This window comes from Phycisphaerae bacterium, from assembly GCA_018003015.1.
Taxonomy (GTDB): Bacteria; Planctomycetota; Phycisphaerae; order UBA1845; family PWPN01; genus JAGNEZ01.
The window spans coordinates 1-57,671 of record JAGNEZ010000015.1 but is presented as its reverse complement, the minus strand read 5'-3'; the positions used below and the strand labels follow the sequence as shown (position 1 = coordinate 57,671).

Annotated in this window: 40 protein-coding genes; 17 read left to right on the top strand and 23 right to left on the bottom strand. The window is 63.7% G+C overall.

Annotated elements, in window-relative coordinates; genetic code table 11:
• Nucleotides 1-561: 561 nt before the first annotated feature.
• Nucleotides 562-2,160, bottom strand: coding sequence for a hypothetical protein (locus KA354_09095; protein MBP7934788.1), 1,599 nt, complete (start codon nt 2,158-2,160; stop codon nt 562-564).
• Between the two features lie 836 nt (nt 2,161-2,996).
• Between KA354_09095 and KA354_09090 the strand changes: the two genes are divergently transcribed.
• From KA354_09090 to KA354_09035, 12 genes are all read left to right on the top strand, one after another.
• Entirely contained in the window at nt 2,997-4,199 is a 1,203-nt protein-coding gene (locus tag KA354_09090) for a type II secretion system F family protein (GenBank protein MBP7934787.1), read from the top strand.
• Nucleotides 4,200-4,235: 36 nt separating this feature from the next.
• Entirely contained in the window at nt 4,236-4,691 is a 456-nt protein-coding gene (gspG, locus tag KA354_09085; GenBank protein MBP7934786.1) for a type II secretion system major pseudopilin GspG, read from the top strand.
• Nucleotides 4,692-4,702: 11 nt separating this feature from the next.
• Complete coding sequence (locus KA354_09080; protein ID MBP7934785.1) at nt 4,703-5,494, top strand: prepilin-type N-terminal cleavage/methylation domain-containing protein; 792 nt, start codon at nt 4,703-4,705, stop codon at nt 5,492-5,494.
• A gap of 10 nt (nt 5,495-5,504) precedes the next feature.
• Nucleotides 5,505-6,461 (top strand): hypothetical protein, encoded by a 957-nt coding sequence (locus KA354_09075; protein ID MBP7934784.1) that lies wholly within the window; start codon nt 5,505-5,507, stop codon nt 6,459-6,461.
• On the top strand, nt 6,461-7,579 hold the full coding sequence (locus KA354_09070; GenBank protein ID MBP7934783.1) for a hypothetical protein: 1,119 nt from the start codon (nt 6,461-6,463) through the stop codon (nt 7,577-7,579). The genes KA354_09075 and KA354_09070 overlap by 1 nt, the downstream gene beginning before the upstream one ends.
• On the top strand, nt 7,576-10,149 hold the full coding sequence (locus KA354_09065; GenBank protein MBP7934782.1) for a general secretion pathway protein GspK: 2,574 nt from the start codon (nt 7,576-7,578) through the stop codon (nt 10,147-10,149). Before KA354_09070 ends, KA354_09065 begins: the two co-directional genes overlap by 4 nt.
• Complete coding sequence (gene pilM / locus KA354_09060) at nt 10,139-11,680, top strand: pilus assembly protein PilM (protein ID MBP7934781.1); 1,542 nt, start codon at nt 10,139-10,141, stop codon at nt 11,678-11,680. Before KA354_09065 ends, pilM begins: the two co-directional genes overlap by 11 nt.
• Nucleotide 11,681: 1 nt before the next feature.
• Complete coding sequence (locus tag KA354_09055) at nt 11,682-12,983, top strand: hypothetical protein (protein ID MBP7934780.1); 1,302 nt, start codon at nt 11,682-11,684, stop codon at nt 12,981-12,983.
• 27 nt (nt 12,984-13,010) lie between these two features.
• Nucleotides 13,011-23,735 carry a hypothetical protein gene (locus tag KA354_09050; protein ID MBP7934779.1) on the top strand — a complete coding sequence of 3,575 codons (10,725 nt, stop codon included), beginning with the start codon at nt 13,011-13,013 and terminating at the stop codon, nt 23,733-23,735.
• Between the two features lie 149 nt (nt 23,736-23,884).
• The gene (locus KA354_09045; protein MBP7934778.1) at nt 23,885-29,047 is read left to right on the top strand and encodes a hypothetical protein; all 5,163 of its coding nucleotides are present in this window, start codon (nt 23,885-23,887) and stop codon (nt 29,045-29,047) included.
• A gap of 14 nt (nt 29,048-29,061) precedes the next feature.
• Nucleotides 29,062-29,673 carry a hypothetical protein gene (locus KA354_09040; protein MBP7934777.1) on the top strand — a complete coding sequence of 204 codons (612 nt, stop codon included), beginning with the start codon at nt 29,062-29,064 and terminating at the stop codon, nt 29,671-29,673.
• Between the two features lie 15 nt (nt 29,674-29,688).
• Entirely contained in the window at nt 29,689-30,381 is a 693-nt protein-coding gene (locus tag KA354_09035; protein ID MBP7934776.1) for a hypothetical protein, read from the top strand.
• Between the two features lie 50 nt (nt 30,382-30,431).
• Here the strand turns inward: KA354_09035 and iscX are convergent, their stop codons facing one another.
• The 8 genes from iscX to KA354_08995 form a co-directional block, all read right to left on the bottom strand.
• Nucleotides 30,432-30,644, bottom strand: a complete 213-nt coding sequence (gene iscX, locus KA354_09030) for a Fe-S cluster assembly protein IscX (GenBank protein MBP7934775.1) — start codon at nt 30,642-30,644, stop codon at nt 30,432-30,434.
• A 121-nt stretch (nt 30,645-30,765) separates the two neighbouring features.
• Nucleotides 30,766-31,191 carry a 2Fe-2S iron-sulfur cluster binding domain-containing protein gene (locus tag KA354_09025; GenBank protein ID MBP7934774.1) on the bottom strand — a complete coding sequence of 142 codons (426 nt, stop codon included), beginning with the start codon at nt 31,189-31,191 and terminating at the stop codon, nt 30,766-30,768.
• Nucleotide 31,192: 1 nt separating this feature from the next.
• Entirely contained in the window at nt 31,193-33,151 is a 1,959-nt protein-coding gene (locus KA354_09020) for an Hsp70 family protein (protein ID MBP7934773.1), read from the bottom strand.
• Nucleotides 33,152-33,154: 3 nt separating this feature from the next.
• On the bottom strand, nt 33,155-33,745 hold the full coding sequence (gene hscB / locus KA354_09015; protein MBP7934772.1) for a Fe-S protein assembly co-chaperone HscB: 591 nt from the start codon (nt 33,743-33,745) through the stop codon (nt 33,155-33,157).
• Between the two features lie 163 nt (nt 33,746-33,908).
• Entirely contained in the window at nt 33,909-34,241 is a 333-nt protein-coding gene (locus KA354_09010; protein ID MBP7934771.1) for an iron-sulfur cluster assembly accessory protein, read from the bottom strand.
• Nucleotides 34,242-34,289: 48 nt separating this feature from the next.
• Nucleotides 34,290-34,730: a Fe-S cluster assembly scaffold IscU gene (gene iscU, locus KA354_09005; GenBank protein MBP7934770.1), complete on the bottom strand. Its 441-nt coding sequence runs from the start codon at nt 34,728-34,730 to the stop codon at nt 34,290-34,292.
• Between the two features lie 77 nt (nt 34,731-34,807).
• Nucleotides 34,808-36,022, bottom strand: coding sequence for an IscS subfamily cysteine desulfurase (locus tag KA354_09000; protein MBP7934769.1), 1,215 nt, complete (start codon nt 36,020-36,022; stop codon nt 34,808-34,810).
• Nucleotides 35,997-36,665 carry an Rrf2 family transcriptional regulator gene (locus KA354_08995; protein MBP7934768.1) on the bottom strand — a complete coding sequence of 223 codons (669 nt, stop codon included), beginning with the start codon at nt 36,663-36,665 and terminating at the stop codon, nt 35,997-35,999. The genes KA354_09000 and KA354_08995 overlap by 26 nt, the downstream gene beginning before the upstream one ends.
• Before the next feature lie 753 nt (nt 36,666-37,418).
• Between KA354_08995 and KA354_08990 the strand changes: the two genes are divergently transcribed.
• Genes KA354_08990 through KA354_08975 form a run of 4 tightly spaced genes read left to right on the top strand, consistent with a single transcriptional unit; the run spans nt 37,419 to nt 40,891 of the window.
• Entirely contained in the window at nt 37,419-37,844 is a 426-nt protein-coding gene (locus KA354_08990) for a hypothetical protein (GenBank protein MBP7934767.1), read from the top strand.
• 9 nt (nt 37,845-37,853) lie between these two features.
• Complete coding sequence (locus tag KA354_08985) at nt 37,854-39,029, top strand: NAD(P) transhydrogenase subunit alpha (GenBank protein MBP7934766.1); 1,176 nt, start codon at nt 37,854-37,856, stop codon at nt 39,027-39,029.
• Between the two features lie 18 nt (nt 39,030-39,047).
• On the top strand, nt 39,048-39,326 hold the full coding sequence (locus tag KA354_08980) for an NAD(P) transhydrogenase subunit alpha (protein ID MBP7934765.1): 279 nt from the start codon (nt 39,048-39,050) through the stop codon (nt 39,324-39,326).
• Nucleotides 39,327-39,376: 50 nt separating this feature from the next.
• Nucleotides 39,377-40,891, top strand: a complete 1,515-nt coding sequence (locus KA354_08975) for an NAD(P)(+) transhydrogenase (Re/Si-specific) subunit beta (protein MBP7934764.1) — start codon at nt 39,377-39,379, stop codon at nt 40,889-40,891.
• 31 nt (nt 40,892-40,922) lie between these two features.
• On the opposite strand, the gene KA354_08970 is transcribed toward KA354_08975, so the two are convergent.
• From KA354_08970 to tadA, 13 genes are all read right to left on the bottom strand, one after another.
• Nucleotides 40,923-41,501 (bottom strand): lipocalin family protein, encoded by a 579-nt coding sequence (locus tag KA354_08970; GenBank protein MBP7934763.1) that lies wholly within the window; start codon nt 41,499-41,501, stop codon nt 40,923-40,925.
• An 89-nt stretch (nt 41,502-41,590) separates the two neighbouring features.
• Nucleotides 41,591-42,790: a hypothetical protein gene (locus KA354_08965; protein ID MBP7934762.1), complete on the bottom strand. Its 1,200-nt coding sequence runs from the start codon at nt 42,788-42,790 to the stop codon at nt 41,591-41,593.
• 17 nt (nt 42,791-42,807) lie between these two features.
• The gene (locus tag KA354_08960) at nt 42,808-45,888 is read right to left on the bottom strand and encodes a hypothetical protein (GenBank protein MBP7934761.1); all 3,081 of its coding nucleotides are present in this window, start codon (nt 45,886-45,888) and stop codon (nt 42,808-42,810) included.
• On the bottom strand, nt 45,885-46,538 hold the full coding sequence (locus tag KA354_08955; protein ID MBP7934760.1) for a hypothetical protein: 654 nt from the start codon (nt 46,536-46,538) through the stop codon (nt 45,885-45,887). The genes KA354_08960 and KA354_08955 overlap by 4 nt, the downstream gene beginning before the upstream one ends.
• A complete protein-coding gene (locus tag KA354_08950; GenBank protein MBP7934759.1) occupies nt 46,526-47,086 on the bottom strand; it encodes a hypothetical protein in 561 nt (186 codons plus the stop codon). Before KA354_08950 ends, KA354_08955 begins: the two co-directional genes overlap by 13 nt.
• A 2-nt stretch (nt 47,087-47,088) precedes the next feature.
• Nucleotides 47,089-48,300 (bottom strand): hypothetical protein, encoded by a 1,212-nt coding sequence (locus KA354_08945; GenBank protein MBP7934758.1) that lies wholly within the window; start codon nt 48,298-48,300, stop codon nt 47,089-47,091.
• A 279-nt stretch (nt 48,301-48,579) separates the two neighbouring features.
• Nucleotides 48,580-49,983: a helix-hairpin-helix domain-containing protein gene (locus tag KA354_08940; GenBank protein MBP7934757.1), complete on the bottom strand. Its 1,404-nt coding sequence runs from the start codon at nt 49,981-49,983 to the stop codon at nt 48,580-48,582.
• On the bottom strand, nt 49,980-50,768 hold the full coding sequence (locus KA354_08935; protein ID MBP7934756.1) for a prepilin-type N-terminal cleavage/methylation domain-containing protein: 789 nt from the start codon (nt 50,766-50,768) through the stop codon (nt 49,980-49,982). Before KA354_08935 ends, KA354_08940 begins: the two co-directional genes overlap by 4 nt.
• Nucleotides 50,769-50,881: 113 nt before the next feature.
• Nucleotides 50,882-51,385, bottom strand: coding sequence for a prepilin-type N-terminal cleavage/methylation domain-containing protein (locus tag KA354_08930; protein MBP7934755.1), 504 nt, complete (start codon nt 51,383-51,385; stop codon nt 50,882-50,884).
• Nucleotides 51,386-51,398: 13 nt separating this feature from the next.
• Nucleotides 51,399-51,944 (bottom strand): GspH/FimT family pseudopilin, encoded by a 546-nt coding sequence (locus KA354_08925; protein MBP7934754.1) that lies wholly within the window; start codon nt 51,942-51,944, stop codon nt 51,399-51,401.
• Between the two features lie 28 nt (nt 51,945-51,972).
• Complete coding sequence (gene gspG, locus KA354_08920; GenBank protein MBP7934753.1) at nt 51,973-52,413, bottom strand: type II secretion system major pseudopilin GspG; 441 nt, start codon at nt 52,411-52,413, stop codon at nt 51,973-51,975.
• Nucleotides 52,414-52,500: 87 nt separating this feature from the next.
• Nucleotides 52,501-53,739, bottom strand: coding sequence for a type II secretion system F family protein (locus KA354_08915; GenBank protein MBP7934752.1), 1,239 nt, complete (start codon nt 53,737-53,739; stop codon nt 52,501-52,503).
• A 90-nt stretch (nt 53,740-53,829) separates the two neighbouring features.
• Nucleotides 53,830-55,545, bottom strand: a complete 1,716-nt coding sequence (tadA, locus tag KA354_08910; protein MBP7934751.1) for a Flp pilus assembly complex ATPase component TadA — start codon at nt 55,543-55,545, stop codon at nt 53,830-53,832.
• A gap of 523 nt (nt 55,546-56,068) precedes the next feature.
• Here tadA and KA354_08905 point away from each other — a divergent pair.
• Nucleotides 56,069-57,046 (top strand): sugar ABC transporter substrate-binding protein, encoded by a 978-nt coding sequence (locus KA354_08905; GenBank protein ID MBP7934750.1) that lies wholly within the window; start codon nt 56,069-56,071, stop codon nt 57,044-57,046.
• 202 nt (nt 57,047-57,248) lie between these two features.
• On the opposite strand, the gene KA354_08900 is transcribed toward KA354_08905, so the two are convergent.
• The coding region (locus KA354_08900) for an imidazole glycerol phosphate synthase subunit HisF (GenBank protein ID MBP7934749.1) at nt 57,249-57,671 on the bottom strand (423 nt) is incomplete at its 5' end.

Here is a 57,671-nt window from a genome sequence, read left to right as displayed (position 1 = left end):
CGGTGCCATCCGGCCGGCCGGCCTCGGGCCATACCCTGGTCTCGTGTTCCGGACGCGGGGTGCGGACCGGCTCGGTCTGGGGGGCGATGTGATACGGTTCACGCCTGAGCATGGACGTACGATAGTCGAACGTGGCCACAAAGGCAAACCGGGAAGGAAGGGGCTCAACACCGGAAGCGGAGCATCTGATCAGGATTGGGGTGAGTGAGGAGCGAGGGCGGGGTGATGATGAGAGGCGGCCGCCGCCGGGCGCTCGGGGTGGTGCGCTCAAGAGCCCAGAACCTCCGGAAAGTTCGGCTCGGAGGTGACGGCGACTGAATCGAAGGGGCAACGACATTATAGAGGTATAAGGTGCTCATGTCCAACGGCCCGGCCGACGTGCGTAGGGACAGCTTTGATTTGCGGAGCGTGGGCGCGGATGGACAGGGCGAGACCCCTGACGACATCTCGAACTTCAAGAGAGAGTGGCGAGATGGCACGATCCGCGCCGCTCTGTCCCGAGAGCGCCCCGCGCGCGGTTCCGTGTTGCCCGCAGAGCCCGTCTCCTTGTGGTGGTCCCTGCTACTCCCGGCACTCAGGCTCCGCCAGAATGGCCGGGCCGCTGAAGCACCGCTGGAAGACCCCAAAATCATCCAGGTCCACATCGCCGTCGTGGTCGTAATCGAAGCTGCCGTGAATGCCGAGGTCGGTCGAGACGCTGTACTCCGTTTGGTTGCGGAGCGCGGAGTTGCAGTTGAGAACGGACGCATCGGTGACCACGAGCCGGAGGGTGTAGGCGCACGGCCGCAGGCCCCCGGTGCGCCATGTGCCCAGCAGCCCATCGATGACCGGAGCATGCCCGCTTGCGATCGTGACCCAGCCATGGGCGTCACCGCCCGTGTAGGAAAGTATCCAGCCGGCTAGGTGAGCGTCGGAGGCCGTTCCGTAAACGGGGACATTTCCGCTGACCGCGCTGCAGGCGATCGGCGAACTGATGTAGGCGATCGGTGGGGTGTTGTCGACGGCGATCGTGATCACGGCGGACTGTTTCGTGTTGCCACAGTTGTCGGTGCCGACCAGGCGGACTTGGTAATTGCCGTCCGGGGTGCCCGCGCTCGTGTTCCACGTGCCCAGCGGGTCGGTGATGATCCAAGGCGGGTAGAGCACGTCGAACGGCTCGGCGGGAGAGCCGGCGACCGCCGCCCGATGCTCGAGCGTGAAGCTGCCGCCGCAGTGGTCCCAGGCGGTCCCATCGGCGCACACGGTGCCTCCGAGAATGTCGCCGGTGGTCGGGCTGCGCAGCTCGAGCGTGTTGAACGCCTTGTCCAGCCAGATGTCTGTCGTCCAGACCGTCTCGAGCTCGCAGCCATTGGTGACGGTGAGCCGCAGCGTGCAGTATCCGTCCCCGGCCGTGGTACTCCAGGTGGCCAACGCACCATTGACAACCTCGCTCGTGCTCTGGGCGATCATGATCCAGGACCCTGCCCCAAGGACCTTACGTTCGAGTTTCCAGTTCAAGATGGGGCCGTCCGGATCATACGCGGAGCCGAAGATGGTCGTGCCATCGCACACGCAGCTCAAAGACGTGGGCGAAGTGATCTCAGCCACGGGAGGCGTGGTGTCGAGATCGAAGCTCAGGTCGTCGAGTAACTCAAACCGGGCGGCGCAGCCGCCGGCCGCACCGGCTTCAATCTCGATGCGACGGAAGCCGGTCTCACGCTGGACCCGGACGAAAACATTGCAGCGTTCAGTGACGGTACCGTTCACGGGGACATTGGTTGTTCCTCTCAGGACGTGAGAAGAGTCGTACCAGCGGACCTGAACCGTGTCATCGGCCGCACACCCGAGCCGGACTCCGATGGTGAAAGTCACTTCAGTCTGATCCTTGTCGAAATCCAGACGCAGGTACTCATCGCTGAATTCGTTTTGGGCGTCGCCCTTGGCGCTGAGACACTGCGTTTCTGAACTGGTGCCTCCCTTGGGATCGTAGATGATCGGGTTCGACCACGCTCCCCCCGACCATCGACCGCTGAAGGTGACCCCGGTGTACTGGGTGCTGACGGACGTGCCCACACGCAACTCTTCGAAGGTGATGGTGGTGCAGGTGGCCCACACCGGCTGAGCCAGGGCGGCGACGGCCAGTGTGGCAAATACGGCTCTTCCAAGGGCAATGGCGTGCATGAATCTTCCTCCTCATGTGATCGGATCTCGGGTCGATACGTGGCCCTCCGGTCATTCAACACCGGGGCGCGGAACAAGGGGTGTGCAGGCGCCGCCGCGCCGGGGACCAGTGGGGAGTGCTGGTCGTCTTCAGATTCTGGAGACCGCCTCCGACGGAACCGGGCTCACGCGAAGAGGTCGGCGGCAAGGACCGGGAGTCCGCTTCTTCCCATGTCTGCCCCCTGGGGCAGAAGAGCCGTGGCCCTCCACCGGAAGGGCTCTCCGGCGGGGCACCGGAGCAGTCCATTTCCGCACCAAGAAACCTGACGCTATTATGGTCACAGTCGTGGTGCGTATCAAGTCTCGCTGGTCCGATATTCGCGGTTTTCGTCGTGATTCAATCGTATTATTGAGCTGTGGACGGCCATGGCGAATTGGCGAATGGCTCTGCATGCCGCGGGTTGCTGATGCTCGGGCAGCTCCAACGCGGGGGCGTCGGGCCCATCCCGGCCCCGTAGTTGTCATAAGATACTGTGATGTAAGTATTTAAGCTTCTTCGGAGTCCTTTGGTCTCCTCGGTTGGCCGTCTCGGCCTGCATCGATCCCATTGGGCGGGGTGTACAAAGGAATGCCGTTGATGCCGGTCGAGCTGGGGAGGGCGGGCGGCATGGCGTCGCCGGGTGGCCCGGTATTGATCGAAGTCGTTGTGGGGATTAGACTAAGAGCGGCTGGATGCCGCATGCCCCATGATGGCCGACGTTGCCGAAAGCCAGGGAGGGCTGCTCGGACGGATGGGCATCTCCCCTGTTTCCTTAGCGCGGTTTGAGGGACGTCCGGGGTGTAGTCGTTAGAATGCGATGGCGACCTTCACGTACAAGGCGAAGACCAGCTCGGGTGAGACGGTCACGGGTGTGCTGACTGCCGAGAGCCAGCAGGCCGTCTACCGCATGCTCGACGACCGGGCCCTGTTTCCGATCAAGGTGACCGAAGGTTCGCAGGCGACCCGGGCGGCCATCAGCGGGCGGACCAAGAAGCTCAAGCTCCGGGCGGTGGCCACGTTCTACAATCAGCTTTCGGACCTGCTCCGAGCGGGCGTACCGGTACTCCGGTCGATTGACGTCCTGGCCAGGACGGCCTCCAATCCGTTGCTGGCCGAGATCCTCAAGGACATTCACAATGACGTGTCCGGGGGCGAGACGCTGGCCGACGCGATGGCCAAGCATCCGAACGCTTTCAACGAGCTGGCAATCGCCATGGTTCGGGCCGGCGAGCAGGGGGGGTTTCTGGAAGACGTGTTGATGCGGATTTCGGTGTTCACCGAGCGTCAGGACGAGTTGCGGAACAAGCTGGTCGGTTCGATGGTCTATCCGGCCATTCTGTTGTTTGCAGGCGCGACCGTGGTGACGTTCCTGATGACGTTTGTGGTTCCCAAGATCCGCGGGTTCCTCGACCAGGTGGAGAAGCCGTGGATTACGACGGTTCTTTTTGCCTGCTGCGACTTTCTGCGCGATCACGGGATGTATGCACTCGGCGGGCTGGCGGTAGTCGTGATCGCGCTGATTCCGGTGCTTCGCAGCGAGCAGGGTCGTTACTGGATCGACCGGGCGAAGTTGCGGATGCCGGTGATGGGCGGCATCGTGACCATGGTGGCCCTTTGCCGTTTCAGTCGCATTCTGGGAACCATGCTGCACAATGGCGTGCCCATTCTGCAGGCCCTGAAGATCTCGAAGGACTCGGCGGGCAATCGGATCCTGGCGGCTGAAATCGACAAGGCCGCGGAGAACGTGCAGCGGGGCGAGCCGCTGGCGGCGCCCTTGGGATCAAGCGGACTGTTTCCCCCGGACATCGTGGACATGATCGCGGTGGCCGAGGAGAGCAACAACCTGGAAACCGTGCTGGTTCAGATTGCGGACTCGAACGAGGCTCGGACGGCCAGGCAGATCGACCTGGGTGTGCGGCTGCTCGAGCCGCTGATGTTGATGCTCATGGCGGTCATCGTGCTGGTGATCGCGGTATCGCTGCTGGTGCCGATCCTGAGAATGAGCACTGTGCGGCATTGATGAATTGAGGATCTCTTAGCGCAAGGAGTCAGATCGATGCAGAGAACGAGAAGGATTCGCAGAGGGCGGCGTCAAGGTTTCACGCTGCTCGAGGTGTTGCTGGTCGTCGGCATCATCGCCTTGCTGGCGGCGTTCGTGGTGCCGTCGTTCATGGGCACGCAGCAGAGCGCGGAGAACGACATCGCCAAGGCGATGGTGGACGACGGCAGCCAGTTGGCCACGCAGCTCGAGCTGTTCCGGATGCACATGGGTAAGTACCCCGAGGAGCTCAAGGAACTTGTGGAGAAGCCCGAGGGCGACGACGCTAGCAAGTGGCACGGCCCGTACATCAACGACTTGGCCAAGCTCAAGGATCCCTGGGGCAAGGAGTTGAAGTACAAGTACCCGGGTGAGAACCGCACGGAAGGATACGATCTCTGGAGCACGGGCCGGGACGGCGAGGACGGCACCGACGACGACCTCTCGAACTGGAAGAAGGAGCAGCAGTCGTAGCGAGGGTTCTCATGGGGCGGCGGGCGTTTACGCTAATCGAAGTCCTGGTGGTGATCCTGCTGCTGGCGCTACTGGCCGCCATCATGTTCCCGGATCTCCAGGGCGACATGCGGCGACGGTCGCTCGTGGAGTCGTGTGATCGTCTGCGATCCCTCATCGCGATGACGCACGCCCGGGCGATGCAGGACGGTTTGCGCTACCGGATCCAGTTTCCGGGCACGCCGGATCCGAACGATCCTCAGGCTCGCAAGGACATAGATGTGCCGCTGAAGACCGACCAGCCGGAGATGCAGCGCCAGGCGGATCCGCTGGGCAACCCGGATGCCTACGAGCCTTTCGACGCTTCCTGGCGGCCCGCCCAGGTGCTTCAGCCGGGTACGCGTTGCGTGGCCGTCCTCGCGGGCAAGCCGAGCTTCGACATCTCCCCGCACAGTCCGATCGCCGGCCCACAGGTCACCGAGGGCATCACCTCGATGGTGCCGCTGACCATGAACCCGGATGGCACATGCGACTGGGTCACCTTCGTGATCACCGATCTTCCGCCGGAGACGGAGATGACCGAAGAGGCGGCTCCGCGAATTCTGAATGTGATCGTAGACGGCCGGACGGGGCAGGTATGGATCCAGCGGGCCCTGCGGGTGAGAGAAGTGGAGCTGATGAACGAGTATGGAGCCTCGCCCATTCTGCATACCGATTTTCTGGACGGCTCCGAGATCACCGAGAACAACATTCTCGAAATCCACATGGACCAGGGCGGAGTCAGCGGCGATGGTCGGCCCGCTCCGGCCGGATCCGGGCAGTGAGGTGGGCGCGATGACCGGGAACGCAGCTCTCAGACGCAAGCGGGCGGCGATGCTCCTGGAGGTCGTCGTCTCCGTCGGTCTGCTGACCTTCGGCCTGGCGGTGGTGGGCGTGCAGGTCCGCGCCGGGCTGGACGCCGCCCGGACCACAGATCGAGCCACCCGAGCCATGCTGCTGACCGACACGGTTCTGGCCGAGTTGGACGGCGGCTTCATTACCTGGACCAAGATGAGCGAGGAGGCGAAAGGTGATTTCGGCGTGACCTACCCGGGCTACACCTGGCGCCTGCAATTCGACAAGGCCGATGTTGAGGGCCTGTACATGGTCACGGTGCAGATCGGCTACAACGAAGGGCAGGTCCAGCAGCAGATCGACGATCCTGCGCTGGAGATCAGTTTCGATGACGATGGGCGGATGATCGAACGGACCGCGTACCGGCTGTATGCGGCCCCTGCGGACGTGAACATGGAGCGGGATTATGGCCTGTCGAGCCAGGACATCCAGGAGATCCTGGCGGCCAGCACGGCCGGTACCCAGGGCGGATCAGGAAGTGGTGGCGGCGGCTCGGGTGCCGGAAGCGCCGGCGGCGGCCAGGGTGGCGGGTCGTCGGGTGATGTGAGTGTCTTGGCCGATCTCGCGGACCAGGCGGGCATCGATCTGTCCAACCTTGATTTCCTCTTTGATCCGAACGGTTTTGACCCGCGAATGCTGGCCAACCTGCCGGATGAGGATTTTCAGAAGATCTCGGCCCTGCTGGACCTGCTGGCCAATGGCGGTTCGGGTCTGAAGGATCTCAAGAAGCTGCAGAACCAGTTGGGCGACGTCAACCTCAACGATTTGGCGGGGAGGGCGTCACAGAGAGGCGGCCCGAGTGCTGGTGGGCAGGGGTCCTCAAGTCGCGGCGGACAAGGGGGCTCGTCGGGGAGCGGAACCGGCGGATCTTCGGGGCCATCCCGGGGAGGTCGATAGTGGCCGACCGCAGCGCACAGGTCAAGTCGCTCCGGGGCGACGGCTTGCGACTCGCCGGGGAAAGCAACCGGCGAGCGGCGTTCAGCGGCCCGCCCCACGGCCGAGCCGGTGCTGATGCCGGGTTGTGCAGCCGCAGGGATGCGATCGGCCGGTGGAGAGGCCTGACCTTGCTTGAGGTCGTGCTCTCCATCGGTCTCACGCTTCTACTGCTCTCAGGGGTTTTCGGCTTTTACATGACTGTCCTGAGGGCCCGGGACGAGGGCACCGCAGCCACGCGCAACATCAAGCTCGATCGAGCCTTGCTCATGCAGATCGCCGCCGAGATACGGCACGCGACCGACATTGTACCCGGTGACGGGATCGGTTTCCGGGGCAACCGCCACAAGCTCACGATCGTGAAGGTGGGCATGCCGGAGCGCTACGCGTTCGACCTCCACGATCCGATGCAGGACGACCTTCCTCCCGCCCAACTCGATGTTCGTCGCATCACCTACGAGCTGCTCTGGGATCAGGAGGAGCGCAAGGACATCGAAGGCGTGCGAGTCTGCTATGGCCTGTGGCGCAGCGAGCAGAAGACGTTCGATCCCAACCCGCGATTCGTCGTCAAGCAGGAAACCAGCTCGAACGAAACGGAGCAGATCGGCAATGCTCCCGCGCCCGAAGGCGAGCTGATCGCTCCGGAAATCAAGTACCTCGAGTTCCGTTACTTCGACGGGGCCAAGTGGCAGCCGCGCTGGCAGATGACGGATGACTACGAGGGCAGCGGCAGCAGTGGTACCAGCGAAGGCGGCGACGGCGGCGGCATGCTCTCGGGCCTGGGGGACGATGAGAGCTCCGGGGAGCCCGGTGGCGGGACGAGTCCGGGGAGTAGCGGCTATGCATTGCCCCAGGCCATCAAGATCACCATCGGGCGTCTCCGTGTCCCGCCGGAGGAAGATGAACTCAACTTCCAGAAGCTCGTCAGCCAGAACTTCGAGGAGAGACGCGAGGACGAAGTGTATCACGAGGATCGCCTCACCTTGGTGGTGCCCCTCCTGCAGGCCGACCAGACCCTGCTCAGCTCGCGCAAGTACGGCGTGGCCGACAGCCTAAGCCGTCAGGAAGGAGGTTCGAAATGACCTTCCTTGTTCCAGATCATGGACTCGCGGCTCGGCGCCGAGGAATGCTGATCGTCGTGGTCCTGGCGATCATCACCGTGCTGGCCTTGCTGGGGGCGAGCTTCTCCTATTGGATGAACGCTGACCTGGCGGCAACCAAAGCGGGAAACGATCGACAGCAGGCTCATCTAGCCGCCGAATCAGGTGTGGGCCGAGTCATGTTGCTGCTTCGCAAGGATCCTTCCAACGTCGAGCAGGATCCGGTCAACATGGATAAGTGGTACAACAACCCCTTGGCCTTCCGGCGAATCCTGGTCTGGGCGCCGGATCAGATTGGGGGCTCGGAGAGCCTGGCCGACCAGGAGAAGATCGAGAACCGGGAAGCCTGGCGGTTCAGCGTGGTCGCGCACGAGCTCGAGGGCGAGGGCGACCGCACGAGGATGCGGTACGGCCTGACCGACGAGACCAGCAAGCTGAATCTGAACACGGCCACGCGCGAGCAACTTCTGATGCTCTTCACCCAGGCTCTGGCAGGCAAAAGCACGATCCAGGACAACGTCACGCCCGAAGCCCTGGCCGACGCTCTGAAGGACTGGATCGATGCAGATGACGCTTTTTCGTCACCTCAGGGTGCCGAGAGCAGCTACTACATGTCACTGGAGCCGGCTTTCCGGGCAAAGAACCGCCCGCTTGAGACGGTCGAAGAATTGTTGTCCCTCCGGTGGTTCAACGGGCGGATCGTCTACGGTGAAGACCACAACCGGAACGGCTACCTGGATCCGAACGAGGATGATGGTCCGGAAGGTCTGTTTCCACCGGACAATGGTGACGGCATGCTGGATCGCGGGTTATTGCCATATATCACGGTCTACTCCTGGGATCACAACTGGGCGAACGACAACAGGCCGAGGCTGAACATCAACCAAGTTGGACTTTCCAACCCTGAGAGGCTGCCTTCGGTATTCAGAGCGGTTCTTGATGAGGTGCCGGCCGAAGTCCTTCAGTTCATCGCCGAGATCCAGAAGATCGGTTATAAGCCTCGCTCCATTGGGGAGTTGGTAGGACTTCAGGTCTACAGCGCTAACAAGAGCAACTACACGAGCTTCTGGGCGGCGTACGACCAGGAGCGAAACGAAGCCAACCAGCTCCGGCTCATCCCCATGGAGGGGGAGGGCGGCGACGCCAATACTGATAATTCGCCTTCGGGCGGCAGCGGCGCCCAGCACGGGGGGGACAGCGATGGCAGTACTGGTGGAGGGGGGCCGGAGGGGCCGAATACAGGCGGCGGAAATCGTGGTCGGGACGTGGATACCGGGTCGCGGGATGGGGGTTCAGCGGCCGATAAAAACCCGGATGATTCGGGTGCGGATGAGGATTTGGAGGCGACCGATCCCCAGCGCAAGAACCGGACCCGTTCGCAGCAGGCGGTTCGGGACCGCGGGGCTCGGGGAGGCCGCCCGGGCGGTGGTGGTGGGCGGAACGGCGCAGCGGCCAACGACGACAATTCGACGGATGACGGTCAGGCAGACCAGGATCGTCGTGGCGGGCGCGGACAGGGCGGTGCCGGCCGGGGTGGCGACCAGGGGTCCGGGCCTGGAGCCGGCCAGGATGGTGGCCGCCGAGGTGATCGCGAAGCGGGTCGCGGTGGCGATCGGCGATTCGGCGGCGGGTCGGACCAGGGTTTAGGGGGAGGACGGCGGGCGGGTCGGGGTCGAGACGATGGACGAGGTAGCGATGCGCGACCCGGCGAAGGCCAGGACAACAATGCCGGACCGAGCGGTGGGTTCGATCGAGGTGGTCGTGTCGGGCGCGGTCCTGGCGGTCGTGGCCCCGGGGGTCGTGACGGCTCCGGCGGACGAGCGAGCGACAACCCTGACGGGCCGGACAGCCCGGACGGTCGCAGTGGCCGGGACGGGCGCAGTGGTCGGGGTGGCCGCGATGGGCAAGGCGGTCAAGCCGGCGATGGGCGGGGTGGCGACCGGCCGGCTCGGGCCGGTGATCGCGGCGGGCGGGGCGGCGGTGGGCGGGGCGGCAGCGGCACGCAGCCAGCTGGCGGGCCGACCGGCGGCGGTTCGGGGACGGCCACGCAGCCCGGCGGGGAGGACGATTCCAGCCCGAAGGCGATCAGTCCGGTGACTGCGGAAATGCTCCCGGTGCTTCTTGACCGGTTGACGGTGAGCGACATGATGGCACAGCAGGTTGGCCTGATCAACGTGGACACGGCACCCCCGGAGGTGCTGGTGTGCATTCCGGGCCTGACCGAGGAGGAGGCCTCCGCGATCGTCGCGAAGCGCTCGCAGCTCAGTGGTGAGGAGAAGAAGACACCAGCATGGTTGGTGACGAGCGGGGTGCTGCCGCCCGAGCGGTTCATGCTCATCAACAACAGCGTGACGGCCCGTTCGATTCAGTTCAGTGCGGACGTGATCGGATTCGCCGATCACACCGGCACCTATCGGCGTCTGCAGGTGGTGCTGGAGATGCAGGGGCATTTTGCCCGGTTGAAGTACTTCCGGGAGATCTCCAGTCTGGGGCGGGGGTACCCGGTCTGGAATGACCAGCAAAGCGAGGGTTTGACCTTCGATGCTCCGTGACCGCAGTATCGTGTGCATAGACTTTGACGAGCGCTCGCTGCGCATCGTAGACGCGAGCCACTCGCGGTCCAGCGTGCGGATTCGCAAGGCGGTGTACGTTCCGCTGGGTGAAGGCGTGAACCCGCGCGATCCGGGGTCGTTGGGCGAGTTTCTCAAGCGGGCCCTGGCCGAGCATCGTATCCGCACGCGCCGGGCGATCGTGGATGTTCCGCGCCAGGATGCGGTGTTCAACCTGATCTCGCTGCCGAAGGGAAGCCTGGAAGAGATGACCATGATGGTCCACGTCCAGGCAGGCAAGGAGTTGCCGTTCCCGAAGGACCAGGCGGTGGTTGATTTCGCCCTGGCCGGGGGCGAGGGCGCGGGTGGCGGCGGGATGTGCGACGTCTGGCTGGCGGCGATCCGGATCGCGGTGGTGGACCGCTATCGGCAGGTCATCACCGGGGCCGGGCTCAAGCTCGAGCGCATCGGTCTTCGCCCTTATGCCAACCTTGCGGCCCTGACGCCCGAGCAGGTGGCCGAAGGGCGGACGCTGATGGTCGACGTCGGGGCGGCGATGACTGAGATCAACGTGATCCAGCAAGGGCGGCTGGTGTACTCCCGGGCGGCTTCGGTGTCGATTCCACCGGGCGGGCTGAGCGAGAAAGGGGGGCGGCCGGCGTCGGAAGAAGCCGGGGCATCGAGCGACGAGGGCTTTGCCCGACCGGCGCCGATGGAAGCCCTGATCATTGAGGTGAACCGGACGGTTCAGGCGTACCGGGCTTCCGACCCGGGGGCGACGATCGACCGGATCGTGCTGGCGGGAACCGAGGGCATCGACGCGCGCGTGGCGGCCCGGTTCGAGGAGCAATTCGGGGCCCCGGCCACGATCTATGAGCCTCCGCCCGGGCTCAGGTGGCGAAGGGAGAAGGGCGTGAGCGCAGCGCCCTTCAGTGCGGCGATCGGACTGGCTCAGGGAAGCATATCCCAGGAGATGCAGTTTTTTGATTTCATCCATCCCAAGGAGCCGGAAGCGGCGCAGCGTGTTCGCCGGCGGAAGAGACCTCTGGTCGTCGTGACCGCGGCCCTGTTTGTCGCCGCGGCGGGCGTGCTGGCCTACAACCCGATCAGGGAAAGAAAGGCGGAGATTGCGGCGCTGGAGGCCCGGAAGAAATACGAGAACACCGACCGAGAGGCGCGCCAGCAGCTGGAGAAACTGGTCAAGGACGTGGATGGCTGGCAGAGCCAGAATCTCGTCTGGATCGACCGGCTCAATGCTTTGTCCGAGGTCTTTCCATCCAACAAGGAAGCCTACATCACCCGGCTGGAGTGCAGCGAGAAAGGCGAGGCCAGGATCGAGCTGGCCACCAAGAACGACAAGGTCGGAACACGGCTGATCGAGGCGCTCACGGCGATGCGCGACAAGGACAAGAAGCTGGTCTGGGGTGGGGCACTGCCCGGCCGAGGCAACGCATCGACGGTATCGGAGTACCCGTTCAAGGACCAGGTGACGGTGTTGATCGGTCAGAAGCCTGCGCCGGCGAAGAAGAAGTGACATGAACTCTCGCGAACGACTGATGATCGGGCTTCTGCTGGCGGCCATGGCGGTGTTCCTTGGCCGGACGGGTGTGGTTCTATACCGGAACTCCCTCCGAGGTTACGACGCCAAGATCAAGTCCCTGAAGAAGGATCTGGCCACGATCAAGTCAGAGCAGGTTCGGGCGGTCGTCAATACCGATCGCTGGCGTCGGGAGATCGGGCCAAGCACGTTATCGATGGACCCGAACGAGGCGATGACGCGGCTGCGCGAGGAGCTCTACGAGCAGACGCAGCAAGCCCGGCTCCAGGATGTGCAGATCAGTCTGCACCAGGTCCGATCTTATCAGAAGAACGGCATTCGCCGCCTGCCGGCCACCGTGACGGCAACCGCCAAGCTGAACGAGGTGGTCGCCTTCTTGTTCAACCTGTATCGCCAGCCGTACCAGGTGCGGTGCACAGGTCTGACGCTGGGTCAGGCGATTCGGCTGACCGGCAAGGAGGACAAACGAAAAGAGGAGGCCGCCCAGGGCTTGCTGAAGATGACCGCGCAGTTGGAGACGCTGATTCTCCCGCCCAGCCAGTTGGCTCCAGCGGTGGAGAAGGCGGGGCTCGATGAGGGCAAGCGCCAGGAGGTTGGGCGGACCAAGCTGGCCAAGCTGGACGACTATAAACCCTTGTTGGCCAAGAAGATGTTTCAGCCTTACCGGCCGGAACAGTTCGCCATCAGCGTGTCGGCCCAGCCTCCGAACGCCGGCGTGGTCGGCCTGGTACCACCGATGCCAAGGTACCCGGAGGGCAGTTCAGTCAGTGTGAACGTGACCCCACACCCCGGCTTCAAGTTCGAGCGCTGGGAAGGCGACCTGATCGGTTCGATGCTTCCCGGGCAGCTCAAGGTGGACGCGAACAAGACGATCCGAGCGATCTTCAGCGGCAGCCCGGCGACTCAGCCGGTGGTGGTCCAGCAGCCGCCCGTGCCGACCGCTCCTCCCAAGGACGCTCAGATGGTTCTGGGGCGGGTCCTGAGTTCGCCACGCGGGCAGTTGGTCGTGCTCGAGAATCCGCGGCCGCAGCCCAATGCACCCAAGGTGGGAGAAGATCAGTACAAGGAAGTGGGGGAAGAAGTCTACGGCGGTACGCTGGTTTACGTTCATCCCAAGGGAGCCGTCACCGAAAGCGCCGACGGTCGGCGGCACTTCCACGAACTCGGCAAGGCCCTGAAGGACTGCCAGGATCTGACGGAAGACACCCAGCCACTCATTTACCACGAGGTCATGAAACTGGCGGAGCAGGCTTCGGGTATAAAGCCAAGCCCCAGTTAAGAGGGCGTGATTGGAGGTCACGGACCAATGGCAAACAAGCGAACGACGACGATGCAGGTCAGCCGGCGAATGCCGGTGGTTCTGCCATTGACGATATGGGCGGCGGCCGGCCTGTGGATGGGCGTCAGCCTGGCCTGGCGCGTTGAAGTTGCGGCTCAGAATCCGACCACGGCACCTGCCGAGCAGGAGGCGGCGCCGCCCGAGAAGACCGAGGCCGAGCTACTGAAAGAGATTGACGAGGCGATGGCCGATCCAGAGTTCGTTCGTCAGCATGCCCAGGAGGAGCGTGAGCAGGCTCAGGAGGAGCTCCGACAGGCCGAGCTGGAGCGTCGGCAGGCGGAAGAGCAGCAGCGTCGGCAGTCGGATCAACGGTATCGTAGTGGCCCCCGCGTGCGTCCGGTGACCCCACCTCCGGTGAATCCCATCACCGCCAGCCGTCCGTCCGGCATGCCTCCCGCGACACAACCTTCGATCCGTCGTGCTCCCCGAGTCCGCCCCGAGCCGGTGAACAGCCCGGTGAAACCGGCGGTGCCTCCGCCCGATGAAGGGCCAACCCCTGAGGGTATGCGGCTGGATGCCCGGCAGTTACCGACCGTCGACCAGAATGAGCTGGATGCCCTGGAGAACGAAATCAAGGCGAACCCGCCGACGACTCAGCCGGGCGTACCGGGCCAGGGTCGAAGCGTCCAGCCGGGCGGCCCCGGTGGCCGGGCGGTCCAACCCGGCGTTCAGCCGGGGCATTCGACCACATCTTCACCGGCCGGTGGTCACACGGGTCCCGGGACAACGGGCACGACGTTTCGCGGACCGTCGAGCCGGCCGGCAGGGGTGCCGGCGACGCCGGGCGCGAGTTCGACGACTCCGGGCGTTCATGCTCCGGTGACCGGTGTTCCGGGATCGCAGCCGGCGAGCGCCATTGGAGGCGTGCCCGGTCCGACATCGAACGCGCCCAAGGACGCGACGATCCCGCGCCACCCGCAGACCGGGGCGCCGAACCTGGCCGCGGAACTGAAGAAACAGACGGGCTGGTGGACGCTTCCCTACAACGAGAGGCCGTACTTCTTCGCCTGGAAGAACGCCTCGTTCGAGGACATGTGCCGGGATCTGCAGACCATGACCGGTCTCAGCATGCTCGGGCAGGGCTCCTTGGACGTGAAGGCTCCCAAGCCGATCACGTTTGAGAGCGTCAAGATCATGAAGTACGACGAGGCCCTGCTGCAGTTCAACCAGATCATCTTCGATCTGGACGCCTGGGTGATTCAGCGGGACAGCTATCTGGAGATTCGTCGGCTGACCGAGTGGTATCGGCACATTCCGCCGAAGCGGATCTATCGGACGGAGAAGGAGTACGAGGCGGCCAAGCTCCCGGACTGGGAGATGGCCTCGGTCTCCTACGAGCCGAAGCAGCAGCCGGCCCAGATGCTGGCCGAACGTGCGGTGGACCTGGTGCCGGTGAACGCGGCTCGGGCGACGACGGTTCCGAATTCGAACGCCATCGAACTCAAGGGGTTTGTGTATTTCTTGAACCAGCAGCTGGAGTATCTGCACCTCATCGATGTGGATACCGAAGGCGACGGGCGAGAACTCCGCGTCTACTCGCTGAAATACGCCTCCTCGCAGGACGCGGCCCAGGATCTGCGGCAGATTCTGCCGCCGACCGAGGGAGGCGTCTCGATCACCAATGCGCCCACTCCGGCGGGCGGCGGGCGGCGGGGCGGCCCCCCGGGGGCGCCCCCCCCGGCACCCGCGCCGGCCCCGGTGGTCGCGGTCTCCAGTGCCGACATGGTGGATATCAACGAAGACAGCCGGCTGAACCGGCTGCTCATTCGGGCGACTCCATCCAAGCACAAGCTGGTGGCGGAGTACCTGGAGAAGTTTATTGACCTGCCTCTGGAGAAGATCGGCCAGCTGGAAGTCATCAAGCTCGAGCACACTTCGCCGACCAAGCTGGCGGAGATGATCCGTCCGATGCTCGGCGAGCAGAAGATCATCGAGGTACCGCAGCCCGTGGCCCAGCCGGGTCAGCCCCCACCGCCTCGGCAGCCGCCACGGGTCATCAACGTGGGCACCACCGCGGTGCTGACGCCGCTGGAGCAGAGCCGGTCGATTCTGGTCAAGGCCAAGTCGGACGAAATGGTCCGAGTCAAGGAGTTCATCGAGCTCCTGGATGTGCCCGCCGACGAAGAGGCGTACCAGTATATCGTTCTCAAGCATGGCAGCGCGTCCAACATCGCGGGGATCCTGAGCACGACCTTCTCGTCGCGAGGTTCATCCGGCGGACGGGCCTACGGCGGGGGCGGCAGCCAGGATGCCGACTTCCGAGCGATTCCGGATGTGGCCAACGACCGAGCCCTCATCCTGATGGGCAACAAGAAGGACCTCGACGATGCCGTGAAGCTGATTGCCAAGCTGGACGTGGATCCGGAAGCGGGCGCGGTTGAGCATCTGGTGCGTCTCAAGCACGCGACACCGACGGACATGGCCATGACGCTGATGAGCCGCTTCGGCGAGAAGAGCGGCGGGGGCGGCGGCTACAGCGGGTACGGCTACAGCGGCCGCGGCTACCGCGGGGGGGGGATGAGTTCGGGCGAGGGTGGTCTTCCCAAGTTCATCTCGGACGACAGCTCCAAGACGTTGATCGTGGTCAGCACCCCGGAGATGTGGACGGACATCGAGCGGGTGATGAAGGAACTCGACACCAGCGCCGATGTGGACAAGACCACGAAGCTGTATAAGCTGAAGCACGCGGGGGCAGGCAACGTGTCCCAGATCCTGACCGAGTCGTTCGGCGGGGGCGGCGGACGTTCGCGGTGGGGCATGGGCTACGGCGGTGGGGAATCGGCGGACGCCAAGTTCCGCTTCGATCCACAGACCAACGTGGTGATCGTCTCGGCGAATGACGAGATTCACGAGAAGGTCGCCGCACTCATCCTGCAGCTGGACCAGCCCAGCGCCGCTGACCAAGCCGAGCTGCGGGTGATCCAGCTCAAGACGGCCGAGGCCGCTTATGTGATCGAGAAGCTGGAGGGTCTGTTCCCGGAGAGCGGCGGCGGGCGCCGCGGCGGGCGCCGCGGGGGATTCGGCGATTTCGGCATGTACAGCATGGGCATGGGCGACAGCGCTCCGAAAGTGCCGATCTCGCTGGTGGCCGAGCCGGTGAGCAACCGCATCCTGATCACCAGTTCGGAGGAGGATTTCAAGAAGGCGGAGAAATACGCCAAGGAGATCGACGACCTGTACGCGGCCCAGGAGTTCGTGCGCAAGACGTTCGTTCTGCAGCACGCGGAGGCCGAGGAAGTCCGCAGCGCGATCGAAACGATGTTCACCTCGGGCGGCGGCGGCGACCGTCGGCGATGGTGGGACTCCTCGTCCTCCTCGTCGACGCCCGGCAGCATCAAGATGACCGAGGTCGGCAACGGGCTGGTGGTCAGCGCGCCGCAGGACAAGATGGCGGAGATCGAGAAGTTCATCGCCCTGCTGGACACCAATCCGAGCGGCAAGAACGAGATCCGCAGCTACAAGGTCGAGAGCTCCGACTATCAGGGCACATCGGAAATCGCCCGGAACCTCGAGCAGCTGTACTCGGTGGGGACGAGGGGTGACGGATGGGGGCGGCGAGGATCGAGGGACGGCGTCAAGTTCATCGGCAGCTACAACAGCGACATTCTGATGGTCTCGGCCCCGCCGGAGAAGATCGCGGAGATCGATCCGATCGTCCAGCAGATGATCAAGCAGAGCGGGCCGGACACCTCGATGGTGATCCGCCACTATGACCTGAAGGACGCCCGGCCCGACGACATCGCGGAGATGCTCGAGCCGATCCTGCAGGCCAAGTTCCAGGAGCTGAAGGAGAAGAGCGGCGGGCGGCGCGGCGGCGGGTGGTACGGCGGCTTCGGCGGCATGTCCGACGGGCCCCGGGTCAACGCCCACCGGACCGGTCGGCGGATCATGGTGTCCGCGCCGGAGAGCCTGTTGCCGCTGGTCGACGAACTGCTGAAGGAGTTCGACAGGCCAGCCGAGCCGTCCACGATGCGGATGATCACGCTCAAGACGGCCAGGGCGGAGGAGATCGCCGAGATCGTCGAGGAGCAGGTCAACAAGTCAAGCGGCGGCGGTTCGCGCTGGGGCGGGCGTCGCGGACGAGATGGCTGGCGGGGTGAGTGGTCACCCTGGGGCGGCGGGATGATGAGTCGGAGCAGCGGCTCGAGCGATGCCGAGCAGCTTTCCGCGACGCCGGTCGAGTCGAGCAACATGATCATTCTGCGTGGGCCCAATGACAAGGTGGCCGAGGGGGAGCGGTTGGTGCTGAGCCTTGATGCCCAGGCCAAGCCCGAAGGGCCGGTTCTGCGCGTCTTCGCCCTCCAGTATGCGGACCTGTACGAAGTGGTCAGCGCTCTCGAGGACATCGCCGGGGCCAGCGAGGCGGGCGGCAGCGGCTACAGCAGCAGTGATTACGACTACTCCTCGGTCGGCTACGGAGGGTCGGGGAGCAGACGGAGATCGCGCGGCTCGACGCCGGTGGTCATTCAGACGGAGTACGCCAGTAAGCGAATCATCGTCTCGGCACCGCAGGACAAGTTCCCGCTGATCGAAGAGATCATCAAGATGAAGGAGGATCTGGCCAAGCCGGCCGAGGATACCCACACCAGCCGCATGGGTGCCGTGGTGACCAGCCGCAAGGGCAACATCACCAAGGTATACGATGTCGAGGGTTCGGCGGAGACCATCGCCAAGTATCTCGATCGCGTGCTCATCGATCTGATCGGCTATTCGGATTCGCCATACGTGAAGAGCTTCCCGATCGCCAACCAGGTGATCGTGGAAGGCAAGCCGCAACACTTCACGCTGGTTGAGGAGTGGCTGGTCCGGCTGCAGAAGCAGAATATCCGAGCCCCGGTCACCATGTCGGTCAAGCAGGTTCCCAAAGGGACCAACGTGGCCCGCATGGTGGAGATGATGCAGCAGGCGGCCCCGGCAGAGATGCAGAACAAGTTCAAGGTGTCGGCGATTCCGAAGGCGGCCGGACGGAAGAACCCGCTCGACATGCTGAACGAGATCAACTACACCGATCCGATTGTGGAACCCGACTATCGTTCGACGACTCAGCCCGCGGCGCCGGTGGGCGTACCGGGCGTCAGAACGACGTCGCTGAACAACGCACCTGTGGTTGCCCCGAGCTCCGAACTGCGCCCCCTGACGGATGCCATTGCCCGATTCGCTTGGGCGGGGGCGGTGAAGATCACCGTGGCTGAGCCAGCGGCCCAACCGACCACGGCCGCAAGTTCGCAACCCGCGGCTACTCCCGCTCCAGCGACTCGGCCTGCGGCGGCGCCTGCACCGGCACCGAAGCCGGCGGCAACCGCCCCGGCCCCACAACCGGCCGCCCCCGGCTCTCAGCCGGTGGCGGCATCTCCGGCGACTCAGCCGGCGGCAGCTGCTCCGGCCCCGGTGGCGCCCGCGCCCGTGACCGCCGCTCCTGCTCCGCAGCCTGCAGCGTCCGTCCCACAACCTGTGACTGCACCTCCGCCCCCGGTACCGGCACCGACGCCGGTTACACCCGCTCCCGCGGCACCCGCCGCTGAAGACCACGGGAAGACACCTCGTGGCTCGCAGGGTGTCGAAGCGCGATCGCCGTCGCCCGCTCCGGATCCCGCCGCCAACGCCCCCGCGGAGTCGGAGATGTCCGCGGAGGAGCGCACCAAGATCGAGATCGGACGGGCGGCCGCGGAGGCCTACCAGACTGGGAATGTGCAGGTCAAGTACGACGAGGAGTCGGGTTTGATCTACTTCTTGGGCGATCCATCCGCAGTCCAGGAGCTCCAGGATACGCTGGACAGGATCATCGAGAACTTCGAGGAGCTGCAGGAGGCTCCAAGCGATGTACGCGTGTTCCGGCTCAGGTATCTGGACGTGAGCATCGCGGCCACGATCCTGGAGCAGATGTTCAACGACAAGCAGCCGGCGCAGCCCAAGAAGGCCGCGCAGCCGGATGCCAGAAAGCCGCAAGCTGGCGGGGCCAAGGACAAGAAGGAAGAAGAGGACGAAGAAGGCGGCGGCAAGCGCCGGCGCGACGAAGAGCAGGCCCGCAAGGAGGCCGAGCAGGCTCAGGCCGCGCCCGGCGGACAACGGATTCGCATTTTCCCCAACCCGCGCGATCAGACCCTGATTGTCCGCGCGGCCAAGGAGGATTTCCAGCCGGTGGCCGAACTGCTGCTCAAGATCGACCGGCCGAGCGACAAGCCGCCGGTGGACATCAAGATCTTCCAGCTCAAGAAGTTGAATGCCTATGAAGTCGAGCAGGCGATCAAGGCGATTCTCAAGATCGAGGATACCCGGACGAGAACCCTGCGCACGCGGCCCAGCATGATGCGCCCCGGGATGCCGGGCATGATGGGCAACGCCGATGCGTTGATCGAACAGCTCGAGCAGGAGATGCTCGAGATGCAGGCCTCCGGCATGCTGGGTGGCGACGCGGCCACGCCCGGCGCCGAGGGGGACGTCAAGGGCAAGCTGAAGCTGAATCCGGCCAAGGAAATCACGATCACCTCGGACGGGACGACCAACAGCATCATCGTTTCCGCTCCGCAGGACGGCATGAAGCTGGTGGAGAAGCTGATCGACAACCTCGAGGCTCAGGACATCCCGTCGCAGATCAAGACCTTCCCACTGAAGTATGGTGACGCGGAGAAGGTGGCGACGGAACTGCAGCGGATCTTCCGGACCGACAGCGGCGGTGGAGGTGGCGGCGGTCGTATGGGGGCCGGCGGAGGGGAAGTCATTCGCCCTTCGCGGATGGGCGCGGTCACCGTGGCCGCCGACGCGCGGACCAACACCCTGGTCGTTCGGGCTCTCCTGCCAGACATGGAGAAGGTGGAGCCGATTATCACCAAGCTGGACGTCGCCCCGGACAAGGGTCAGGCCCAGATCTACACTCTGGAGCACGCCGACGCGACGACGACCGCGGAGACGCTGCGCGCGGTTCATGTGGATGATCCCAAGGCGACGGGTTCGCTGGCGATTCGGATCACGCCGAACTCGGAGACCAACAGCATCGTGGTGTGGGCACCGGACGCTCAGCAGAAACTGATCGCGGAGCAGATCAAGCAGCTGGATGACGAGGTGGGGCAGGACGTCAAGCCGCACCAGATCCAGCTCAAAGTGGCCAATGCCTCGACCGTGGCGGACAAGCTCAAGGAGATCTTCCTGGGCAGCAGGACCGGCACGGGCGGGGCTCGCGGCAAGGGCGGCAAGCAGAGGGTCACGATCGTGGGTGAGGACAGCAGCAAGATGCTGTTTGTCAGTGCCCCGGCCGCGGTCTTCGACGAAATCAAGGGCCTGGCCGAGACCATGGACAAGACCACGACGAGCGACATCCAGGTCTTCAAGCTGAAGCATGCAACCGCTCAGGAGGTTCTGTCGCGGTTCAAGGAGATGATGATTCAGGTCACTCGCTCGGGCGGTGGGGCGATTGCCTCCGATGTGTATGCCGTGACCGCCGACGAGCGGACCAACTCGCTGATCGTGGCGGGCACGCCCGCGACCTTCCTGGCCGTGACCAAGGTGCTGGCCGACCTGGACGCGCCTCCGCCGGATGTGACCACGGTGACGACCCAGATGTTCACCCTGGTCAGGGGCCAGGCCACCTCGGTGGCGGCGACGATCAATGCCTTGCACTCCGGGAAGCAGTTTGTTCACGGCATGCTGCCACCCAAGGCCGCTGCGGAGGCCAGCGCCAACGTCGTCTACGTGACCGGCACCAGAGCTCAGATCGACGAGATCAAGAACAAGATCATCGACCCGTTGGAGGGAGCGATTCCGCAGCCGCCGGCTGCGATCACGGTCAATGACTACCAGATCCCGCTGAAGTTCGCCAACGCGGATGAGGTGGCGGAGACTCTGGACAAGATGTTCCAGAAGCGGTTTACGGCCCTGACGAAGTCCGGGGCTACTATCGCACCGGCGGAGATGACGGTCTCGATCACCCCCGAGCCGTCCACCAAGCGGCTGCTGGTGACGTGCAGTGCGAACAACAAGAAGGCGATCGACGACTTGCTGGTTAGCCTGGACGTGGAAGGTGCGACGCCGAGAGGCCAGCAGACCAGGGTGATTCCGGTCAAGTTCGCCGACCTCGGCTACACCGTGCAGGCGCTGACCCAGGTTTTCGCCAAGACGGGGAGCCGGGTGCCGGCCAACGAACAGGTGACCATCGCGGCGGAATACGGCACGCAGGCGATCGTGGTGAAGGCCCCGGCCGACGAGATGGAGCAAATCACCAAGCTGCTCAGCCAGATTGACAATCCGGATGCCAACAAGATCACCGCCCCGGTGACAATTCACCTGGCCAACGCCAAGGCTTCTGATCTGGCCCGAACGCTGACCGAGATGATCAGCCGGACGATGCGACGGGACCGGGTGACAGGCACGTATCCGGTGTCGGTCACGGCCGACGATCAGTCGAACACCTTATTGCTGACCGCCAACAGCGCCAAGGATATGGACGAGATCCGGGCCATGGTGAGCAATCTCGACAGCCAGCCGGCCGCGGCGATCGAGCGGGTGGTGAAGTCCTATCCATTGCGCTACGCCGACCTCCAGTCGACAACGACCGCGATCACGGCGCGGTACCAGGACAACGCCAAGCGCCCGATCCACGATCAGGTGAGTCTGACCCCGGATTACGTCAATATGGCTCTCCTGGTCACGGCGTCGCCCCAGAACCACGAGAAAGTCGCGGCGATCATCAAGGAACTGGACATCAGCAATCTGGATCGTGTGGTGATCCCCAAGACCGTCGTTCTCAAGCACGCCAAGGCCTCGGACGTCGCGACGACGATGAACGCGATGATCCAGCGGAGCAAGAAGCGTGATCAGAAGACCGGTCTGTACCCGATCACGGCAGCCGCCAATGACGCCTCCAATACGCTGGTGATCACGGCCAACGAAATGGACATGAAAGAGGCGGAGGCCCTGATCGCCCAGCTCGATATCGAGCCGCCGATGGACAAGGACCGCACCGTCAAACCGTACCCTTTGCAGTATGCGGAACTGCAATCGGTGGTCACGGCGATCACCGCCCGGTTCTCGAACAACGCCAACCGGCCGATCCAGGATCAGGTGACCTTCACGGCGGACGCCACCAACAACGCCCTCCTGGTCACTGCCTCCTCAGAGAACCACGAGCGGGTCTCCAAGATCGTGGCGGAACTGGACACGGCGGAGATCAAGGGGTCCCGGCTGACCGCTCCGGAAACGGTGATGATCAAGAACGTGCTTCCTTCGGAGCTGGCCAAGACCCTGGACAAGATGATCAGGGCGAGCATGAAGGTCGACAGGCGAACGGGCACCTATCCGGTGACCGTGTCGTCGAACGATGCCTCCGGCGCTTTGCTCGTGACCGCCAACAACGACGAATCCATGAAGGAGATCAAGGCCCTGATCGCCCAGCTGGACATTCCCCAGGTAGGCGAGACTCAACGGTCGATCAAAACCTATCCGATCCAGTATGTCGACCTGACCGCCATGCAGAAGGTGATCGACGCCCGATTCGAGGCCAACAAGACGCTCGGCCAGCGCGATCAGGTGGTGACCTCGGTCGAGCCGGCGACCAGCACGCTGGTGGTCACGGCCTCGGCGGAGAACCACGAGAAGATCGCCGCCCTGATCAAGGAGATGGATGTGTCCGGAACCGGTGTTCCCCAGCAGGAAATCCTCCGGTTGAAGAACGCCCGGGCGGCGGACCTGTACCCGGTGCTGCAGGCGACCTACCGGACCAAGGGCCGGGCGGGCCAGCAGCCACCGGCCTTCGGGGCGGACACCAACAGCAACTCGATCGTGGTCTCGGCCAACAAGCAGGATATGGCCGCGATCAAGGAACTGGTGGCCGAACTGGACAAACCGGTGGACGAGGCCAATGTCGAGGAGCTGCGGGTCATTGTCCTGGAGTTCATCGACGCGGCGGAGACTCAGAAGATCATGTCCGAGTACCTGCGGAAGCCGGGCACGACCGCTGGCCGCGGGAGCGAGGATCTGGTCGGCGGTGTTCGTATCCAGGCGTCACCCCTGATGAACGCCCTGGTGGTGAGCGGCTCGGCGTCGTCCATCGATCGCATTCAGAAGGTCGTTCAGAACATGGACAAGGAGATGCCCGGTGCGGGAACGGCGCCGAAGATCATCCCGATCAAGAACGGCTCGGCCGCCCAGCTGGCGACCACCCTGAGCCGCATGTTCACCGAGCCGGCGGAGAAAAACCGCACCCGAACGAGCGGTACGGATACCATTCCGCTGATCATGGCCGACGACGGGACCAACTCGCTCGTTGTCAGGGCTCGCACCGTTGATTACAAGATGATCGAAGAGATGGCCGAGAAACTCGACACCAAGACCGAGATGAGCGGCATGGAGGTCGTGCAACTGCCGCGCGGGATGAACGCTCGGCAGCTGGCCTCCGAAATCGAGAAGACGGTGAACACCGGCGAGCAGGCCAAGCAGCGACAGCAGCCGGGCTACAAGCCGGGCCAGATTGCCATCGGCGTCGACGAGCGCGTGCCGGCGCTGATGGTGGCCGGTACGCCCAGCCTGTTCCCGACGGTGAAGCAGCTGGTGGACAAGCTGCAGGAGATGAAGCCGACGAGCGGCATGAGCGCCCGCGTGGTGCGGCCGGTCAACATCGCTCCCCAGGATATGAAGAAGGTACTGGATCAGCTGATCGAGCAGCAGCGGAGCGGCGGGCAGAAGACCGGCTATGGGCGGTAGGGCTTCTGCCGCGAGGGAGAGCAGGTCCGCTGTGTCCCCCTGGAAAGGGGGAGTGGTCGGCGAAAGGTCGGCTGGCGGGGCGGGGAAGTGAGTTGCAGCAGAGCCGGCGCGTTGAGTGGTGTTCGCGCCTGGCAGTGGAGGATACGGTGATGCGATCAGCATGGATGGTTCTGACATTGGCTCTGGGACAGGCCTTGCTCGGGCAAACCACGCGTCCGGCCGAGCAGCCGGCGGACGTGGTGCTGGCACCCGTGGTGCCCAGCGAGCGCCCGGACGCGGCGCTGGCCGCCAATAGCGACAGGCCGGCCGCTGAGGGCCCCGGGCCGGCGGCCCCGCGACCGATTCCCGCTCGTCCCAGGATCACCTCGGCCTTGGCCTCGACCACCCGGCCGGCGGCGGATCGCCCCGGCCTCAAATCGTCGCCGTTCCCCACTTCGGTGACTGCCCTGCTTCCGCCGTCCACCCAACCGGCGACCGCGGCCAAGGCTGGCTTGCCGAGCACGCAACCTTCCGTGGCGGACTTGGCCAGGCTGCAGAAGGTGGCCGAGACCAAGCTCCAGAGCCCGCCGGGCATCCAGACTCCAGCCGCGATGGTGTCGAGCATCGGGAAGCTCTCCGGCAATCCGGTGGAGATCGAGGTGACCTCCGACGGAACCCTGGTGATGACCGGCGAAGAGAACGACCTGGCGATTCTGGAGGCGTTCATCAACCTGATGGATCAGCAGCCGCTGTTTAAGCCGGAGTTCAAGATCTTCAAGTTGAAGTCGGGCGACGCCGCCGAGCTGGCCACGAAGATCGAGCAGTTGTGGAACAACGTCAAGAAACCGACCAGCGGACAGCTTCGTCCCGAGGACCGGCTGGCGATCATTCCTGAGCCGCGTGCTAACCTGCTGATGATCGCTGCGACCGAGGCGAACATGGAGTTGATCACGACGATTGTGGAAGGGATCGATCAGCCGTCGTTGAGTGGGACGGTCAAGTTCGAGCCGGTCCAGTTGAAATACATCAAGGCGGGCGAGGCCGAGCAGAAGCTGAAGGACATCTTGAAGAGTCTGGCTCAGCGTAAGAAGCAGAGCGCGGACCTGTTTACCATTCTGGCGGATGCCCGCACAAACATGCTGCTCATCTCGGCACCCGCGGACGATCTTGAGCAGATCAAGCACCTGATCAGCCTGATGGACGTCGAGCCGACCGCGGAGAGCGGGGCAGTGGTCAAGGTGGGGATCTACCCGTTGGAGAAGGCTGTCGCCAAGGATCTGGCCGACGCCTTGACCAAGATGCTGGAGCGCGACAGCGACGACGCGAAGGCGATCAAGGAGCAGATCCGCCGGCTGCAGGTGGTTCGCAAGGGTCCGGACGGGAGTGACAAGCAGTTGAGCGATTTGGATCTGGACAAGCCGATCAAGATCTTCGGCGAGGTCGGGACGAACTCGATCATCGTGGCGACCACGGAGAAGAACCTGGGACCGATGGGCGAGATCATCCATCTGTTGGACGCGGCGCCGATCGCGGATGCGATGGTGGTCAAGGTGATCCCGCTGGAGCACGCCGACGCCGACGCCCTAATGGCTTCGTTGAAGGCCATTTTCGAGGAAGGCAAACGCCTGCCGGAACAGCCGGGCAAGACCGTGGCCGGACGTATGCCGCCCGACGTGATCGGGCAGTCGCTGGCCTACAACATCGGTTTTTCGGCGGACAAGCGGACCAACACCCTGGTGGTGTCCGGTCGGCCGGAGCAGATCCTGCTTGTTCAGCAGATCGTCAAGTCGGTTGACATTGAACAGACGGTAGGGCAATACACGCCCAAGCTGGTAACCCTGGCCCACGCGGACGTCAAGATTGTCGCGGAAGGTGTGCAGAAGCTGATCGACCAGCAGCAGAAGGTGGCGGAGAAGACCTTGAGCCCCACGGCGGCCGAGCGCGAGCGCAGCCTGATCATTCCGGACACCCGGACCAACAGCCTGATCATCGTTGCCAAGGAAGACAAGTTCGAGGAGCTGTCCAAGCTGGTCAGGGATCTGGACGAGATCAAGGACACCTGGCTGGGTGCCATCCAGATCATCACCCTGGACAATCTGGCGGCCACGGACATGGCCGAGAAGATCAAGGAGATCTGGGACGGCCGGGCGGAAGCGCGGCGGCAGGGCGGCTTGAAGGAGGACAAGCCGGTCATCGTGAGCGATACGCGGAGCAACGCGCTGGTGGTGGCCAGTACACCGGACGATTTTGCGGCGATCCAGGATCTGGTTCAGAAGCTGGAGGCCCAGAAGGTCTCGCCGATGGCGGATATTCGGTCGATCACCCTGGTGAACAACGATGTCACCAAGGTGGCGGAAATCGTTCGCAAGCTGTTCACCGAGCGTCTGAAGCAGAGCCTGGCCAAGGGCCAGGAGGAGCAGCCGTCGGACCGGATCACGGTGATCGAGGATGCCCTGAGCCGGACGATGCTGGTGGCGTCGTCGAAGAGCACCTTCGAGGAAGTGAAGAAGCTGGTCGCCCAGCTCGACGTACCCCCCTCGGCGGACGGTGTGTTCCGGACCTTCCCCGTCCGCAACGCGGACATCAGCAAAGCGGCCAAGCTGGTCACCGATTTGTTCGACAAGGGGCTGTACATCGGTTCGGGCGACAAGAAGGACCTGCCCGAGTCGGCGACCAAGGTGACGGTCGTGCCCGACGTGCGGAGCAGTTCGCTGGTTGTGAGTGCCAGCCCGCAGAACCTCGCGATCGTCGAAAGCCTGCTGAAGGAGATCGACCGGGAAGACATCGCCAACATGCCCGCGGACGCGAAGTTCTTCAAGGTCAAATACGCCGACGTGGTGAGCCTGGCTGATACGCTGCAGCAGATGTTCAAGGGCATGCAGGCAGGCATGGGCTCGGATCAGAAAGACCAGCTCGAGGTCACGATCATCCCGGATACGCGGAGCAAGGCCCTGATCGTGACCGGGGCCCGCTTCGCGATCAAGCGGGCGGAGGAGTTGGTGCCCAAGCTGGACGTGGAGACCACGGACGCGGCGTACACCTTCAAGGTCTACACCCTGAAGGAAGCCGCGGCCAGCAAGCTCGAGCCGGTGATGACCGAGATGTTCCAGAAGCGCTCGGCCCAGGGCGAGTCGAGCAAGCGGACGCCGATCAACATCATCGCCGACGACCAGTCGAACAGCCTGGTGATCACTGCCTCGATGGACGATCATCAGATGGCCCAGCACCTGATCTCGCTGCTGGACCGCAAGTCGACGATCGCTGAGCAGATGGAGATCTTCCCCCTGGCCGACGCGAAGGCAAAGACGATCAGCGAGACGCTGACCAAGCTGATCGAGCAGCAGCAGGGCAAGAACAAGGGCGGATTTGCCGTGACGCCGGAGGAGCGGACCAACGCCCTGATCGTGTGGGCGAATCCGGCGTTGATGGAGAATGTGCGGACGATCATCGGCAAGCTGGACAACACCCGGGTCAAGACGGAGATGGGCCTGCGGGTCTTCCGGCTGAGGAACGCGAAGGCGGAGGACCTCTCCAAACAGCTCGACGATTTCTTCCAGAAGGCGGGTTCGAGCACCGGCAAGCAGAGCGACGACGCCAAGCAGATGATCATCAAGTTCCTCGGCATTGACCCGAAGACTGGCGAGGAGCGGATGCGCAGCCTGGTGTACCAGGATGTGACCATCACCCCGGACAAGAACACGAACTCGTTGATGGTTCTGGCCCCCGAAGAGCATATCGAGATGCTGCGGACCCTGGTAGAGATGCTGGACAGCGTCGAGCCTCAGACTGCGGATCTGATGGTGTTCCCGCTGCGCAACTCGGACGCAAAGGAAATCCAGAACCTGCTGGAAGACCTGTTCAAGAGCAAGAGCGGTTCGTCGGATGGTTCGACGCCTCTGCTGGTCTCAGGGGGGACTGTTGCGGAAGGCGGGGCCGGCGCCGCCGTGGAGTTGACGTTCTCGGTCGATGAGCGGACGAATTCGCTGATCGCCGCGGGCAGTCCAGCCTACTTGCGGATTGTGGAGAACCTGGTCTACAAGCTCGATTACCAGGAGGTCGAGGAGCGGGTGCAGCGGGTGATCCAGCTCCGCAACCGGACGTCGGAGGATGTGGCCGCGGCGATGAAGGCGTTCTTCGACGAGGAGAAGCAAGCGATGGAGGCCGCCCAGAAGGGGGAGGCCGCGTCCCGGCAGCTCATGCGCCAGGTGACCATCCAGGAAGGCGGCAAGGGCTCGAACACGCTGGTGGTGAGCTACAACCCGCGCATGGAATCACAGGTGGTCGCCATGGTCAATGAGCTGGATCGGGCCCCGGCTCAGGTGATGATCCAGGTGTTGATGGCCGAGGTCACGATCAACGACAATTTCGAGCTAGGCATGGAGTTCGCGTTGCAGGACCTGGTCTTCAGCGAGAATAAGTACGCCGGTCCCAACGGGGTCATCCAGGGGGAAGGCTTCGACAAGATCCTCGGGACAAGCGTGGGGGCGTTGGGGCAGAGCGGCGGGACGGGCATTTCCTTCACGGTGACGGGCGAAGATTTTGACTTCCTGTTTCATGCCCTGCAGGCGGAAGGCCAGCTTGAGGTGCTCAGCCGCCCATCGATCATGGTGCAGGACAATCAGGACGCGGAGATCACCATTGGCCAGCGCGTTCCCACGGTCCAGGACGTGGTGGTGTCGTCCTCCGGTGTCGTCACGCCGAGCGTGACCTACGAGAAGGTGGGTGTCATCCTGAAGGTGACGCCGATCGTCAACGCGGATGGGTACGTCAACCTGGAGGTGAGCCCCGAGGTTTCGCAGATCGGGCAATCCCCGGTGACGATCTCGACGGGCGTGTCGCTGCCGACGTTCGACGAGCGGTCGGCGAAGACGACCGTGACGGTGAAGGATGGAGAGACGGTCATCATCGGCGGCCTGATCACCAGCAACGAGACCAAGAGCGAAAGCAAGGTACCGCTGGTCGGTGACATACCGGGCATTGGCAACCTGTTCCGGGCTTCGACCCGCAAGACGAGCAGAACGGAACTGATCATCATGCTCACGCCGCATGTGATTCGTACCCCGGAAGAGGCCCGGACCTTGTCATTGGAGATGCGCGATCAGACCGGACTGAACGACAACATTCGCCGCAGCCCGCTGATGCAGGGTTTGCAGGTCAAGCCCGATGCCGATCAGTTCGGTCCGGTGGATGTCCTGCGCCCGACCGGCGAGCAGAAGAAGCGCTCCGACGAGCCGGTGGATCAGCTCGGTCCGGAAGTCGATCAGTACGGCCCGCCGGTGTCGGCGATCCAGACGAAGCCCGAGCGTCCGACGCTCACCGTCCGGGTGAAATGACGAAGGGAGTTGCTGTGAGAAACACGGCTTGGACATGGCGATGGAGTCTCGTGCCGGTCGGATGGCTCTTGATCGGGGGCTGCACCGATCTGAAATTGCGGGAGGAGTCGGCGAAGGAAACGCGCGGGCCGGTCAAAGCGACGGCGTCGGAGACCGAACGGCTACCTGTGGACCCGACCATCGTCCGGGTGGCGGCATACTATGACCCGTTCAATCCCTGGATGTGGGATGAAAGCCGCTCGCGGGTCGTGGGGATCGTGGTCAGCCGGTTGTACCTGGGTGGAGGTCCCAACGGCCTGGGGGTGTTCGGCGACGGGGTCATCCGGCCGCGGGTCTTCGTGCTGGACAACAGCACCACGAATCCCAAGCCGCCGAGACTGGTGAAGGAATGGTCCTTCGATGTGGAGCAGGCGATACCGTTCCGATCGACGAAGCGCACGGCCCAGGGATGGGGGTATGGTCTTCCGTTGAAGTTCGACGAGGGGACCAACCTGGCGGGCACGGAAATCCGCATCATCGTGACCTTCGAGCGTCGTGACGGAATGGTGCTCCAGTCCGGCAAAAAGGACTTCCGGGTACCCGGCACACCGGCAAAACCGGCAATGACGCCTTCGGTTCCTCGGTAGCGAAAGGACGCGATCGTGCTGCGCCCGCTTCGCATGGTCCTGCCCGTGGCGATTATCCTCCTGGGCACGGTCCTGGCCATCTCGATTGTCGTAGGGCCGGAACGGTTGCCGGTCGTCTCACGCTGGGTCAAACCGCCGACGGATCCGGCGCCGGTCAGTCTCCGCGAGACATTCGATCTGCTTCGCCGGTGGCATCGCCAGGGTTCGTACGCCCGTCTCCGCCCTTACATCGAGCCCGAATCGCGTGAGACGGTCATCGATCTGCTGATCGTGATCGAGGAACTCCGGGCGGCGAACGCCGCGGCCCTGGAGGCCGGCCAGGCCAGTTGCCCGGTCTTTGACTGGAATCCCTTGCGCCGACTGAACCTGCTCGGAGCCATGGAGCTGTTCTCCGGAGAGCTGTCGGTTACCGACGTCACGGAGAGTGGAGCGACAGGCACGGTCACGGCGATGATCGGATCAACGCCGGCGGTGTCCCTGTCGTTCAGAAGAGTGGATCATCGCTGGGTCTACGTGCCGGGTAAGACCATGGTAGAGGCGATTCCCATTCTGCGGGAACTAGCCCAGGCCCTCGCTCGGGCTGTGGCCGTCTTCCGGTCACGCCCGCACACCCGGGAGGAGATTGAAGCGGAGTACCGGTTTCGCATCGATCCGAAGTTGCAGCAGTTGAAGACCGTCGTCCCGGGCCCGTTTGTCGGGGAGAAGTGAGAAGACGGCCCGAGGCCCCGGGTAAACGCTCGCATGGCCCGCCGCCGCCCTCACTCCCGGGCGGCGTTGGACTCCTCCAGCCACGCCATCTGAATCGCTTCGAGCCTGGCCTCGTTCGACAGTTTGACGTCGTCCGCGAATCCTTCGAGTTCACAAACCCACTGGCGCAGTTCGGTAAACCGGACCGTGAGTGGATCGACGTCCGGCCACTTCTCGTGCAGCAGGATGGCGATGTCTTCGGTATCAGTCCATTTGAGTGACATACGGGGCTCCAGCGTAGCGGTCCGCATTCGGCGGGTGGCATTCAGCCGCCGTCTTCTCTCCCTGTCCACCGCACGATCGATCCGGCACCACGACTCGGCCCTGGGCCTCACGAGTCATTCTTCATCGCCCTGGGTTTTGCGGCACGCCTTCCCGGGAGAGGTTGCGATTCCAGTCTGGGATTTCGACGACGACATCGCCGCTTCCGTTGGGGACGCATTGGCAGCCGAGGCGCGAGTGGGGAGTGAGCCCGTAGGCCTCGTCGAGCTGGTCTTCCTCTTCATCGGTGGTCTCGCCGCAGCGGTCGAGGCCCTGGCGGACGATAACATGACAGGTGGAGCAGGCGCAAACCCCGCCGCAAGCGTGGTCCAGATCGATGCCATGTTCCATGGCGATGTCCAGGATGCTGCCCGGCCGGCCGTGATCACCGTACGGCAGGGCCCGGCAATCCACCTCGACGGTCTTGTTCATCGGGAGGAAGGTCACCCGATACTTGCGTGTCGGCAGCCGGACGTCGGCTTCGGCGGTGTGAGGATTCTGGCCGCCCATGTCATTGCATCTCCTTGTTGAGGGTCTCCTGCAGGGTCGCGGTGATGGCGAGTTCCGCGAGCCGGACGGTGTTGCGATCGAACGCGATGAGGGCGTTGTGCAGGGCGTCGGCGTCGGTGAGGGTCTCGGCCTTGCCGCGGAGATCGCGGATGGCCTGTTCGATCGCGGCTCGCTCGCCGGGTCCGAGGCGATCACCCACGTGAGCGAGCATCTGTTCGGTCTTGTCGGTGTCGAAGGTGATCTGGTTGCGCAGATCGATCAACCGGTGGGCGGTCATGTCCTCACGAGCGTGGGCGTAGGATTCCAGCTCCATGCGCTTGACCTCGTCCGGGGTCAGCCCGTGGGTGGGAACGATCTGGATGCCGGCCTCCTGGCCGCTGCGTTCCTCTCGGGCGGAGACGTTGAGGATGCCGTTCTCATCGATGAGGAAGGTGACCAGGATCTTGGGAATCCCCGCGGGCATCGGGGGCACGCCGCGGAGTTCGAACATCCCGAGGGAGCGGCAGTCGCGAGCCAGCTCGCGCTCGCCCTGAAGGACGTTGATCTTGACGTTGGTTTGGCCGTCCGCGAAGGTGCTGAACCGCTCGGTGGCTTGGCAAGGAATACGCGTGTTGCGGAGAATGAGCTTGCCCATGGCTCCGCCGAGCGTCTCGATGCCGAGCGACAGCGGCACGACATCGAGCAGCAGGGCGTCGCGGCGCGTGCCGGCGAGGATACCGGCCTGGACCGCGGCCCCCAGGGCGACCACTTCGTCGGGATTGAGGGCGGTGTAGGGTTTACGTCCGAAGACCTCCTCGACCCGGCTCCGCACCAGCGGGATGCGGGTGCTGCCGCCAACGAGGACAACCTGGCTGATCTGGGAAGGCTCGACCCTGGCGTCAGCCAGAGCATGACGGCAGGATTCGATGGTCCGCTCGATCCAGGGGGCGAGCATGACCTCGAGCTCGCCGCGGGTGATTGTTCTCTTGTAGACGCGGTTCGATCCGAGGTCGATCTCGAAGGACGCGGAGGGCTCATTGCTGAGGCGGATCTTGACGTTCTCGGCGAGACCGCGGAGTGCCTGGCGGGTTGCCGGTGAGTGAATATCCAGGCCGAACTGCTGCTTGACCTCGCGTTCGACGAGATGGATGATCTGCCGGTCAAAGTCGTCGCCGCCAAGCCGGGTGTTGCCGTGGGTGCTGAGCACCTCGAAGACACCTTCGACCAGTCGGAGAATGGAGATATCGAACGTCCCGCCGCCAAGATCGTACACTGCGATGGTTGACTCCTCGTTGTCCGCGTCGTGATGGGCGGAATGGGGGCATCCGCAATCGGAGGTCGAACACTGCCCGGACAGCTTGAGGAGCGGCCGGGTCTCGGTTTCCTGGCCGTCGATCTGCCCCCGGGCGCCGAGGCCGTATGCGAGTGCGGCCGCGGTGGGTTCGTTGACGATTCGCAGGACCTCAAGGCCGGCGATGCGCCCGGCGTCGCGCGTGGCCTGGCGCTGCCCGTCATCGAAGTAGGCGGGCACGGTGATGACCGCTTTGCGGACGGTCCGGCCCAACTGGGTCTCGGCGCGACGCTTGAGATCGCGCAGAATCACGGCACTGATCTCCGGGGGGGTGAGCAGGCGGTCGTCGATCCGAACCGCGGGGATGTCGCGCCCAGTCTCGGAGGACGCTCGCTTGACGACCGCGTAGGGCAGCTGAGCCAGTTCGCCGTCATGTTCAAGTTCGTCGAAGCCGCGGCCCATGAGCCGCTTGATCGAGAAGACGGTGGAGGTAGGATTCTCGATGGCGTGGTTCCTGGCCTCCCAGCCGACAGTGACCTTGCCATTCTGGCCGAAGGTTAGGCATGACGGCACGCGGCTCTCGCCGGTGGCGTCGCGGAGCACCCGCGGGCCGGACTCGTCGCAGACGGCTACCAGCGAATGGGTCGTGCCCAGATCGATGCCGATCACGATGTCCGTGGTGTCGCCCATGGCTTACCCCCGCCGCCCGGCCACGCCCGTGGGCGGGATCTGTTCCAGGATATTGTTCCAGTACTTCACGGTGTTCAACTGCTCGCGGAGGCGGATCCGGTTCTGCGGGTCGCCGGTTTCGAGCCCGCGGGCGAGTTCCGCGATGCGCGCGAGGGTGGCTTCCCTGCGACCGAGCAGCTGCTGCTGGATGGCCTGCAGAGTGGCCGTATCGTCTGACGCCCTGGCGTCCTCAATCTCCTCGCGAAACTCCAGCACCTGGACGAGCAACTCCTGGGGAACGGTCTTGTTCTCAAAAGACCTCGGACCGCCGGCCAGCGAGAGCAGGTACTCCGCCCTGGCCACCGGGTCGCGGAGCGTGTCGTAGGCCCGGTTGAGCTCGGCGCTGAGGTTGAGGGACTGACTGCGCTGATGGCCGGCTTCGCCCGAAGCCAGGTCGGGGTGAATGACCCGGCTGAGGCAAAGGTACTTGTGGTGCAGCACCTTGGGGTCGATGTCGTATTCCCGGTTGATGCTGAACAGCTCGAAGGAATCGAAGCTGTCGGCCGGCAGCTGGCTCAGTGCTCCGCAGGTCGAGCAGGCGATGGGAGAATCCATGGGATTCTCGCATTCCGTGCAGCGGAGAGGTGGTGTCGAGGCTGGTTCGCTCATAATGGACGTTCTCCAGGTGTTGGTGGTCCTCCGGCGACCTGTCGCAATTCGCCGCGGGTACGGAAGGCGCTCACGGGCCGAGGGTCGCGCCACCGTTGCCGAGCGCCGGTCACGCCGAGAAGCTGCTGCCGCATCCGCAGGTGTGAGTGGCATTGGGGTTGTTGAAGACGAACCCGCGGCCGGTCAATTCATCACGGAAATCGAGAGTCACGCCGTTCAGATAGAGGTAGCTCTTGGGGTCGACGACGCATTTGATGCCGTTAACCTCGAACTCCTCGTCGAGATCGCCCTTCACTTCGGTCAGGTCAAGGGAGTAGCTGAAACCGCTGCATCCGCCGCCCTTGACGCCGAGGCGAAGGTAGGTCTTGTCAGCGGGCAGGTTCTGCTGCTCGAGGATGGTCTTGATTTCCCGCGCCGCTCGTTCGGTGAGCTCTAAGGCCATGACTGCTGGGTCTCCTGTTAGGGTGTCGTGTCCGTCACTCGAAAACGATTACTTCGCCCCCGCCGGTTGCTGACCGGTGGACGTCTGGGCCGGCTGGCTTCCGGCGACCATACCGTTTTTTCGCTGCACGTCGGCGATCGCGGCCCGGATGGCGTCTTCGGCCAAGACGCTGCAGTGGATCTTCACCGGCGGGAGGGCCAGCTCGCGGACGATGTCGGTGTTCTTGATCTGCAGAGCCTCATCGAGAGTCTTTCCCTTGACCCATTCGGTGGCCAGCGAACTGCTGGCGATGGCACTTCCGCACCCGAAGGTCTTGAACTTGGCGTCCACGATGCGATGGTTTTCGTCGATCTTGATCTGCAGCTTCATGACGTCGCCGCACTCGGGGGCTCCGACTACGCCGGTTCCCACGCGAGCATCGCCGCGATCCAACGAGCCGATGTTCCGGGGGTTACTGTAGTGGTCCAGGATCTTCTCGCTGTACGCCATGGCAACTACTCCTTTCGGCAAGCCGGCTTGCCGTCATTGTTGGTCACTTCAGGCAACTGTCAAGGCGGGGATGGAGCTCAATGGTGAGCCCATTCCACGCTCCGCGGGTCGATGCCCTCCGCGACCATTTCGGCCAGCGGACTCATTTCCCGCAGGCGGCGAACCGTACTGACCACCTGGCTCGCAGCCTGCTCGATTTCGTCGGCGGTGTTGAACCGCCCGAGGCTGAAACGGATCGAGCTGTGGGCCAGGTCATCGCCGACGCCCAGGGCCTTGAGAACGTAACTGGGTTCGAGCGAGGCGCTGGTACACGCCGAGCCGCTGCTCACCGCGATGTTGCTGAAGCCCATCATCAGGGACTCGCCCTCGACGTAGGAGAAACTCACGTTGAGCGTGCCCGGGAGCGAGTGGACAGGATCACCGTTGCGATAGATCTCGTTGAGCTGTGTGCTGAGGCTGGTCCAGAGACGGTCACGCAGAGATGCAAGCCTGACACTCTCTGCGGCCATCTCGTCCTTGGCGATAGCTGCGGCCGCGCCGAATCCGACAATGCCGGGGACATTGAGGGTGCCAGATCGCATGCCGCGTTCGTGCCCGCCGCCGTGCAGAACGGGCTCACATCGGACTCGGGGTGCGCGTCGTCGGACGTAGAGACAACCGATCCCCTTGGGCCCGTAGACCTTGTGAGCGGAAGCGCTCAACAGGTCGATGCCCATGGCTTCGACGTCGATGGGCACCTTGCCAAACGCCTGTGTGGCGTCAGTGTGGAAGAGGATACCTTTCTCCTTGCACAGCGCCCCGATTTCGGGAATCGGCTGGATGGTGCCGATCTCGTTGTTGCCGAACATGATCGAGATCAACACGGTGTCGGGGCGGATGGTGGCCTTGAGCTCGTCGATGTGGATCCGGCCGCTCTTGGGGACGCCCAGGACGGTGACCTGCCAGCCTTCCTGCTCCAGGTACTTGCAGGGATCCAGCACGGCCTTGTGTTCGGTGGTCTGGGTGATGATGTGCCTGCCCTTGTCCCGGTACATCCGGGCCGTGCCCTTGACTGCAATGTTGTTGCTCTCAGTGGCCCCGCTGGTCCAGACGATCTCCTTGGCGCTCGCCCCAATGACCGAGGCGACCTGCTCACGAGCCTTGTCGACCGCTTCCTCGGCCTCCCAGCCAAAGGGATGGTTGCGGCTCGCGGCATTGCCGAACTTCTCTCGGAAATAGGGAAGCATGGCCTCCAGGACTCTGGGGTCGACCGGGGTCGTGGCGTTGTTATCGAGGTAGATGGGCGACTTCATGCTTGGATACTCCTTCGCTGGTTGCCTCCGAAAAGCCCGCGGCGGCCGTTTCGTGACCGCCGGCCAGATTGGCGACGCCGTCACGCCATACCGCCTTTTCAACGATGTCGGCCAGCGTGACCTCCTGAAGGAACGCTACCAGCTTGTGGTGGACGCGATGGACCTGGCCCCGGACGGGACACACCTGCTTCAGGCAGCAGTCCTCGACTGGAGGGCGGGGGCCGTCACCGTTGTCGTGGGAATCGTCCTTGCCGCCCACCTCAAGATGCTGGTCGCCCGAAGCCGAGGCCTCGCGGCAAGAGTTGGCGGGCGATGGGCTCGTGCTCCTGTCGTGAGCATGGGCGTGATCGTACACCATTTTCTCCAGACAGTGGGTCAGGGCAACGGGTCCGTCGACGGCCACAATGATATCGTGGAGGGTGACATCCTTCGGCGCCTTGGCAAGCTGGTAGCCGCCCCGCGGGCCGCGAATCGAGCGCGTAATACCGTGTTGGTTGAGGACCTTGAGGATGTTCATCAGCAGGGGCATGGGCATGCCATAGTGGGTTGCAATCTCCCGAGCGCTGCAGTAGTTGCCCTGGCCGCGGGCAATGTGAGCCAGGGAGATCAACGCGTAGTCTGTTTTCCGGGTGAAGGACAGCATGGCAAAGCCACTCTCACTTTCCGCCGGAGGCCGACCCGTTGCCTCTTTCCCACAGCTGGCGACCACCGGAAGCTGATCCAGCTCAGGATGTCGGCTAAATATAGCACCTGTGGGGTACGATTTCAAGGGAGAATAGGACTTATTGGATACGATTTCCTTTCGGGGCCCGGCGGTCGATCGTCGCATGAACTTAATATCATGATTAATATGATATTATGGTTAATCGCGGATTGCCTTGGCTTCGGGGTCGCTGATCTCTGAGGCGGTCTCGGCTGGCCAGGGACCTGAACGGCAGACTCGTCAGGCGTGCCCGGTGGGTTGTCCGGATCCAGGCAAGCCGGCACGCTCAAGTAGCGGGTAGAGAGAACGTTGTCCAGGAGTGCGATCGGTCGGCCTTTGGACTGGAGACCGCGGATTGGGAGGATGCTCCGGCGGCCCGGAGCTGACGTGGCACAGGAAGCCTTCGATACCCTGTGCCGCGCATAGGACAATGATCATGGTCAACGTGGCGGCCGTGGATGGGTCGGTCTCACCGCGGTTCCGTGGCCGGAGTCGGCTCTTTTGCGGAGGGCGGTTTTGACTCCGTGGCTACGGCCGAGCGAATGGTCTCGGCCAGGAAGTCGGGTTATGCTGCTGGTTTGTGTCATCGGTGGGATCTAGTTCGCGGCGGCCTTTTTGTAGTCGTTGCCGGGGTCGCGGGTCGCATCGACCGAGCGGAAGTCGCGCACGATACAGGATTGGGGGGAGACGGTCATGCGGGACTCAGCCAAGACCAAGGAGGAGCTGATCGAGGAGTTGCGAAGCCCGCGCGCTCGCGTCGCGGAGCTTGAACAGGTGCGGTTTCAGGACAACTGGCGGTTGCGTGAAGCCGCGCTTGCGGTGTTGGGTGAAGTCTATAGGCCGTCCGAGGTGCTGGTGGAGGAGGCCTGCCGGATCATGATGGACGAGGGGCTCTACCATCATGTCCGCGTGCTGGCCGCCGAAGCGTTGGCCGCGATGCACCAGGCTGCGCAGCCAAATTGGAGAGCAAATGCAGGAGCTGCTGGACTCGCAGCAGCCGCCAGTGCTGCACCAGGCCGTCCGTCGTATCATGCCGACGATGCGGTAGTACAAAGGAATTGTGAGACCCAGTGCATGAAGTGGGGCTTGATTGAGCCCGGAGACAAGTTGATCCTGTGAGGTTGAGTCATGATTATTGGTGTTCCCAAGGAAATACTGGAAGAAGAGAAACGCGTGGCAGCACTGCCCGAGACGGTGAAGAAGTACGCTGCGATGGGCTTTGAGGTCCTGGTGGAGACTTCGGCGGGCAAAGGTGTATTCAGGGCGGACTCGGAATACGCAGCGGCCGGAGCGAAGATCGTCCCGGACGCCAAGACGCTGTTTGACCGGGCGGACGTTGTTCTGAAGGTCAAGCAACCGCACTTCAACAAGGCAGCCGGCAAGAACGAGGCAGAGATGCTTCGTCCCGGCACGATCCTGATCACGTTTCTGCATCCCGCCGCGCCGCCCAATCACGACATGATCAAGACGTTGCGGGATCGGAACGTCACCGCCTTCACCATGGATGGGATTCCCCGGATTTCGCGTGCTCAGACCATGGATGCGCTTACCTCAATGAGCACGGTGACCGGCTATCGCTCCGTGCTGATCGCGGCGGGTCATTTTCCGCGGTTTATCCCGATGATTGGAACGGCGATCGGGGTCATTCAGCCCGCCCAGGTCCTGGTGATCGGGGCCGGGGTAGTCGGTTTGCAGGCGATCGCCGCCGCGAAGCGACTGGGAGGGGTGGTCAAGGCGTTCGATATCCGCCCGGAAGCCCGGCGTGAGGCTGGCAGCCTGAAAGGAACGCAGGTGGTTGGTTTCGAGGTTCCGGAGGAGCTAGCTCTGGGCGAGGGCGGCTACGCCAAAGCCCTGCCGACGGAGTGGCTGGATCGCGAGCGAGCCGCGTTACGGACCATTGTTCCGCAGGTGGACATCATCATCCTGAGCGCGCTGATTCCGGGCGAGGTGGCTCCGGTGCTGATCACTGAAGAGATGGTGCGGAGCATGCGGCCGGGCTCGGTCATTGTGGATGTCTCGATCGACCAGGGGGGCAATTGCGCGGTGACTCTCCCCGGCCGCGAGACCGTCGTGCACGATGTGTTCGTCTGCGGGACTGCGAACATTCCCGGTTCGATGGCTGTCGACGCCTCCTGGCTATACGCCCACAACATGCTTCACTACGTCGAGAACCTGTTCAAGGACGGCCCTAGGCGGCTGAACATGGATGACGAGATCGTGCGGCACTCGCTGGTGACCAAGGAAGGCAAGATCCTGCATCAGGGGGCACTCAAGGCAATGAAGCAGACTGGAGCGATCGGCTGAGGCCGGGAGGTATAGCCCATGGCTGACATTGGACTGATGTTGGTCGTCTTTCTTCTAGCTTTCGTGACAGGTTACCTTCTCATCCTGCGTGTTCCGCAGATGCTGCACACGCCGCTCATGTCGATGACGAACGCCATCTCGGCGGTGACCATCCTGGCCGCCCTGCTGCTGTTCGCATCGGAGACGACCGCGGTCGAGAAGCTGTTCGGCGCCGCCGCGCTCGCGACCGCTGCGTTCAACGTGGTTGGGGGCTTCATTATCACGGACCGGATGCTGGGCTTGTTCAAGAAGAAGTGACGCGGGCAGTGTGCCTGAATGACCGTGTTTGCATGCTCGGCGAGGCAGGAATGCCAAACGAAACCGACGGCATGCTGGCAGTGGAAACCATGTCGCATTTGCTGATCGATATCGGTGTCATCCTGGTCTTGATTCTGGGGATCTCGCAGTTTCGCACGCCGCGAGGAGCCCGGCTGGGCAACCTGGCCGCTGCCTTCGCGATGCTCTGCGCGATGGGCCTGGTGCTCTATCGGCATAGCATCGCGGAGATCCCTCTGGTTGTGGCCGGCGCCGGAGCGGGTGCCGTCGTCGGCTGGCTGGTTGCCGCCCGAGTCAACATGGTCGGGATTCCGGCGATGGTGGCGTTCCAGCACGGCGCGGGGGGAGTTGCGGCATTGCTGGTGTCGGCCGTCGAACTCACGCGGTTGACCGGCCACGTTCTGTCTCCGATCGAGAAGGTCGCCGCTGTTCTCGGCTTGATCATCGGGGCCGCAACATTCAGCGGCAGCATGATTGCCAGCGGGAAGCTCGCGAACAAGCTCCGGCAGACGCCGACCCTCCTGCCACAGCATAACCTGGTTCTCGCCACTATTGTCGCACTCGTGCTGGTGCTGGCCGTGACCGCGGGACTGGCTGGCAACCGCGCCACCCTGATTGGGGGCGTGGCCCTGCTGGCCGTGGCGGCCATCTCGCTGGGGATCGTGTTCTCCATCCGCATCGGCGGTGCGGACATGCCGGTGTTGATCTCTTTCCTGAATGCGACTGCGGGGCTTGCGGCCGCCCTCTGCGGTGTCGTGATCGGGAATCGTCTGTTGATTGCCTGCGGCGCGACGGTGGCGGCGTCTGGTTCGATTCTCACCCATGTTATGTGCCGGGCCATGAATCGGAGACTGGCCACGGTCCTTACGGGGATCATGCCTTCTGCACCGGTGTTACCCCCTCCTCCGGTCGGAGCGATGCCGGGAGCATCCTCAGACTCGTCAACGAGGAACGACGGCACGACACCTCCTTCGTTGCCGGCGATGGCGAAGAGTGAGGCGGGCAAGGAGGGTGCGTCCCCAGTGGGCCATGCCGACCCGGTTGCCGTGATCGTGGAGGTCATGAAACAGGCCCAACGGGTGATCATCATTCCCGGCTACGGGATGGCCCTTGCGGACGCCCAGGGCGAGGTTGTCCAACTCGCGGAAGCCCTGGTCCGGATGGGCAAGGAGGTCCGGTTTGCGATCCATCCGGTCGCCGGGCGAATGCCGGGGCATATGCACGTGTTGCTGGCGGAGGCGGAAGTGGACTACGGCATGATCCGCGAGCTGAACGACATCAACGCCGATTTTGCCGAGACCGATCTAGCCCTGGTCGTAGGCGCCTGCGATGTTGTGAATCCGGTGGCGATCCAGGCAACGGGTACGCCCATTTCAGGAATGCCGATTCTGCGAGCCCACGAGGCCCGGCGGATCGGGGTGTGCAACCTGGACGAGAAGCCCGGCTACTCTGGCGTGCCGAATCCGCTCTACCGAGACCCGAAGACGATCATGCTGCTAGGCGATGCGAAGGAGAGCGTCGGGCGCCTGCTTGAGCGTCTGACCTGAAGCAGTGACCGGCGGCATCCGCCTTCCGGCGTCAGACACGGGTGAGCACCATGCGCATTTCGTCAAACTCGAGCGCAACGCGATTGCTGCCCTCGAACGTGCACTTGCCTGTCTTGGTTTCTCGATCCAAGGAAATGGTGACCTGGCCGTCGGCATAGCTGAAGGTTCCCTGGCGGACATGGCCTTCGGACGTTGGGCCGCCGGACAAGGACATGCTTACCGTCCCGCCTTCGGCGAAGGTGAGCGTCATCTGCATGCCCTCGGGCATGGGCATCACTTGACCCTTCTGGACCATTTCGGAGACGTGCCAGGAGCCCAACAGCGTCGGTTCTCTTATGACTTCTTTCTTCGGTTCAGGAGCTGCCTCCGCAACCGGTGTGGTCTGGGTGGCCACGAGCTTCTTCTCCGGCGGAGGGGGAGGTGGAGGCTGCTCTACTACGACGGGCGTGGGTGCGTCGGACACGGTCTGCGGCGCGGTAGTCTCCTTGACGACTTTTTTGGCAGGGGGGTGATAGACCGGTATCTCCGGCGGCGATGACCGAGTGCATCCGATCAGGCCACAGCAGAGGACCAGGGGCCACCAACCCGTTCGCCGCCAGAGTGATCGCATCTGGTTTACTCCATGCGTTCGGCCCGGCCCGCCGGAGCGCGCTCTGGCCGAACGCCGCGCCTCATTGCCGCCTGACCAGGGCCCTAGCGTCACGTCGTGTCTGCCGGACCTCCCTTGAACACAACCTCCCAGATGGAGAATCGTCCTGCTCGTTCCTGGCCCAGGAGAAGGAGCCGGCGCGATGAAGGTACGTAGCGGGAGGGGATCCACGAACCGCTGAAGAGCGAGGTGCTGACGCCGGTGGTCGTGTTGACGACGAAAACGGCCTCCGGGGTTGCAAGGGCAATGGTCTGCTCGTCGATCCAGCAGGCGGCGATACTGCCCGACCGGTGCCGCCGCACCAGCCGCTGGGCGGCGTGCAGCACGGCGATGCGGTTTTGTCCTGTGTCAAAGAAGAGAACCGCCCCGCGATCGGGTGAAAGCGGCGAGGCGATCCCCGCCCAGGTCTGAAGCAGCAGTGGACGGCCGGACAGGCCGCATTTCGGAATCAGGTCGGTGATGCCGTCTGTGTCGCAAGTCGCCCAGTGCAGGTACTTGGTATTGGCTCGTGCACAGAGCACGCGCCCGGTTTTTTCTGACGTAACGGGGAATAGACAATCGCTGCCTGGGGGAGAGAGGGCCACCGGAGCTGCATCGAGCGTCTGGCGGTACACGCGGAAGGGCCCCTTGGCCCGCTCGCCCGAGCAGAACAGCAGGGTCCGGTCGTCAACGTCGAATCGTGGAAGGCAATTGACCGTTCCGGGAAGGCCGAGGATCGTCGCTTTGCCGCTGGCCATGTCGATGTGCACGATATCGCAGTGGGGCGGGTTGCCCGCGGCGCATGCGACGGCCGCTCCGGAGCGTGACCAGGTGGGCGAGTGAGCCCAGCTGCACTTCGACAACTGCTGGCCGACTCCCGAGCCTTCCACCGGTCGTATCCAGATCGAGAGCGTTCTTCCGGGGGGTGTGTCTTGCGGATCGGTCGAGCCCAGCAGGGTCATCGGAGAAAGGGACTCGCAGTCGGTCCGCAGGTAAAGCATCTGCCGGCCGTCGGGCGAGACGACGGGGATTTGCAGGCCGACGTTTTCAACGGTGCCGATCTTGCGTGGTATATCGAACTCGCCGAAGAGCTGCCGCTGCCGGTCGGCCTGCGATTGCTGGTCCGGCTCAATCGTCGGGGCCGTACCGGCGGAGTGGCAACCGGTCATAGCGAGTCCCCCCAAGGCCCAGAGCCACAGGCAGGCGGTCCGGAGGGACGCCGATCGTCGGGAAGCGAGAACGCGGTGTTGCCGGGTGTATCTCGTGATCATGTTTCACATCTTTCGAATCATCTGGTCGAGGCACTGACAGGCGTGGCAGGGACCGCCTCAGGTTTTTGGACATCCTCGACGCCGCCCTTGGACGGGAACTGGCGATCGAGCCGATCCTGAGGGGCCGATTCGATTGGCCCCCGCGGGTCCTGCGGGCCGATGACGTACGGTGTCAGGAAGACGAGCAGTTCCGTGTTGACCTTGGTGGTCTCGCGATGCTTGAAGAGTTCGCCCAGCCCGGGAATATCACCCAAGCCGGGGAACCGGCGGACGATCGTTCCGTCCTGCTCCCGGATGATTCCGCTGATGAGGAAAGTGTGGCCGTCCTCGAGGACGATGCGCGTCGTGGTTTCGCGGCGGTCGATGATCGCACCGCCGAAGAGTGTCTGGCCGGGTACGATGTTTGACACCTCGAGATTGACGGTGAGGTCGACGTTCTTCTCCTTGGTGATGTGCGGCCGAACCCGCAGCCGCATGCCGACCGCTCGATAGTCGAAGGCCTGGGTCTGCGAGCCGACGTCGGAGGTCAGGGTGTTCTTGATGAATGGCACGTCCTGGCCATCGAAGAACTGGGCCTCGACGTTGTCGGCGGTGAGGATCTTGGGCTCGCTCTTGATCTTGAGGTTCGTGACCTTGCCCAGCAAACTGAGGAGGTTGTTGACAGGCACGTTCAGCGTGAGCGTCTGGTGTGTGCCGAACTGGTCCTTGTAGTCGTAGGTCAGGAGGCCGCGCAGCGCGTTCTCGGTGATGAGCGAATCGCCGGTGGTGAAGGCCGACGTATCGGTGGAGAAACGGAAACCCAGGCTCATCGAGTCGTTGAGCGTGATTTCGGCGACGACGGCGCGGACCAGGACCTGGTAGCCGGGCTTGTCCAGGTCGCGGACGAACCTGTCGATGGCTTCCGCGTATTCTTCCGGTGCGACCACCAGGAGGCTGTTCTGCTCGACGTTCGGCACGATGCGCAGCTTGCCCACCAGGTTGCTGGGTTGCTTGACCTTGATGTCGGCTGGCGGGTTCTGCCACCAGAACTGCATCTGAGTCGGGGTGGACTGCTTGTTCTGTTGGTCTGCCGGGTTCCGGGCTTGGTCGGTGTTGGAGTTGAAGGGCGACTGTTTGTCGGTGGACTCCATGAAGGTGCCCAATTGGCCGCGGCGGAGGATCGAAGTCGGCGTGCCGGGGGCGTTGAGCAGGGCGTTGAGTTGCTCCGCGAGGGTTTCCGCGTCGGCGAACTTGAGCTGGATGATACGGGGTAATCCGACGGTCTGGGGCCGATCGATTTCCTCGATCATCTTCTCGATGACTGCGTAGTTCTCTGCGTTCTTGCTGACGACAATGAGCTTGCCGGTCTCCGGGTAGGCTTCGAAGCGGAACTGTCCGAAGAGCCGTCCGACGGGTGTGGCCTGAGCGTCGGAGGAAGTCATCCGCCCGAACCAGTCCAAGATCGGCCGGTCCTTCTTGGTGAACAGGCTTTCCAGCAGGGTCTTGGTTTTGTCCGGGTCGGCGCACTTGAGATGGAAGATTCGCGGGGCGGCCTCGTCGCCGGCGAGCGGCCGATCCCACTCCTCGATCTGCTTGGCGATCCGTTCCATCATTTCGGGGGAGGACGCCACGGTGACGCTGTTGTTGCGCGTATTGGCGGTCACGGTGACTTTGGCCCGATCGGTCGTACTCCGCCGCCGGCTGGAGTAGTAGTCGTCATAGTAGTCGCTGAAGATGCTGTATCCTCGCGATCCGGTGCTGTCCTGGAACAGCTCCTTGATGTTGTCGGTGATCTGCTGAGCGTCGGCGTTCTTAAGGTTGAACGTTCGCGTGACCCGCTCGCCAGGCGGCACGTCGATTTCGTTGAGCCACTCCTTGACCATCCTCCGGTTCTTCTCTGAGCCTACGATCATGAGTCGGCCGGATCCGGCGAACGGGAAGATGCGCAGGGCGCTGCGCAAGGTCTCGTCGGGGATATTACTCAGCATAGCGGTGAGCTGGGTGGCGAGATCCTGGGTGTTGCCATACCGGACTTCGACGATTTCCTCCTGGGCGCTAGGCGGCTTCTCCTGATCGAGCGATTTCATCCAGACCTCAACCTGGGCAAGCACATTGGAGGGGGCCGCGACCACGATCGATTTGCGGCGAGGCTCGGGAATGATCAGGACGGGCTTCTTCTCGCCTTTGACCAGTATTGCTCCGGCCGATGCCGGGGTGGCGCCACTCTGATCGCTCGGCCCGCCACCTGGTCGTCGGCCATCGCTCGGCGAGCCGGAGGGCGGCCCGCCGGGTGATGGGCTGCCCTCGGTTCCGCCCGAGGTGATGGTCTTGACTTCGCTGCCGAGGTAACCGGCGATCAGCTTCTGGAGCAGGGGGATGATCTCGTAGACATCCACATGCTCGACGGGGAAGACGCGGAGTTCGCCGCCGCTGACGTCCGGCCGGTCGAGTTCAGCGATGACCTGGGCCATGACCTTCAACTGCTCGACTGCGGCCACCACGATCAGCCTGCCGGTGGACGGCTCAGCGGTGATGTGCCCATAGCTCGGAGTCAGCGGTTTGAGCACGTCCACCAGTTTCGTGGGATCATAGTGCTTGACCTCGAAGATCTTGCGGATGATCTGGCTGGCGGGTTTCACCGTGGCGAGATCAACGTCGGCCGGGACGGTACGGATCTGAGCTCGACTGACCTGGGCGATGGGAATGAGGTGAATTGTCCGTTCGCGCTCCTCGATGGCCACGCCCGCTTCGTGCAGGGCGGTTGCGAGGATATCGAGGGCCTCCTCCAAGGGTATCGGCTTGGGGTTGACCAGTGTCACCTGGGTGCTCTGCACTTCCTTGGCGACAATCACCGGCTTGCCCATGCGTTCGGTGAGGAATTTGGCGATCTCGCTGATCGGGGTGTTGGAGAACGAGATGGGTATTCTCGCTGGAGTGGCCGGCTGGGAAGCGGGCGCCGCGCTGGTCGCCGACGCCGACGCCGGAGCGGCCGCCGGTGCCGATGCCGGTCTGTCCTGCGTTGACCGCTGGCCCTGCGCGTCCGCCAGCGTGATGTCCAGCCCGACGATCGTCAACGCCAACCATCCGATCACGCTGCACTGTCGAACGAACGTACTCATCGCCTGCTCCTCCGGTCCGGTTCGATTTCTTTTAGCGGTGCTGGCGATCCCGAGGAACCTGGATCGCTGAACAACTTCATCGTGTCGGTCTTGCCTTCGTACTCCACGACCACCTCGTAATTGCGGATCGTTTTCACTTTCATGCCGTGGCCGGACTCGCCCTCGGCGATACCGACGGTCTTGCCGTCGGCAGTCCTGAAGAGCGCGACACGTCCCAGAACGCCGGTGAGCGTTGGCCGCGGGGTCTTGGGCCGGGGCGGAGCGAAGATGCTCCGCTTCCTGATTGCGGCACTCACCGCCGGTGGCTCAGATGGATCCGCCGGCGGCTGGGCGGGAGGCCTTGCCTTTGCGTGTGTGGCCGCGGGCGGGGCAACCGCCGGTTGCGTCCCGGCCGGTCGGGTGCCGGAGGGCTGTGTTTCCGCGGGCCGGCTGGTCGCGGGCTGGCTGCCCAACGGCCGACTCTCGGCCGGTCCGCTGCCCGCCGTCTGAGTGATCGTGCCACCTGCGGCCAGTGTTGCCGGAAGCCAATGCCGCCACTTGAGGTGCATAGCTGTCTGGTAAACGCCGTCGATGAGCATGAGCACGGCGATCGCCATCATGACGATTGAGACGCGGCGAGCGTATTGGCTCACGAAAGTCAGCTTGCCCATCGGTTGTCACCCTCGCTGCGAACCAGGACGGAGACGGCCAGCTTCACAGTGAGCGGGCCGGGCTTCTTGGGATCGCCGGTCAGCTCCAGTCGCTCGACGCTCATGACACCCTCGATTCGATGGACCGCGGCGACGAACTTGAAGACGTTTTCCCAATCGGCCTCGGCGTCGATACGGATGGTGGCCAAGGACAGGGTGCGGTCATCCGGCCAGGGTATCGGGTGGGTCCAGTTCGAGTTTTTCACCTGCATGCCGCTGGTTTGATAGGCGGCCACCAGCTTATGGCTCACCGACGTGATCTGTTCGCTGTAGGGCTTTGGCTCCAAGAGCAGGCCGGCCTTGCGCTCCCATTCGGCGATCTGCCGGGCCTGATAAGCGGCCTTGCGCTCCTCGCCGAGAATCCCGGCGACCTTGGCCGCGGCCTGCTCGTGGTCGGCCACCATGTCGTTGTATTGGCTCACCAGCGGATTGAGCGCGACGACGTACACGGCGATCATGCCGACCGCGACTCCGCCGAGCACCAGTGCACGCCTATCCCGATCGCTCATGTTCATAGGCCACCTCGTGGGAGACCGGCGGTGAACCTCCTGACGTCCGCCAGTTCGGCGCTCAGCGTGAAGCTGCCGCCCTGGCCGGGTTCGCTTCGTTCGGGATTCACCGACGCGAATCGCTCGCCAGTTCGCATGTCGTCCGCCAGCTTGAAGATCGCCTTGGGGTCGCTGGCCGTACCCTTGATGACCAGTCGCTGCTCGCGCGACAGCTGAATCGAGGAAATGACAATGCTGTCGGGGACCACGCGGCACAGGTCGGCGATCGTGCCCTCGACGTCGATTCGGTACTTCTCCAGCCGAAGCAGGGCTCGATACTTGGGTTCGATCCTAACCGCCGTTGACTGGGTCTTGTCCCATCCTTGCAGCAGGGTCTGCATCTGCCGGGTTTCCCATTTGATCGCAGCCACATGGATGACGAGGGTCACGATAAGCAAGCCGATGGCCGTGGCCATCCACGCCCACGGATAGCGCAGCAGCGACTCGACCCGCCTGCGTCCGGCCTCGATCCTGTCCTGTTCACGCCCGGCCAGGCGAATAATCGTGTTATGCTCGAACAGCCCTGCCAGGGCCAGTCCCAGTGCCGGGCCGAAAGCGGCAAGCTGACCTGAAGTGAGCGCGGTCCCGTCCAGTTCCACGAGTTGTCGGTTGGGCTCGACCGCTTCGACCGTCAGGCCCAGCGACTCGGCGATCTTCTGGCGAGCCGGGGTCGTCTCCGACGAGCCGCACCACAGCAACCGGTGCACTTCGCGAAGGGGGATCTCCGCTTCGATTGCCTGACGGCACTCGCGACAGGCAACTCCCAGGTCATCGGCCGCGACCCGGATCCGGCGCACCGATCGGGCGAGTCCACCGGTCAGCACGGCAATGACCCACTCGTCTGCCGTGGCCAGGACGATTCCCTCGGTGCCAGGATCGCAGCAGTGGTCAATGCCGTGTCGATACAGGGCCCCGATGGCCTCGGCCTCGGTGGTCATGGCGTCGACACGAAGACCGGCAGCGGCGAGAGCAGCCATATCCCGAGCGACCCGGTCGCGTGAAGCTGCCTGGGTGAGCACCCATCGGCCCTGCTGGCCTGCCGGGGCACGGTCGAGTTTTCGGCACTCCCAGGTCAGCTGGTCGATGGGCAGCGGCAGATCCGCCTCCATACGATGGGAGACCATTTGTCGGAGTCTCTGCTCGTCGGCGTCCGGCATATTCCACCATCGACTCATCACATCCGGGGCGGGAAGGGATGCGAAAACGGTGGTCATACCTCGCGATGACCCGTTTCCTCGGTGCGGGCTCTCGGGAGGACTGAGGCTTCCGCCGGGAGTACCACCTGCCGACGGAGTCGAAGGCTGCGCTCCCGGTCGATCCAGCAGCAGACGTTCCAGTCGGACGACTTCGATCCTCTGGCCCGCCTGACGCAGCTCCACGCGCCGCGCCGTGTTTCCGTACGTGTGTATGCCGATTGCGGCCCGTTCACTCATAGGCGCACCTGCGGCCCCACATCAAGGTGAGGACTCCAGCCAGTACAGGATCCGCGGCACCTTGGACCCGCGGTCCACCACGCATTCGATCGTCGCCTTGGCGAGGCCCGACTCCGTGTAGCCATGGCTCTGGATACGAAAAACCCAGGACCGCACGGTCACACTGTCCTCGAGCTTGGCGAACCTGTCCTTGGTCATTCCGCTGACGCTGAGCAGGTCGCCGATCGAGGTATACACACCACCGCTCTCACGGTAGCGAACGATCGCGTCGGCCAGCTCGTCGCCCATGTCTGGCAGGGCCCGGATGACCGCCCGCGGCGCCGTGTTGATGTTGACTCGTCCGGGCAGGATTTCGGCGTCCTTGAGCGTGAGTTCGTCGACCATACTAGCGAACACGGAGGCGGTGACCGGCTGATCGTTGGCGGGGCTGTCGCTGGATTCCTCCGACGAGTCGATGGCGATGCTCGGATCGCGTTGAACGTCCAGGAGGTCGACCAGATGCTCGAACTTCTTCTTTTCCCGAGCCTTGACGATCGATTCCGCCGCCCATTTGGGCAGCCCCAGGCGGCTCTTTAGTGTGTCGGTATCGGCGGAACTCAGGTTCAGGCGTTTCTGGCCACTGGCATTGGTGTTTTTCTCGTAGCTGTACGCGGTGAGGTAGGAGAACCAGCCGCGATCGAGCCGGCCGTCGGAGTTGTCTGGCGGATCACTCGCGTCGCCGTCGTCCTCATTGGGGTCGAGGATCTCGTTGCCGTTGGCATCCTCCCCGTAGAGCAGTTCGGGTGTCACTCCGCGAATCAGAAGCAGTTCGCGCACCGTCTTGACCGGTCCGTCGCGCATCGTGTACGGATGAGCCAGGCCGGTGTAATAGCCCCGGCCCACTCCGTCCGCCTGCGATTCCTGATTCGTGTTTCCTCCGCGCCACTCGACAATCGCGCCGGCGATGTAGTTGGTCATATGCGGCAGTCTCATCAGCTGCTCTCGACTTGCGTTGTTCACGTTGAGCTTGGCGTTTTCATCGCTGGCGCCGTATTGGATCCGGGGCAGATCACCATAGTCGCCGTGGAAGACGCTGAACCTGCCGCCGGTCAGCCTGATGTCCTGCATCGTGACCGGGTCGTCGTACCAGAGATCGGTCTCGGCCTGCACTGAACTGGTCTGATCCATAATGGTGGCGATGGCTGTCTCCACGCCGGCTCGGGCCGCCCAGTGGGCGGTCAGCCGATCGCGCTGGATGTTCGAGATGGTCATGTCTTGGCGAATCGCGAAGCTCAGTCCGCCGGCGAGCAGAGACAGGAGAGTGACCGACCACAGCACGAAGATCAGGGCGACCGCGGGTCGGCGCGGGTCGTGCGCGATCGGCTTGCAGCGCGGGCTGCGGCTCGGGAAAGGCGGGCGTGCTCGGCGAAACCGACGCCGTTTCATGGAGGCGGCCCTCCTGGACTTGGACTGGGGCCAGGGTTCGCTTCCTCTCGCTTCTTGCGATCTGCCGCCCGGTCGTCGACCGGCTCATTGGTGTGCAGGGCGACGATGGTCGAGAGCACCGCTGGTTCTCCCGAATCCTGCGCGTCTGTCATGTTGGCTGGCATGGTGCTCAGCGTGACCCGCACCGCCTGGGGTGCGCGGACCTCCAGGTCCGACCATTCATCTCGCCATTCGGCACCGGAGTAGTAGGTGAACGACAGCGTCATCATTCCCTCGGTCACGATGGTGCCGACGCCGCCCTCCTGGGGATGATCGTCGAGGGCGTGGTCCTTTCGGCTCAGCAACACAAGGCCGGGCCGTCCGGGACACTCGGCCAGGTAGAAGCTCTGCTCGTACTGGTCTGATTCGGCTCCTTCCGGCCGGCCGCGCACATCGCTGATCACCAGCAGATCGATGCGATCGTTGCCCGCGCCCCGGCCGCCACTACGACCGATGACGACCGGCCGCTCCTTGGCCGGGTCGCGGCGGACGTTGCGCAGTGCGGCCACAATCGTCTCCATCGCGTGTCGGGCCGCGGCCCTCTGGTCGACCCGTCGTTCGACGTTCTGGCGAGTGCTGGAGAGGGCTCGGGTCGTGCTCACGACTGACACGAAGAGCATGGCGGAAATGGTCAGAGCCGCGATGACCTCAACCAGTGTGAATGCGCGGACACGGCGGCAGGCGAGGTCCCCTCTCGCACCCATTGACCAAGGTGGTACACTCTTCTGGTCACGCGATCGATGCATTCCTCGGCACCCAAGACCGCGTTCGCTGACCAGCGTTCGGCACCCGCCCATTTCCGCCTTTCGCGTTAGGCGCCGGGTGATCGGCGGCGCTTCCTTACTCGTGTCCTCGCTTGTCACCGGTGCCCTGCCCTCTCCTGGTCGCTTCGTGTTTCAGTCTCTGCGTCCTTGGCCTGATAATCGTTTAGCCATGTCTCCAGCGACACTTCGCCGCCGCTGGGGCCACCCCACTCCACCTTCACCTGAACGGTGAACAGCTCGCCCACCGACTGCTGCTTGATGTCGATCGTCCAATCGTAGGTGGTTTCGTTGCGGTCCTCCGCCCCTTCGGTCGGATGCCCGAGCATCCAGACGTGAGCACCGATCATTTCGACTTCGGCGAGTTTTTCCTGGGCCAGATACAAGGCCGCCACGCGTTGTCCGCACCTCTGCTGATTGCGCGTCGCCAGCGTCGCCGAGGTCATCAGTCCCGCCACACAAGTGCTGAGCAAGGTCATGGCCACGAGCACCTCAATCAGCGTCATCGCTCGGACCTCCGTTTTGTTCGTCCCTACGCGGGAGGAAGGAGGAAGGGCGAGCCGCTCACGCCGTTCGCCTTTTGGCATTGCCATCCGAGTCATGCCGATCTCCATCTCAGTCACCCAGGTCGTACTGGTCTTCGGCGAACGTTGTGGTGGTCGCATCTCCGAGAACCACCTGTCCGCTGTGGGGGTGTACAATCACCTGGTACTCGTCAGCCTGGTGAACGAATCGGATCGATGCGCCGCTGGTCGTCCCGTCGGGCTGGAAGCTCAATCGTTGGATTCCGTTCATCGTCATCAGGCCATCGGGAGTCTGGTAGGCGCTTACACGTATGCTGCCGGGCCAACGGCCGGTCTTCAGCCACGAGGTCCGGGTGACTTGCGAGGTTCTCCCCGACCCCGTGCCGTGCAGCTCGGTTACGGCGTAGGTGCCGTGGTCCAGGTCAATCTCCATGGCGCAGGCTTGCCGGCGGGCCAGGGCATATTGCCGAGCGGCCTTGGCGGTGTGGGCGAATCGGCCGGCCGCCTCGCGGAGTTCGCTGCGTCCCATGGAACGCGACATCCGCGGAACGATGATTCCGGCCGCCACGGCGAGCAATGCCAGGGCGACGAGCAGTTCCACGAGCGTGAACGCCGTTCGCAGCCGGCACGTGGGCAAGTCGATGCATCTCGCGCCGCAGCAGGTTTTACCAGTTACCGATGTCGGCGTTCTCACCTTCGCCGCCTTCCTGGCCGTCTGCGCCAAGGGTGAAGATGTCGAAGTCCGCGTTGTGGCGGCCCGGTGCCAGGTAGGCCAGCTCGGTGCCCCACGGATCGAGAATGTCCTTCTCTTTGACGTAGGGGCCTTTCCACTTCTGGCCGGCATCGGCGGGCTGACGAACCAGGGCCCGCAGCCCTTCCTGGGCGGTTGGCAAGCGCCCGCAGTCCGCCTGAAACTCGACCACCTTCTGCTCGAGGACGGTGATCTTCTGCTTGGCGACCACGGCCTTCGCCTCGCCGGCCCGATTGATGAACCGCGGCACGATCAGGGCGGCCAGAATGCCGATGATTGTCATGACCACAAGGAACTCGATCAGCGTGAACGCATCCCGCTTCCGTCTTTCACGTCTCCATTCTCCGCTTCGCATAGCCGTCTCCTTGGTCTGGTCCGGACCAGTCATTCGTCGTACGGTGTCCTCCGGCGCGCTCGCGGCGCCGCTCTGGCCGCTGCCTTTTCATCGTCCCGGCATGCCTCCCACGCCCATGCTCTGAAACTCGACGATAGCCAGAATCAGCCCGCCCGCGATGAAACCGATCGCGCACGCGAGCACCAGAATCAGCAATACGGGCAGCACGGCGACCAGCCGGTCGAGGGTGAGCTTGGCCTCCGATTCGTGGACGTTTGCGGAGCGCAGGAGCATCTCATCGAGCCGGCCGGTGTTCTCGCCCACCCGGACCATCTGCACCAGCAACGGCGGGAACAGGCCGCTGCGCTGCAGTGGCATCGCGATTGACTCACCGCCCTGGATTGATCGGGCCAGTTCGCTCACCGCGTTGCGGATCACGGTGTTCTGGAGGGTATCGAGCACCACCGCCATGGCGGTCGTGATCGATACGCCGGCCTTGGTCAGGATGCCCAGGCTTCGGGCGAAACGAGCCGCCTCCGTCTGCCGGATGAGCCGTCCGAGAACCGGCATCCGCAGTTTGAGAGCGTCCCACCCAGGTCGTCCCGGGCCGCGGAGCACAATCTGGCGGAAGCCCGCGGAGACCGCGACAGCCCCGCCCAGCAGCAGCCACCAGTAGGCTCCCACGAAGTCGCTGATTGCCATGAGCATGCGTGTCGTCAGCGGCAGGGAGACGGCATCCGTGCCCAACGACTCGAGAATCCTGGGTACGATGAACGTCACGATGACCGCGATGGAGGCCAGGCCGACGACAGTGAGGATGGCTGGGTAGATCGAGGCGGTCTTGACCCGCTCACGCAGGTCGGCGGCTCGTTCGAGCATGTCAGCCAGCTGTCCCAGCACCAGGTCGAGCATGCCCCCGGTTTCGCCCACCCGGGCCAGGCGAACGTACATTGGACTGAACACCTTGGGGTGTTCGGCCAGGGCATCGGAGAAACTCGCCCCTTCCTGCACACGCTGCCCCAGCCGGCAAAGCAGGGTTCGTGTGGGGGAGTGGTCGATCTCGCTTCCCACCACATGAAGGGCGCTCATCAGAGGCAGCCCGGCTTCCAGCGAAGTGGCCAACTGCCGAGTCAGGACGGCCACCTGCTTGGATCGGATGCGAATCCGTTCACAGCCCTCGCGGCGGCTGAAACCGAGCAGAGACCGCTCGTCCCTCTCGGCGAGCTCGGTCACGCAGGTTCCCCGGGTCACCAGTTCGCGCAGCGCTTCGGCGCGGTCCGTCGCCTCGATGACCCCGCTGACATCCTGCCCTTCCACTGTCATCGCCCGGTACGAGAAGCTGGGCATGCCTCTGCCTCCAGCGCTCTTCCAGCTGAACCTTTGCCACTCGAAGCCTGATGAACACACGGCTCGCGCCTTGCGGGCGGGGAGACCAAGTCACGCCGGCACCGGAGTGCCGTTTTCCTGTTGTGCGTCCTGGGTTACGCGCCAGACCTCCTCGAGGGTGGTCACCCCGTCGAGGACCTTGCGATAGCCGTCTTGTCTCATGCTGGTGAAGTTATGGTTCGCGGCTCGTCGGATCTGGCTGCTCGACGGTCGATTCATGATCATCTCGCGCATGGCGTCGGTCAGGCGGATCATCTCAAAAATGCCGATTCGCCCGCGGTAGCCGGTGTTGCGGCAGTCCTGGCAGCCGCGCCCGCGGCGCAACTCCTTCCCGCCGAAGGTCACCGCGTCGCCGCCGAGTTGCTCCAGGGTGCGAACGGCGGGCTGGTACACCTTGTCGCACCGGTCGCAGACGACTCGAACAAGCCGCTGGGCGATCACTGCTTCAACCGTGGTGGCCAGCAGGAATGGCTCGATACCCATATCCAGAAGCCGGGTAATCGCCCCGGCCGAATCGTTGGTGTGCAGCGACGACAGAACCAGGTGGCCGGTCAACGCGCTGCGGATCGCAATGTCCGCGGTTTCCCCGTCGCGGATCTCTCCCACCATGACGATGTCCGGGTCCTGGCGGAGGATCGAACGGAGGCCGTTGGCGAAGGTCAGTCCGCGTTTGACATTGACCTGGATCTGGTTGACGCCTTCCAGGTGGAACTCAACCGGGTCCTCGATGGTGATGATCTTCTTGGCGGGTGTGTAGATGTGGTTGAGGGCTGCGTAGAGCGTGGTGGTCTTTCCGCTGCCCGTGGGGCCGGTCACGAGGATGATCCCGTGCGGTCTGCGGAGCGTCGCTCCGAATGCGGCCAGCAGATCGTCGCCCAATCCGAGTTCTCCGAGCTGGCGCATCGTGGCCGTGCGGTCCAGGATGCGCATCACCACGCTTTCACCGAACATCGTTGGCACGGTCGAGACACGGATATCCACACTCGCGCTAGGAGCGTTGAATTTGATGTGCCCATCCTGAGGCAGGAATCGCTCGGCAATGTTCAGCTGGGCCATGATCTTGATGCGGCTGATGATGGCTGCCTGCAAATGCTTCGACGGCGGAGCCATCTCGTGCAGTACGCCGTCGATCCGGTACTTCACCTTCAGCTCTCGTTCGAAGGGCTCAATGTGGATGTCGCTCGCCTTGTCCTGGACGGCCTCCAGGATGATCAGGTTGACCAGGTTGATCAGGGACGGCTCTCGGGCCAACTCGTGCAGGTGGCCAACGAGATCGCCGCCCTCGACCACTTCCGCATCCGTGCTGCCGTTGGCCAGCGAGTCGGCCATGCGAGCCGCGGACGTGCCGTAGTACCTGCGGAGGGCATCGAGCAGCTCACTCGGTCGGGCAAAGTGCCGAACGACCTCCAGCCCGCATACCGCGCTGATATCCTCGACGGCCCGAAAGTTGAAAGGGTCGGCCATCGCGAGGTGGATCCGCCCTTCCGCCATGGACAGCGGCAGGGCCCGGTAGCGCTGGGCCAGATCGGGCGGCAGACAGCGCAACGCTTCCTGCGCAACCTCAACAGTCCCAAGGTCCACGTGCGGAATCCCGCACTGGATGGCCAGGGCGTGGACCAGATCCTCTTCACGGATCAGGCCAAGTCGACAAAGACGTTCGCCGGTTCGCAGATTGTCGCCGTTTCCGGCATGGATGGTCTGGGCTAGACGGTCGGGCGTCAAATAACCCAATTCAACAAGGATCTCGCCGATTCGATTGCCTACCACTTCCCAGACTCCATAGCAGACACCGGCCGCGCCAGGACAGTCACGGGCGCAGGGAGAGACACCTCTGTACTAATAGACGCCGGAATTACCTTCCGTTACTGGTTTGTTGTTAAAAAACTGAAAAAAAAGACGCGTCCGGCTCGAGACCACTTTCAGGATCGACGTTCCGGCGGTCTCTAGCTCCTTATACACCAAGGCTGTGCGGAAGATGCGTTGCTACCTGGACGACCATCTGATAGCTACCGATTCACTCCAACTGGCGGGGTCACCTCACGCCCGGCATCACAACCGCATGGTAGAGCCCGGGAGGTGACACGCTTGGGTTTCAGTCCCACTTGTGACCCCCTCTGTGAGCCCATAGAATGCCTCCAGCGGGTCGGGGGGTTCAGGACCTCTTGACGCCGTAGGTCCGAAGACCTTGTACGTGGTTTTCGCTGAGCGTGGGAGAACAGTGTGGGACCGTCTGGGACCGGCGAGGGGGCATCAGGATCCGCGTTCTTGGGCAGAAGAGGAGAAGTCAACGATGAGGAACCCCATGGCCTGTCTTATTGCGGTGATTGTCAGTGCCGTGCTGACCTGCGCCGCCGGTTGCTCGCACACCGGTCGAGGAGGCCTGTTGGATGCGTCCGGCGAGCCGCTGCGTTTCGCCTTTATCGCCACCTGCGTGGACGAGGACTTCTTCAAGCCTGTCAAGAAGGGCATGGCCGACGCGGCCGCCAAGATGGGTGTAAAATGCATCTTCGTGGGCACGCCGGAGGTCGATCTCAAGGCCCAGGCGGAGATGGTTCGCAAGGCGTTGGCCGACGGGTATGACGGTATCGCCGTCTGTCTCATCGACGCGGAGGCGTTTGACGGCGTCGTGGCCGAGGCCATGGATAAGGGAATTCCGGTTGTTGCATTCAACACCGACGACAACCGGACACCGAACCGTCGACTCAGCGCGGTGTGCCAGGATCTGTACAAGGCCGGGCGCAGCGTGGGTGAACGGGCGTTGGAGTTCATTCCGGACAACAGCAAGATCCTGATGACTGTTCACTCCGACAGTATTTCGGCGCTCGAGGACCGGCTACGCGGTGAGCAGGACGTGCTGAAGGAGAGAGGGGTTACCTGGAAGCGGGTCGTCACCGGCACGACGCCGGAGGGATCGGCCGAGGTCATCACGGCGGCGTTGAAGGAGGATCCGGAGATTAAGGTCGTGCTCTGCACCGGGCAGGCGGATACGGAAGGGGCTGGGCTGGCGATCGAGAAGCACTTCGCGGGCAAGGGGTACGCGGCCGCCGGTTTTGATCTCTCGCCGCAAATCTTGAGACTGATCAAAACCGGCCACATCAGATTCACGATCGACCAGCAGCCGTACATTCAGGGCTTCTATCCGGTCGTTCAGTTGGCCCTGTACTGCCGATACGGGATCCGACCATCGAATGTGGACGTTGGAGCGACGGTGATCTCGGCGGACAATGTAAATGCGGTGGTGGGGTTGAGCGCCAAGGGATATCGGTAAGGTGGTCGTAGGCCGGCGACAGAAGTCGTTCTGGGGTGGTCCGGCCCGCTCGCGGAGTTCGTAGACGTTTATCCGGCGCGGGGCCACGTGAAGCGACGCAGATGTCGCGGTTCGTTCCTTGTCCGGTGCAGGCGTGATGGTCGCATGCGACGGCCCCGGCGTGGCTCAACGCCGGCGACTATCACCTTGCGGTAGACGACGGCTACATCCTGACATTCAGTCCGCGGCCGCGGAGATAGGTTTTGAGCTCCGGAATGTCGATGGTGTGGAAATGGAAGACCGACGCGGCCAGCAGAATGGTAGCCCCGGCCATGGCGGCGTCGTAGAAGTGCTCCAGCTTGCCCGCCCCGCCCGACGCAACTACCTGGCCGGATACGGCCTTCGCCATGGCCCGAATGACGGGGAGATCATAGCCTGTCTTGGCGCCATCCCCGGCCTTGCTGGTGGGCAGGATCACCCTGACGCCGAAGCTGTCGACAGTCCGGGCCCATTCAACCGCATCCGCCCCGGTGGCGGTGCGGCCGCCGTCGATGTACACCTCATAGCCGGAGGGCATAGCCTCGTTGCGGTCCACGTCGATGGCCACGGTGATTCGGTCGGGGCCAAACTCCTTGATCATCTCCCT

Coding starts and splice junctions, on each gene's coding strand:
- KA354_09095 (MBP7934788.1), bottom strand. CDS start 2,160: ATGCACGCCATTGCCCTTGGAAGAGCCGTATTTGCCACACTGGCCGTC.
- KA354_09090 (MBP7934787.1), top strand. CDS start 2,997: ATGGCGACCTTCACGTACAAGGCGAAGACCAGCTCGGGTGAGACGGTC.
- gspG (MBP7934786.1), top strand. CDS start 4,236: ATGCAGAGAACGAGAAGGATTCGCAGAGGGCGGCGTCAAGGTTTCACG.
- KA354_09080 (MBP7934785.1), top strand. CDS start 4,703: ATGGGGCGGCGGGCGTTTACGCTAATCGAAGTCCTGGTGGTGATCCTG.
- KA354_09075 (MBP7934784.1), top strand. CDS start 5,505: ATGACCGGGAACGCAGCTCTCAGACGCAAGCGGGCGGCGATGCTCCTG.
- KA354_09065 (MBP7934782.1), top strand. CDS start 7,576: ATGACCTTCCTTGTTCCAGATCATGGACTCGCGGCTCGGCGCCGAGGA.
- pilM (MBP7934781.1), top strand. CDS start 10,139: ATGCTCCGTGACCGCAGTATCGTGTGCATAGACTTTGACGAGCGCTCG.
- KA354_09055 (MBP7934780.1), top strand. CDS start 11,682: ATGAACTCTCGCGAACGACTGATGATCGGGCTTCTGCTGGCGGCCATG.
- KA354_09050 (MBP7934779.1), top strand. CDS start 13,011: ATGGCAAACAAGCGAACGACGACGATGCAGGTCAGCCGGCGAATGCCG.
- KA354_09045 (MBP7934778.1), top strand. CDS start 23,885: ATGCGATCAGCATGGATGGTTCTGACATTGGCTCTGGGACAGGCCTTG.
- iscX (MBP7934775.1), bottom strand. CDS start 30,644: ATGTCACTCAAATGGACTGATACCGAAGACATCGCCATCCTGCTGCAC.
- KA354_09025 (MBP7934774.1), bottom strand. CDS start 31,191: ATGGGCGGCCAGAATCCTCACACCGCCGAAGCCGACGTCCGGCTGCCG.
- KA354_09020 (MBP7934773.1), bottom strand. CDS start 33,151: ATGGGCGACACCACGGACATCGTGATCGGCATCGATCTGGGCACGACC.
- hscB (MBP7934772.1), bottom strand. CDS start 33,745: ATGGATTCTCCCATCGCCTGCTCGACCTGCGGAGCACTGAGCCAGCTG.
- KA354_09010 (MBP7934771.1), bottom strand. CDS start 34,241: ATGGCCTTAGAGCTCACCGAACGAGCGGCGCGGGAAATCAAGACCATC.
- iscU (MBP7934770.1), bottom strand. CDS start 34,730: ATGGCGTACAGCGAGAAGATCCTGGACCACTACAGTAACCCCCGGAAC.
- KA354_09000 (MBP7934769.1), bottom strand. CDS start 36,022: ATGAAGTCGCCCATCTACCTCGATAACAACGCCACGACCCCGGTCGAC.
- KA354_08995 (MBP7934768.1), bottom strand. CDS start 36,665: ATGCTGTCCTTCACCCGGAAAACAGACTACGCGTTGATCTCCCTGGCT.
- KA354_08990 (MBP7934767.1), top strand. CDS start 37,419: ATGCGGGACTCAGCCAAGACCAAGGAGGAGCTGATCGAGGAGTTGCGA.
- KA354_08985 (MBP7934766.1), top strand. CDS start 37,854: ATGATTATTGGTGTTCCCAAGGAAATACTGGAAGAAGAGAAACGCGTG.
- KA354_08980 (MBP7934765.1), top strand. CDS start 39,048: ATGGCTGACATTGGACTGATGTTGGTCGTCTTTCTTCTAGCTTTCGTG.
- KA354_08975 (MBP7934764.1), top strand. CDS start 39,377: ATGCCAAACGAAACCGACGGCATGCTGGCAGTGGAAACCATGTCGCAT.
- KA354_08970 (MBP7934763.1), bottom strand. CDS start 41,501: ATGCGATCACTCTGGCGGCGAACGGGTTGGTGGCCCCTGGTCCTCTGC.
- KA354_08965 (MBP7934762.1), bottom strand. CDS start 42,790: ATGATCACGAGATACACCCGGCAACACCGCGTTCTCGCTTCCCGACGA.
- KA354_08960 (MBP7934761.1), bottom strand. CDS start 45,888: ATGAGTACGTTCGTTCGACAGTGCAGCGTGATCGGATGGTTGGCGTTG.
- KA354_08955 (MBP7934760.1), bottom strand. CDS start 46,538: ATGGGCAAGCTGACTTTCGTGAGCCAATACGCTCGCCGCGTCTCAATC.
- KA354_08950 (MBP7934759.1), bottom strand. CDS start 47,086: ATGAGCGATCGGGATAGGCGTGCACTGGTGCTCGGCGGAGTCGCGGTC.
- KA354_08945 (MBP7934758.1), bottom strand. CDS start 48,300: ATGAGTCGATGGTGGAATATGCCGGACGCCGACGAGCAGAGACTCCGA.
- KA354_08940 (MBP7934757.1), bottom strand. CDS start 49,983: ATGAAACGGCGTCGGTTTCGCCGAGCACGCCCGCCTTTCCCGAGCCGC.
- KA354_08935 (MBP7934756.1), bottom strand. CDS start 50,768: ATGCATCGATCGCGTGACCAGAAGAGTGTACCACCTTGGTCAATGGGT.
- KA354_08930 (MBP7934755.1), bottom strand. CDS start 51,385: ATGACTCGGATGGCAATGCCAAAAGGCGAACGGCGTGAGCGGCTCGCC.
- gspG (MBP7934753.1), bottom strand. CDS start 52,413: ATGCGAAGCGGAGAATGGAGACGTGAAAGACGGAAGCGGGATGCGTTC.
- KA354_08915 (MBP7934752.1), bottom strand. CDS start 53,739: ATGCCCAGCTTCTCGTACCGGGCGATGACAGTGGAAGGGCAGGATGTC.
- KA354_08905 (MBP7934750.1), top strand. CDS start 56,069: ATGAGGAACCCCATGGCCTGTCTTATTGCGGTGATTGTCAGTGCCGTG.